This is a genomic window from Ensifer sp. KUDG1 (genome assembly GCF_050434285.1).
Classification (GTDB): domain Bacteria; phylum Pseudomonadota; class Alphaproteobacteria; order Rhizobiales; family Rhizobiaceae; genus Ensifer.
Map to the genome: position 1 here is coordinate 1 of NZ_JBNDIG010000003.1, position 56,296 is coordinate 56,296.

The 56,296-nt window shown below is 63.2% G+C and carries 55 protein-coding genes and 1 tRNA gene (1 of these 56 cut by a window edge); 24 read left to right on the forward strand and 32 right to left on the reverse strand.

The window, feature by feature from the left end; translation table 11 throughout:
* Positions 1-564: 564 nt before the first annotated feature.
* A complete protein-coding gene (locus tag M2267_RS10625; RefSeq protein ID WP_043626166.1) occupies positions 565-2,532 on the forward strand; it encodes a M23 family metallopeptidase in 1,968 nt (655 codons plus the stop codon).
* An 87-nt stretch (positions 2,533-2,619) separates the two neighbouring features.
* On the opposite strand, the gene clpB is transcribed toward M2267_RS10625, so the two are convergent.
* Together clpB and M2267_RS10635 are read right to left on the reverse strand one after the other, a co-directional pair.
* Complete coding sequence (gene clpB / locus M2267_RS10630) at positions 2,620-5,226, reverse strand: ATP-dependent chaperone ClpB (protein ID WP_043626168.1); 2,607 nt, start codon at positions 5,224-5,226, stop codon at positions 2,620-2,622.
* 240 nt (positions 5,227-5,466) lie between these two features.
* A complete protein-coding gene (locus M2267_RS10635) occupies positions 5,467-6,486 on the reverse strand; it encodes an NAD(P)-dependent oxidoreductase (protein ID WP_429114541.1) in 1,020 nt (339 codons plus the stop codon).
* Positions 6,487-6,616: 130 nt separating this feature from the next.
* On the opposite strand from M2267_RS10635, the gene M2267_RS10640 reads away from it, so the two are divergent.
* On the forward strand, positions 6,617-7,201 hold the full coding sequence (locus M2267_RS10640; RefSeq protein ID WP_043626181.1) for a TetR/AcrR family transcriptional regulator: 585 nt from the start codon (positions 6,617-6,619) through the stop codon (positions 7,199-7,201).
* A 104-nt stretch (positions 7,202-7,305) separates the two neighbouring features.
* Here the strand turns inward: M2267_RS10640 and M2267_RS10645 are convergent, their stop codons facing one another.
* From M2267_RS10645 to M2267_RS10665, 5 genes are all read right to left on the reverse strand, one after another.
* Positions 7,306-7,965: a DUF4167 domain-containing protein gene (locus tag M2267_RS10645; RefSeq protein ID WP_192450561.1), complete on the reverse strand. Its 660-nt coding sequence runs from the start codon at positions 7,963-7,965 to the stop codon at positions 7,306-7,308.
* 332 nt (positions 7,966-8,297) lie between these two features.
* Complete coding sequence (prmC, locus tag M2267_RS10650; protein ID WP_429114544.1) at positions 8,298-9,167, reverse strand: peptide chain release factor N(5)-glutamine methyltransferase; 870 nt, start codon at positions 9,165-9,167, stop codon at positions 8,298-8,300.
* Positions 9,168-9,169: 2 nt separating this feature from the next.
* Positions 9,170-10,252 carry a peptide chain release factor 1 gene (prfA, locus tag M2267_RS10655; protein WP_429114546.1) on the reverse strand — a complete coding sequence of 361 codons (1,083 nt, stop codon included), beginning with the start codon at positions 10,250-10,252 and terminating at the stop codon, positions 9,170-9,172.
* Between the two features lie 69 nt (positions 10,253-10,321).
* Positions 10,322-12,589: a phosphoenolpyruvate--protein phosphotransferase gene (gene ptsP, locus M2267_RS10660; RefSeq protein WP_043622970.1), complete on the reverse strand. Its 2,268-nt coding sequence runs from the start codon at positions 12,587-12,589 to the stop codon at positions 10,322-10,324.
* An 87-nt stretch (positions 12,590-12,676) separates the two neighbouring features.
* Positions 12,677-13,951, reverse strand: a complete 1,275-nt coding sequence (locus tag M2267_RS10665) for an aspartate kinase (protein ID WP_043622972.1) — start codon at positions 13,949-13,951, stop codon at positions 12,677-12,679.
* A gap of 291 nt (positions 13,952-14,242) precedes the next feature.
* On the opposite strand from M2267_RS10665, the gene M2267_RS10670 reads away from it, so the two are divergent.
* From M2267_RS10670 to M2267_RS10680, 3 genes are all read left to right on the forward strand, one after another.
* Positions 14,243-15,079, forward strand: a complete 837-nt coding sequence (locus M2267_RS10670; RefSeq protein ID WP_429114548.1) for a hypothetical protein — start codon at positions 14,243-14,245, stop codon at positions 15,077-15,079.
* 69 nt (positions 15,080-15,148) lie between these two features.
* On the forward strand, positions 15,149-16,195 hold the full coding sequence (locus M2267_RS10675) for a linear amide C-N hydrolase (RefSeq protein WP_429114809.1): 1,047 nt from the start codon (positions 15,149-15,151) through the stop codon (positions 16,193-16,195).
* Between the two features lie 376 nt (positions 16,196-16,571).
* On the forward strand, positions 16,572-18,104 hold the full coding sequence (locus M2267_RS10680; protein WP_429114550.1) for an ABC-F family ATP-binding cassette domain-containing protein: 1,533 nt from the start codon (positions 16,572-16,574) through the stop codon (positions 18,102-18,104).
* A gap of 65 nt (positions 18,105-18,169) precedes the next feature.
* On the opposite strand, the gene M2267_RS10685 is transcribed toward M2267_RS10680, so the two are convergent.
* Positions 18,170-18,685 (reverse strand): class I SAM-dependent methyltransferase, encoded by a 516-nt coding sequence (locus M2267_RS10685; RefSeq protein WP_429114552.1) that lies wholly within the window; start codon positions 18,683-18,685, stop codon positions 18,170-18,172.
* Between the two features lie 142 nt (positions 18,686-18,827).
* On the opposite strand from M2267_RS10685, the gene M2267_RS10690 reads away from it, so the two are divergent.
* Positions 18,828-19,376, forward strand: a complete 549-nt coding sequence (locus M2267_RS10690) for a dihydrofolate reductase family protein (RefSeq protein WP_429114554.1) — start codon at positions 18,828-18,830, stop codon at positions 19,374-19,376.
* Positions 19,377-19,586: 210 nt separating this feature from the next.
* A complete protein-coding gene (ubiG, locus tag M2267_RS10695) occupies positions 19,587-20,333 on the forward strand; it encodes a bifunctional 2-polyprenyl-6-hydroxyphenol methylase/3-demethylubiquinol 3-O-methyltransferase UbiG (RefSeq protein WP_090299864.1) in 747 nt (248 codons plus the stop codon).
* A gap of 15 nt (positions 20,334-20,348) precedes the next feature.
* Here ubiG and M2267_RS10700 read toward each other — a convergent pair whose 3' ends face one another.
* The 5 genes from M2267_RS10700 to M2267_RS10720 form a co-directional block, all read right to left on the reverse strand.
* On the reverse strand, positions 20,349-20,915 hold the full coding sequence (locus tag M2267_RS10700) for a GNAT family N-acetyltransferase (protein ID WP_429114557.1): 567 nt from the start codon (positions 20,913-20,915) through the stop codon (positions 20,349-20,351).
* Between the two features lie 109 nt (positions 20,916-21,024).
* Positions 21,025-21,453, reverse strand: coding sequence for a DUF1178 family protein (locus tag M2267_RS10705; RefSeq protein WP_034797716.1), 429 nt, complete (start codon positions 21,451-21,453; stop codon positions 21,025-21,027).
* Complete coding sequence (locus M2267_RS10710; RefSeq protein ID WP_429114559.1) at positions 21,450-22,307, reverse strand: carbon-nitrogen hydrolase family protein; 858 nt, start codon at positions 22,305-22,307, stop codon at positions 21,450-21,452. Before M2267_RS10710 ends, M2267_RS10705 begins: the two co-directional genes overlap by 4 nt.
* A 65-nt stretch (positions 22,308-22,372) precedes the next feature.
* Positions 22,373-22,630, reverse strand: coding sequence for a glutaredoxin 3 (gene grxC / locus M2267_RS10715; protein WP_043622990.1), 258 nt, complete (start codon positions 22,628-22,630; stop codon positions 22,373-22,375).
* Positions 22,631-22,677: 47 nt separating this feature from the next.
* Positions 22,678-23,409 (reverse strand): ComF family protein, encoded by a 732-nt coding sequence (locus M2267_RS10720; RefSeq protein WP_429114562.1) that lies wholly within the window; start codon positions 23,407-23,409, stop codon positions 22,678-22,680.
* A gap of 101 nt (positions 23,410-23,510) precedes the next feature.
* Between M2267_RS10720 and M2267_RS10725 the strand changes: the two genes are divergently transcribed.
* A complete protein-coding gene (locus tag M2267_RS10725) occupies positions 23,511-24,389 on the forward strand; it encodes a methyltransferase domain-containing protein (protein WP_429114564.1) in 879 nt (292 codons plus the stop codon).
* A gap of 31 nt (positions 24,390-24,420) precedes the next feature.
* Here the strand turns inward: M2267_RS10725 and M2267_RS10730 are convergent, their stop codons facing one another.
* The 6 genes from M2267_RS10730 to M2267_RS10755 form a co-directional block, all read right to left on the reverse strand.
* Positions 24,421-24,588, reverse strand: coding sequence for a Flp family type IVb pilin (locus tag M2267_RS10730; RefSeq protein ID WP_082006159.1), 168 nt, complete (start codon positions 24,586-24,588; stop codon positions 24,421-24,423).
* Between the two features lie 68 nt (positions 24,589-24,656).
* The gene (locus M2267_RS10735) at positions 24,657-24,977 is read right to left on the reverse strand and encodes a hypothetical protein (RefSeq protein ID WP_043622998.1); all 321 of its coding nucleotides are present in this window, start codon (positions 24,975-24,977) and stop codon (positions 24,657-24,659) included.
* A gap of 179 nt (positions 24,978-25,156) precedes the next feature.
* A complete protein-coding gene (gene mutT / locus M2267_RS10740; RefSeq protein WP_429114567.1) occupies positions 25,157-25,570 on the reverse strand; it encodes an 8-oxo-dGTP diphosphatase MutT in 414 nt (137 codons plus the stop codon).
* A gap of 4 nt (positions 25,571-25,574) precedes the next feature.
* On the reverse strand, positions 25,575-26,393 hold the full coding sequence (locus tag M2267_RS10745; protein WP_043623003.1) for a GNAT family N-acetyltransferase: 819 nt from the start codon (positions 26,391-26,393) through the stop codon (positions 25,575-25,577).
* Between the two features lie 58 nt (positions 26,394-26,451).
* A complete protein-coding gene (argJ, locus tag M2267_RS10750) occupies positions 26,452-27,693 on the reverse strand; it encodes a bifunctional glutamate N-acetyltransferase/amino-acid acetyltransferase ArgJ (protein WP_429114569.1) in 1,242 nt (413 codons plus the stop codon).
* Positions 27,694-27,905: 212 nt separating this feature from the next.
* On the reverse strand, positions 27,906-28,772 hold the full coding sequence (locus M2267_RS10755; RefSeq protein ID WP_043623010.1) for a peptidylprolyl isomerase: 867 nt from the start codon (positions 28,770-28,772) through the stop codon (positions 27,906-27,908).
* Between the two features lie 243 nt (positions 28,773-29,015).
* Between M2267_RS10755 and secA the strand changes: the two genes are divergently transcribed.
* Complete coding sequence (gene secA / locus M2267_RS10760) at positions 29,016-31,724, forward strand: preprotein translocase subunit SecA (RefSeq protein WP_429114572.1); 2,709 nt, start codon at positions 29,016-29,018, stop codon at positions 31,722-31,724.
* A gap of 90 nt (positions 31,725-31,814) precedes the next feature.
* On the opposite strand, the gene M2267_RS10765 is transcribed toward secA, so the two are convergent.
* On the reverse strand, positions 31,815-32,048 hold the full coding sequence (locus tag M2267_RS10765) for a hypothetical protein (protein WP_429114574.1): 234 nt from the start codon (positions 32,046-32,048) through the stop codon (positions 31,815-31,817).
* A gap of 127 nt (positions 32,049-32,175) precedes the next feature.
* Here M2267_RS10765 and M2267_RS10770 point away from each other — a divergent pair, with 127 nt between their 5' ends.
* Positions 32,176-33,567 carry an oligosaccharide flippase family protein gene (locus tag M2267_RS10770; RefSeq protein WP_429114575.1) on the forward strand — a complete coding sequence of 464 codons (1,392 nt, stop codon included), beginning with the start codon at positions 32,176-32,178 and terminating at the stop codon, positions 33,565-33,567.
* Entirely contained in the window at positions 33,564-34,838 is a 1,275-nt protein-coding gene (locus M2267_RS10775) for a GNAT family N-acetyltransferase (protein WP_402325239.1), read from the forward strand. The genes M2267_RS10770 and M2267_RS10775 overlap by 4 nt, the downstream gene beginning before the upstream one ends.
* An 83-nt stretch (positions 34,839-34,921) precedes the next feature.
* Here the strand turns inward: M2267_RS10775 and M2267_RS10780 are convergent, their stop codons facing one another.
* The 5 genes from M2267_RS10780 to M2267_RS10800 all read right to left on the reverse strand — a co-directional run bounded on the left by M2267_RS10780 (position 34,922) and on the right by M2267_RS10800 (position 38,349).
* A complete protein-coding gene (locus M2267_RS10780) occupies positions 34,922-36,583 on the reverse strand; it encodes an AMP-binding protein (RefSeq protein WP_429114577.1) in 1,662 nt (553 codons plus the stop codon).
* Positions 36,584-36,720: 137 nt separating this feature from the next.
* Positions 36,721-37,308, reverse strand: coding sequence for a TetR/AcrR family transcriptional regulator (locus tag M2267_RS10785; protein ID WP_429114579.1), 588 nt, complete (start codon positions 37,306-37,308; stop codon positions 36,721-36,723).
* A 4-nt stretch (positions 37,309-37,312) separates the two neighbouring features.
* Positions 37,313-37,621, reverse strand: coding sequence for a DUF3817 domain-containing protein (locus M2267_RS10790; protein ID WP_429114581.1), 309 nt, complete (start codon positions 37,619-37,621; stop codon positions 37,313-37,315).
* 8 nt (positions 37,622-37,629) lie between these two features.
* Positions 37,630-38,073, reverse strand: a complete 444-nt coding sequence (locus M2267_RS10795; protein ID WP_429114583.1) for a CopD family protein — start codon at positions 38,071-38,073, stop codon at positions 37,630-37,632.
* Between the two features lie 191 nt (positions 38,074-38,264).
* Positions 38,265-38,349 (reverse strand) — tRNA-Leu (locus M2267_RS10800).
* A 212-nt stretch (positions 38,350-38,561) separates the two neighbouring features.
* On the opposite strand from M2267_RS10800, the gene M2267_RS10805 reads away from it, so the two are divergent.
* Positions 38,562-39,074: a disulfide bond formation protein B gene (locus M2267_RS10805; RefSeq protein WP_429114585.1), complete on the forward strand. Its 513-nt coding sequence runs from the start codon at positions 38,562-38,564 to the stop codon at positions 39,072-39,074.
* Between the two features lie 123 nt (positions 39,075-39,197).
* Here M2267_RS10805 and M2267_RS10810 read toward each other — a convergent pair whose 3' ends face one another.
* Complete coding sequence (locus M2267_RS10810) at positions 39,198-39,755, reverse strand: HNH endonuclease (RefSeq protein WP_043623031.1); 558 nt, start codon at positions 39,753-39,755, stop codon at positions 39,198-39,200.
* A 107-nt stretch (positions 39,756-39,862) separates the two neighbouring features.
* The gene (locus M2267_RS10815) at positions 39,863-40,510 is read right to left on the reverse strand and encodes a DNA-3-methyladenine glycosylase family protein (RefSeq protein WP_429114587.1); all 648 of its coding nucleotides are present in this window, start codon (positions 40,508-40,510) and stop codon (positions 39,863-39,865) included.
* Between the two features lie 54 nt (positions 40,511-40,564).
* On the opposite strand from M2267_RS10815, the gene gluQRS reads away from it, so the two are divergent.
* Complete coding sequence (gluQRS, locus tag M2267_RS10820) at positions 40,565-41,446, forward strand: tRNA glutamyl-Q(34) synthetase GluQRS (protein ID WP_429114589.1); 882 nt, start codon at positions 40,565-40,567, stop codon at positions 41,444-41,446.
* Here the strand turns inward: gluQRS and M2267_RS10825 are convergent.
* A complete protein-coding gene (locus tag M2267_RS10825; protein ID WP_043623038.1) occupies positions 41,435-42,343 on the reverse strand; it encodes a YihY/virulence factor BrkB family protein in 909 nt (302 codons plus the stop codon). The two genes, gluQRS and M2267_RS10825, sit on opposite strands and share 12 nt — an antisense overlap.
* Before the next feature lie 174 nt (positions 42,344-42,517).
* Here M2267_RS10825 and M2267_RS10830 point away from each other — a divergent pair, with 174 nt between their 5' ends.
* From M2267_RS10830 to M2267_RS10860, 7 genes are all read left to right on the forward strand, one after another.
* Entirely contained in the window at positions 42,518-43,351 is an 834-nt protein-coding gene (locus M2267_RS10830; RefSeq protein ID WP_402325247.1) for an SDR family oxidoreductase, read from the forward strand.
* Between the two features lie 25 nt (positions 43,352-43,376).
* Complete coding sequence (locus tag M2267_RS10835) at positions 43,377-43,580, forward strand: twin transmembrane helix small protein (protein ID WP_043623043.1); 204 nt, start codon at positions 43,377-43,379, stop codon at positions 43,578-43,580.
* Positions 43,581-43,646: 66 nt separating this feature from the next.
* Complete coding sequence (locus M2267_RS10840) at positions 43,647-44,225, forward strand: cob(I)yrinic acid a,c-diamide adenosyltransferase (RefSeq protein WP_429114592.1); 579 nt, start codon at positions 43,647-43,649, stop codon at positions 44,223-44,225.
* 75 nt (positions 44,226-44,300) lie between these two features.
* Positions 44,301-45,098: a rhomboid family intramembrane serine protease gene (locus M2267_RS10845; RefSeq protein WP_402325249.1), complete on the forward strand. Its 798-nt coding sequence runs from the start codon at positions 44,301-44,303 to the stop codon at positions 45,096-45,098.
* A gap of 285 nt (positions 45,099-45,383) precedes the next feature.
* Positions 45,384-46,133: an electron transfer flavoprotein subunit beta/FixA family protein gene (locus M2267_RS10850; RefSeq protein WP_043623052.1), complete on the forward strand. Its 750-nt coding sequence runs from the start codon at positions 45,384-45,386 to the stop codon at positions 46,131-46,133.
* A gap of 23 nt (positions 46,134-46,156) precedes the next feature.
* Positions 46,157-47,086 carry an electron transfer flavoprotein subunit alpha/FixB family protein gene (locus M2267_RS10855; protein WP_205237920.1) on the forward strand — a complete coding sequence of 310 codons (930 nt, stop codon included), beginning with the start codon at positions 46,157-46,159 and terminating at the stop codon, positions 47,084-47,086.
* Between the two features lie 151 nt (positions 47,087-47,237).
* The gene (locus tag M2267_RS10860; RefSeq protein ID WP_034806743.1) at positions 47,238-48,110 is read left to right on the forward strand and encodes a 3-hydroxybutyryl-CoA dehydrogenase; all 873 of its coding nucleotides are present in this window, start codon (positions 47,238-47,240) and stop codon (positions 48,108-48,110) included.
* A gap of 69 nt (positions 48,111-48,179) precedes the next feature.
* Here M2267_RS10860 and tlpA read toward each other — a convergent pair whose 3' ends face one another.
* Entirely contained in the window at positions 48,180-48,851 is a 672-nt protein-coding gene (gene tlpA, locus M2267_RS10865; RefSeq protein WP_429114595.1) for a thiol:disulfide interchange protein TlpA, read from the reverse strand.
* Between the two features lie 26 nt (positions 48,852-48,877).
* Here tlpA and argH point away from each other — a divergent pair, with 26 nt between their 5' ends.
* The 4 genes from argH to M2267_RS10885 all read left to right on the forward strand — a co-directional run bounded on the left by argH (position 48,878) and on the right by M2267_RS10885 (position 54,801).
* The gene (gene argH / locus M2267_RS10870; protein ID WP_429114597.1) at positions 48,878-50,281 is read left to right on the forward strand and encodes an argininosuccinate lyase; all 1,404 of its coding nucleotides are present in this window, start codon (positions 48,878-48,880) and stop codon (positions 50,279-50,281) included.
* Between the two features lie 117 nt (positions 50,282-50,398).
* Positions 50,399-50,593: an LPS translocon maturation chaperone LptM gene (lptM, locus tag M2267_RS10875; RefSeq protein ID WP_034806616.1), complete on the forward strand. Its 195-nt coding sequence runs from the start codon at positions 50,399-50,401 to the stop codon at positions 50,591-50,593.
* 72 nt (positions 50,594-50,665) lie between these two features.
* On the forward strand, positions 50,666-51,934 hold the full coding sequence (gene lysA / locus M2267_RS10880; protein WP_043623146.1) for a diaminopimelate decarboxylase: 1,269 nt from the start codon (positions 50,666-50,668) through the stop codon (positions 51,932-51,934).
* Positions 51,935-52,140: 206 nt separating this feature from the next.
* Complete coding sequence (locus tag M2267_RS10885; protein ID WP_429114599.1) at positions 52,141-54,801, forward strand: TIGR02302 family protein; 2,661 nt, start codon at positions 52,141-52,143, stop codon at positions 54,799-54,801.
* A 129-nt stretch (positions 54,802-54,930) separates the two neighbouring features.
* On the opposite strand, the gene M2267_RS10890 is transcribed toward M2267_RS10885, so the two are convergent.
* The 3 genes from M2267_RS10890 to M2267_RS10900 form a co-directional block, all read right to left on the reverse strand.
* On the reverse strand, positions 54,931-55,290 hold the full coding sequence (locus tag M2267_RS10890; protein WP_043623067.1) for a response regulator: 360 nt from the start codon (positions 55,288-55,290) through the stop codon (positions 54,931-54,933).
* 222 nt (positions 55,291-55,512) lie between these two features.
* A complete protein-coding gene (gene hpt, locus M2267_RS10895; RefSeq protein WP_034806612.1) occupies positions 55,513-56,058 on the reverse strand; it encodes a hypoxanthine phosphoribosyltransferase in 546 nt (181 codons plus the stop codon).
* 63 nt (positions 56,059-56,121) lie between these two features.
* A protein-coding gene (locus tag M2267_RS10900; protein WP_429114601.1) for a hypothetical protein crosses the window boundary here: on the reverse strand, positions 56,122-56,296 show its 3' portion. 494 nt of this gene lie beyond the right edge of the window; the window shows 175 of its 669 coding nt (coding positions 495-669); the start codon falls outside the window, past its right edge — the gene reads right to left on this strand; the stop codon is at positions 56,122-56,124.

The following is a 56,296-nucleotide window of genomic DNA, read 5'->3' on the forward strand; positions in this document are numbered from 1 at the left end:
AAGAACCCTTCCGAGTTCCTCACGAGCTCCGCCGCCCACGTTTCTCTTTCTCTATATTCAATTGTCAAAAAACCGACGAACTCACCGTCCGTCAAACCGTTTCCTCAAAGCCCAGACCATCCGGCCCGAACCCCTCAATCAGCATCAGCCAACCCAGGAAACTCTAGAGCGAAGGTCGTCGTCGCCAGCAGCGCCGCCGCCCTCGTCAGTGATCGGGCTTATAGACCCCCATCCCCGAACACGTCAACAGGGATTTTCGGAAAAAATGACAGATTTCTGACAAAGCCCACAAACGCAGGGCTTTGCGCCCCCAAAAAACTTTTGCCCCCTCCCCCGGGCCTGTGGAGACACAATTTGGCCCTACCTTTTTCACAATCCGCCTATCTAAGCGAAAACGAAGATGCGTCGCGGAGGCGGGCGCGCGGATAGGCTTGGGATATATAGGGTATCGCCCTTGCCGCTTCCGCGCGTGATTTGACTCCGCCGCGTGAAAGATGCACACCTTCGCGCAACGTATCGCAGGCAAGAATACGGTTTAGAGAAATCGGGGACCCTCAGTTCGGCATGATCACCGACAAGAACATGGTCAGGTCGCTTGGCGACCAGCCACCGATCCTGGCGCATGGCCGGCGCGCGCCCGACAGGCGCGAGATCTCGCTGCGCTGGCTGTCGGGTACCTTCCTGACAGGGATCACCTCGAGCCTCCTGATGGGTGTCGCACTTTTTGCAGCGCTTGACGGCCGCCAGCAGTTGGCAATCCCGGCCGAAGCCTACGCCGCGCTCGATGCCGGTTCGAACGGCGACGAGCAAGCAACTGCCGTTCGCGGCGGCCGCATCCTATCGCCGAAGCTCGTTGCCAAGCCGGCCGACAAGACGATCATGGAAGTCTCGACGATGACCCATGACGGCGAGAAGGAGGTGGTGCGCAAGCAGCCCTTCGTTCACGTCAAGATGGCGCTCGCCGCCAATCATCAGGCCTCGGAAAGCTATCCGGACTTCGATCCTCTGGCGATCTTCTCGACGGAAGAGGCAGACGAAGAGTCCCCCGTTTCGCGAACCGGCACGCTTTACGGCTCGAATGTCGATTCCGAAGTGGCGCTGAAAACCGTCGACTTCCCGCTGCGTGGCGGCGCCACCTTCGACAGTTCGATGTCGCTCGAAGAGGTCGAGGAAAATGTCCGCACCAACGGCTCTGTCCTGACCGAAGGAAGCACCCAGGTCGCCTCGCTCTATTATGTCGATCCACAGCGCTTCGCTTCGGAGAATGACGGGCTCGATCTTCTCCAGGGCCTGACCGCCCGCATCGTCGAGCAGAACAAGAGCGACGCCGCCTACGAGACGATCGACGAAGAAACCACCGAATACGCCGACGACATCATCCCGGTGCGGCGCCAGACTGACATCGCGACCGTGATGAGCAGTGCCGGCTATACCAAGGCGCAGGCCGAGGACGCCGCCGGCTATCTCGGCCAGGCGCTCGGCGCCAGCGAACTTTCCGAAGGCGATGTCCTGCGCATCGGCATCATTCAGAACGGCGAGACGCAGAAGGGTCAGGACGCACGCATCGTGCGGGCCACGATTTATTCGCGCAACCGGCATGTGCTGACGATGGCGGTCGACGACAAGGGCCGCTTCGTGCCCGGCGCCGAGCCGCCGAGACTTGACGCGGTCGCCACCGCCTTCGACGACAACGGCGCGCCGGTCATGACCAGCAGCCATGATCTGCCGCGGGTCTATGACGGGATCTACCGGGCGGCACTTTCCTACGGCATGAACGCCGACATGGTCGGCCTCGTCGTCAAGCTGCTCGCCAGCAATGTCGATTTCCAGGCGCAACTGAAGCCGACGGACTCGCTCGAAGCCTTCTTTTCCGTGACCGACGAACGCGGCATGGCGACGGAGGATTCCGAACTCCTCTATGTTCGCGCCAAGTTCGGCGATGCCGTTACCGCCTTCTACCGGTTCCAGGATCCGAGCGACAACACGATCGATTATTTCGACCAGGACGGCAAAAGCATCCGCCAGTTCCTCTTGCGCAACCCCGTGCCGAACGGCCATTTCCGCTCGGGCTTCGGTATGCGCCGCCATCCGATCCTCGGCTTCTCGCGCATGCACACCGGCGTCGACTGGGCAGCCCCGCGCGGCACGCCGATCATCGCCGCCGGCGGCGGTGTCGTCGAAAAGGCCGGCTGGGATTCCGGCGGCTATGGCAACCAGACGCTGATCCGCCATGCCAACGGCTACGTGTCCTCCTATAACCACCAGAGCGCGATCGCCAAGAACGTCAAGGTGGGCAACAAGGTCGTCCAGGGCCAGGTGATCGGCTGGGTCGGCACAACAGGCCTTTCGACCGGACCGCACCTGCACTACGAGCTGATCGTCAACGGCAACAAGGTCGATCCCTTGCGCATCCGCCTGCCCGGCGGCAAGTCGCTTTCCGGCGATGCGATGGCGAAGTTCGAGAAGGAACGCGACCGCATCGACGAATTGCTGAACAAGGACGGCACGGGCGCAGAGGTCGCGAGCAACTAACCGCTCCTCCCCCTCCCCTTCTCGAAAATCCGCACAAACAAAAAGGCCGCCCCGAAGGGCGGCCTCTTGATTTGTGCGCTGCTGGACTTAGGCGGCTTCCTTGTCCGGCCCCGCCCCGCGCTTGAAGTTGAGGCGATCCGAGCCCGAGAGCACCTTGACGGTCGAACCATCAGGGAACTCGCCCTGCAGGATCTTCTCGGCGAGCGGATCCTGCACGAACTTCTGGATCGTCCGCTTCAGCGGACGGGCACCATAGGCCGGATCGTAGCCCTTGTCGGCCAGGAACGCGCGGGCGTCGTCGTCGAGCTCCAGCGTGATCTTGCGCTCGGCAAGCAGCTTGCGCAGCCTTGCGAGCTGGATATCGACGATCGCACCCATTTCCGAGCGGCGCAGCCGGTGGAACAGGATGATCTCGTCCACGCGGTTCAGGAACTCCGGCCGGAAGGCGGACTTCACCACCTCCATCACCTGGTCGCGAACCACATCGCTGTCCTCGTTTTCGCCGAGCCCGACCAGATATTCCGCGCCGAGGTTGGACGTCATGATGATCATCGTGTTGCGGAAGTCGACGGTGCGACCCTGACCATCGGTCAGGCGGCCGTCGTCGAGCACCTGCAGCAGCACGTTGAAGACATCCGGATGCGCCTTTTCGATCTCGTCGAACAGCACGACCTGATAGGGCCGGCGCCGAACGGCTTCGGTCAACGCACCGCCTTCCTCGTAACCGACATAGCCCGGAGGCGCGCCGATCAGTCGGGCGACGGAGTGCTTCTCCATGTATTCCGACATGTCGACCCGCAGCAGCGCGGTCTCGTCGTCGAAGAGGAACCGTGCAAGCGCCTTGGTCAGCTCGGTCTTGCCGACGCCGGTCGGGCCCAGGAAGATGAACGAGCCGATCGGCCTATTCGGATCCTGAAGGCCGGCGCGCGAACGTCGAACGGCACGGGAAACCGCCTGCACGGCGTCACCCTGGCCGACGACCCACTTCGCCAGTTCGTCTTCCATGCGAAGCAGCTTGTCGCGCTCGCCTTCCAGCATCTTGTCGACCGGAATGCCGGTCCAACGCGAAACCACATGCGCGATGTTGTCGGGGGTCACAACCTCCTGCACCATCGGGTTGGCATTGGCGTTCTCCTGGCTTTCGGCGTCCGAGAGCTCCTTTTCGAGCTTCGGGATGACACCGTAGGTCAGTTCGCCGGCACGCTGGAACTCGCCCTTGCGCTGGACGATCGCCAGCTCGTTGCGGGCTTCGTCGAGCTGCTTCTTGAGATCGGCGGCACGCCCGAGCTTCTGCTTTTCCGCCTGCCAGCGGGCCGTCAGCGCGGATGCCTGCTCTTCGAGGGAAGCAAGATCAAATTCGAGCTTCTCCAGCCGATCCTTCGACGAGACGTCGGTTTCCTTCTTCAGGGCTTCGCGCTCGATCTTCAGCTGGATGATGCGACGATCGAGCTCGTCGAGCTCTTCGGGCTTGGAATCCACCTGCATGCGCAGCCGCGACGCGGCTTCGTCCATCAGGTCGATCGCCTTGTCCGGCAGGAACCGGTCGGTGATGTAGCGGTTCGAAAGGGTCGCGGCGGCAACCAGGGCCGAATCCGAGATCCGGACCTTGTGGTGCTGCTCGTACTTTTCCTTCAGACCGCGCAGAATCGAGATCGTGTCTTCGACTGTCGGCTCCTCGACCATGACCGGCTGGAAGCGACGGGCAAGGGCCGCGTCCTTTTCGACGTGCTTTCGGTATTCGTCGAGCGTGGTCGCGCCAACGCAATGCAGCTCACCGCGCGCCAGCGCCGGCTTCAAAAGGTTGGAGGCGTCCATGGCGCCATCGGCCTTGCCGGCCCCGACCAGCGTGTGCATCTCGTCGATGAACAGGATGATCTCGCCGTTTTCGGCCTGCACCTCGTTGAGCACGGCCTTCAGCCGTTCCTCGAACTCGCCGCGGAACTTCGCACCGGCAATCAACGCACCCAGATCGAGCGCCATCAGCCGCTTGTCCTTGAGGCTTTCCGGCACGTCGCCATTGACGATGCGCAGCGCCAGGCCCTCTGCGATCGCGGTCTTGCCGACGCCGGGCTCACCGATCAGAACCGGATTGTTCTTGGTGCGGCGCGACAGCACCTGGATGGTACGGCGGATCTCGTCGTCGCGGCCGATGACCGGGTCGAGCTTGCCCTCACGCGCATCGGCCGTCAGGTCGCGCGCGTATTTCTTCAGGCTGTCGAAGCCCTGCTCGGCATTGGCGCTGTCAGCGGTGCGGCCTTTGCGGATGTCGTTGATCACCTGGTTGAGCTTGGTCGGCGTGACACCGGCCTTCTTCAACACATCGGCGGTGGCAGCCGAGCTTTCGATCGCCAGCGCCAGCAACAGGCGCTCGACGGTGACGAAGCTGTCGCCGGCCTTCTTGGCTGCGTCTTCGGCACTCGAAAACACCCGCGCGAGCGGCTGCGACAGATAGACGGAACCGTTGCCGCCGGAAACCTTGGGGAGCTTTGCCAGCGCTGCGTCATTGCCGGCGCGCGCTTCGCGAGCATCACCACCGGCCCGCTCGATCAGCGAGGCGGCCATGCCCTGGTCGTCATCGAGCAGTACCTTCAGCACATGCTCGGGCGTGAACTGCTGGTGTCCTTGCGCCAGCGCATAGGTCTGCGCCGACTGCAGAAAACCGCGCACGCGCTCGGAATATTTTTCGATATTCATACTCTACCTCCATATCCCGGCAGGCCCATCATGGCACCCGTCGGTGTTTCAGGATCAGGCTCCCGCATTCGGCAAGCCTGTCAGTGTGGCGCGATCCCCGCTTTGCGTCGGATCAACGCGTCCGAAGCGAATATGGGGCAGCGATTTTGGAAATTAAAGAGCCTCGCGACGCTCCTGAGACGGAAATCTGCAACCGCGAGGCGGCCGCGCACCAAAAGGGCAACGCGGCCGCCAGATTGCCTATGCCGCGGGCGTCCGCTCGGCAAAGGTCGCGCCGAAATCCTTCATCCGCCGCACGTAGTAGCCCGGGTCGATCAGGACCTCCGGCAGATAGAGCCCCGGCGCCGGGGCTGCCCCGCCCTCAAGGCCGAGCATACGCTCGACCGCAAGGGCGACGCCAAGGGCCGTCAACGGCGCCTGGCCCTGAGGGTGCACGATCTCATACCGACGGTCGACCGGTTCGCCATGCTTGTCGCGGCCCTTGATATCGATGGCGATCTCGGTCGAGAACGGCTCGCCGCGCCGCCTGCTCGCGGAAACGCTATAGGCAAGATCCAGCCGGATATCGCTGGCGTTGGTGCGGGCCGAAAGCGCCATGACGTCGAAGGGCGAATAGGCGGTCGCTTCGAGCTCGACGCCGTCAACGCTTCTGAAGCGCGCCTTGGAATCCTCGCCGCCGGCCCAGTGGAACTTGCCATCCGTGACGGTCAAGGCCGCGGGCGCGAGACCGGTGATGCGGTTGTAATCGGCAAGCGCTGCCGGCCCGCCCATGTCTTCTTCGTCGAGCAGGACCCCGATGCGGATCGCGTCGATCGCCTCATAGGCTTTGGCAAAGTCGAGGATTGGGAAGATCGCAGCACCTGCAAGCCAGTGACTGGCGAGCAGGATCGGCGCGCTGTCCGGCGCGTGGATGTACTGCGCCATCTCCGGACCGACCTCGAAGGTGCCGCTCGAGAGGCTGATATAGGGAATGCCGTGGCGCTGGGCGTAGCGCATCGAACTCAGTTTTTCGTCTTTCAGGAAGATGACGACCGCACTGAAGCGGCGCTCGGCGCCGAGACCGAGATCCGGTCGCCCGAGGTCAACACTGACCCCGATTGAATCGCCAACCTCGCGCGCGACCGCTTCGGCCTTGCCAAGATCGCGACCACCGATCGCGATCGGCAGCGCCGGGTGCAGACGACGAATGATCTTTGCGGCCTGCGACCCGACGACCCCGGAACCGCCAATGATCAAAACGGGCAGAAACTTGCTCGACATCTTCCTATCTCCTAAACGAGAGGTAAGCGGCACCTACCAAACTTACCATTAGTAACTTACTATTGGTAAGTAAGATGCCGCAGGCCACTTTCAAGAGGCGTGAGCCGACGCGAAAAGAGGATTGTGATCGATGAGCCGGACGAAGGGCCGAAAGCTTGCCAAGCCGGAACGACGCGCCCAGTTGCTCGAGACCGCAAGGGAGATCCTGCGCGAACGGGGCGCTGACGCCCTGACGCTTGGCCATCTCGCCGAAAGCGCCGGCGTCAGCAAGCCGATCGCCTACGAACATTTTGGCACGCGCGAGGGGCTTTTGATCGCCCTCTCCCAGGAAATCGAAGACCGGCACACCGAGAAACTGAGGGTGGCGCTGGAGGGTGCCTCCAGTCGGCTCGATGCGGTCGCCGACATCATCAGTTCGGTCTACATCGACTGTGCGGTCGAAAGCGGCGAGGAATGGCAGGCGATCTCCGGCGCGCTGCGCGGCAATGCCGACATGATCGCCACGCAGCAACAGCAGGTCGACGACTACGTCGCCATGATCAAGACCGCCCTCTCCCCCTTCTCGGAAATCGCTGAAGACGATCTGAGGCTTCGCTGCACCGGTATCGCCGGCGCCGCCGAAGCGATCGGCCGCGAACTGATCCGTGGGCGCACAAGCGAGACGGCCGCGAGCAGCAACCTTGCTGCGCTCATCGTCGACAGTGCCAAGAGCTGACCAGCACGAAGGCTGATCAGCGGGGGCCGGACAAAGAAAAACCCGGCCGCTAAGAGCCGGGTTTTTGGTGCCTGCACTGGACAGGCTGACGATTGCGACTTCGCTTATTCGGAAGCGGCGAGAGCCGGTGCTTCCGGAGCATCATCACCCGACGGCTGAGCCTCGTCGGCGGCACCTTCGGCGGCGCTGCGGCGCGGACGGCGCGGACGCGGCGTGTTGCGGCGGCGAGAAGCGGCGCGGCCGGAAGCGGCCGGTGCCTCTTCTTCCATCGCGACTTCGGCCGGCGTGCCTTCGATCACCGGCTGCGGGCCGGTACCGTCGATGACAGGCTGCGGCTCGGAAACCGGCGCAGCGGCTGCGGCAACCGGAGCCGGCATGTCGTCTACATAGCCCTGGTCCAGATCGTCCTGGTCCTGGTCGGCGGCATCGTGGCCGCGGAAGTCCTGACGGTCGTCACGCTGGAAACGGTCCTGCATCTGCGCCTGTGCGGCAGCGATGATGCGGTTGTAATGCTCGGCGTGCTGCAGGTAGTTTTCCGCCATGACCCGGTCGCCGGAGCTCTGGGCGTCGCGCGCAAGTGCAGAATACTTCTCGGCGATGTGCTGGGCCGTACCGCGAATCTTCACATCCGGACCGGAGCTGTCGTAGGTCCGCGTCAGCGGGTTCGAGCCCTTGCGGTTGTGGTTGTTGTTATTACCATTGTTGTTGTTATTGTTGTTGTTATTCCGCCCGCGGCCGCGCTTGTTTTGCTGTCCTGGCCTCATAGTACATTCACCCGAATTCTCTTGATAATGATGATCATGTGGTTTCGTCTTCCGGCCGGATCCGTTCACGCCCGACAGAACACGCGCCGTTGTGCTCGCACAATGGCGGCTTCGGCGCCGACTGACGTCAAATTAACAGGTACCCGCACAAGGCACTGTTGAACCCTAGCAACTCTTTCTTGAGAGCAATCCCCGTGGCCAGGTCATACCGGAACGAATCTTAGGTCCATGACCTTCTGCCCAGTGCGCGGGCAAACTAGCCCGCTTCCTCTGGGATTCCAAGCCCTTTCTTTGCCTCTGCAAGAAAGAAGATGCGCCAGTGCAGCATTTTTTCAACGGTTTGTGTCGCGTTCGAAGATCAGGACGCGGTCATTGCCGCCGAGATCCTTCGCCTCTTCACGCAGACGGAATTTTTCGGCGTAAAACAACGCCGTTACCGCCTCTTTCTGGTCGAAACCGATTTCCAAGCCTATCACGCCGTTTGTCTCAAGATGATGACCAGCTTGAGAAGCGATGGCGCGATAGGCATCTAGCCCATCTTCTCCGCCATCAAGCGCTGCGGCCGGGTCGTGAAGTCTCACCTCCGGCTCAAGCTCTTCGACCACACTGGACCGGATATACGGCGGATTTGAGACGATGACGTCGTAGCGACCATCCACCTTTTCGTACCAGTTGCTGAGCAGGGGCCGAAATCGATCCGCAAGTCCGAGAGCGGCGGCATTTGCCGTCGCCGTAACCAGCGCGTCTCCGGATATATCGGTCGCCGTGCCCCTGGCTTCAAGAACCTCAGACAGAAGCGCGAGACAAATCGCGCCCGTGCCTGTGCCGAGATCGATGATCTCGCACCCTCCCTTTCGCGCCACCACCGCGCGCAGATAAGGGATCATGCGGTCGACCAGGGTTTCGGTGTCCGGGCGCGGCTCCAGCGTTTCCTTCGACAGTTTCAGCGGCAGGCCGAAGAACTCGCGCTCACCGAGGATGCGATAGACCGGCTCGCGCGCCAGCCGGCGGGTAACCGCAGCCCGGATCCGCTGCACATCCTCATCCGAAACCGGGTCCCTACCCCGCGACACGACCGCGCTCAGCGACAGGTCGAGCAGGCCCGAGATCAGATGCCGGACGTCGAGCGCCGCGTGTTCGATGCCGCCCGCCTGCAGGCGATCGCGACTTTCGGCAACCAGGCTCGCGAGCGTCTCGGCCATCTTTAGCCTCGCTGCTCGCCGAGCTGCGCCAGCTGGCTTGCCTGATAGTCGGCAAGCAGCGCGTCGACGACTTCGTCGATTTCGCCCATCATCATCCGGTCGAGCTTGTAGAGCGTCAGGTTGATGCGGTGGTCGGTCAGCCGTCCCTGCGGGAAATTGTAGGTACGGATGCGTTCGGAGCGGTCGCCCGATCCCACCTGGCTCTTGCGGTCGGCCGAGCGTTCGCTGTCGGCGCGCTGGCGCTCCATGTCGTAGAGGCGCGAGCGCAGCACCTGCATCGCCTTCGCACGGTTCTGGTGCTGTGACTTTTCCGAGCTGGTGACGACGAGCCCGGTCGGCAGGTGGGTGATGCGCACGGCCGAGTCCGTCGTGTTGACGTGCTGTCCGCCGGCGCCCGACGAGCGCATCGTGTCGATGCGGATGTCCTCAGGCCGGATCTCGATATCGATGTCCTCGGCCTCCGGCAGCACCGCGACGGTTGCCGCCGAGGTATGAATGCGACCGCTCGCCTCCGTCTCCGGCACACGCTGCACCCGGTGCACGCCGGATTCGAACTTCAGCCGGGCAAACACGCCGCGCCCGGAAACGGTTGCGATGATTTCCTTGAAACCGCCGGCTTCGCCTTCGCTCGACGACAGCACTTCGACCTTCCACCCCTTGCCCGCCGCATAGCGCTCGTACATCCGGAACAGGTCGCCGGCAAACAGCGCCGCCTCGGAACCGCCGGTTCCGGCGCGGATTTCAAGGATCGCGCTCTTTTCGTCGGCCGCGTCCTTCGGAAGGAGCAGGATCTGGATTTCCTGCTCCAACCCCTCGATCGCCGCCTGGACCTCGGGCTTTTCCATTTCGGCGAGATCACGCATCTCGCGGTCGGTCGATTTGTCGGCGAGCATGGCGGTGATGTCGGCAAGCTCCGCCGTCGCCTTTTCATAGGCGCGGATCTTCGTCACCACCGGCTGCAGTTCGGAATATTCCGAGGCGAGCTTGACGTAGACGTCCGCGGCCGGGCCGGCGGACATGCGCGCCTCGATTTCGCTGAACCGCCGTTCCAGTTCGCGCATCTTTTCAACGGGAAGCTTTGCCAAGTCTCACTCCAATGCGTCTTGCCCCGGCCGGATCAGCTCCGGACGAGGGTTGCGACGCGTCACTTCAATCTAAACCGGAATGCCGTTTTCCGCGGCGAAATCCACCAGCATCTGGCGAACGGGCGTCTGATCACGCGTATCGTCCAGTGCAGCGTTGAGCTGTGCGCCGAGCTTGGAGGCGTCAAGCGCCAGAAGCATCGCCTTGATCGGTCCGACGGCCGTCGGCGACATCGACACCGAACGGAACCCAAGCCCGAGCAGCGCCATGGCCGAGAGCGGCTTGCTCGCCATCTCGCCGCAGAGCGTTACCGGCGTGTCGTGCCGGTCGCCGGCGCGCACGATGTCGCGCAGGATACGGAGGAACGGGCGACCGAGCACGTCGAACCGGTCGGAGACACGGGCATTGCCGCGGTCGACCGCCATGGCGAACTGGAAGAGGTCGTTGGAGCCGACGGAAACGAAGTCCACCTCGGTCATCAGCTCGTCGAGCTGCCAGAGCAGCGCCGGCACTTCGAGCATGGCGCCGAACTGCAGCTTGCGCGGCAACTGTTCGCCGAGCTTCGACTGCCGTTCGATTTCCTTCTGCAACAGGTCGCGCGCGATCCTCAGTTCGGAAACCTCGGTGACCATCGGCAGCATCAGCTTGAGCTCGGCACCGGCCGCCGCGCGCAGCATGGCGCGCAGCTGGGTGCGCAGAAGACCCGGCCGGTCGAGCGAAAGCCGGATGGCGCGCCAGCCGAGCGCCGGGTTTTCCTCTTCCGCTGCGCGGAAATAGGGAACCACCTTGTCGCCACCGATATCGAGCGTGCGGAAGGTCACGGGCTTGCCGCCCGTCTGCTTCAGAACGTTACGATAGAAGGCTTCCTGCTCCTCCGCCTTCGGCATGGTCGAGGCGATCATGAACTGGAGCTCGGTGCGGAAGAGGCCGATGCCTTCGGCGCCCGCCTCGTTCAGGTGCGGCAGGTCGACGAGCAGGCCGGCGTTCATCTGCAGCGTGATGCGCGTACCGTCCCGGGTCAGCGGATCGACGTCCTTCAGCGCCCGGAACTGCGCCTGACGCCGCGCCCGGAAGCGGACCTTTTCCTCATAGGCGCGCTGCAGGTCGGCGAGCGGTCGCAGATGCACCTTGGCATCGTCGCCATCGATGATGATTGCGTCGCGGTTTTCCGCAAGCGCCACGGCACCGGTCGCCTGGCCGATGACAGGAATGCCCATGGCGCGGGCAACGATCACCACATGGCTGGTGACGGCACCTTCTTCGAGCACCAGGCCGCGCACGTTTTCGCGCGGATAGTCGAGCAGTTCGGCAGCGCCCATGGCGCGCGCGACGATAACCGCATCGTTCGGGAAGTCGCTCGCCGAAAGCTTGGCGCCGTAGCCGGAGAGCTGGCGCAGCAAGCGGTTGGCGAGATCGTCGAAATCATGCATGCGCTCGCGCAGGTACGGATCCGTCAGGCGGATCATGCGGGCCTTGGTCTCGCTCTGCACGCGCTCGACGGCCGCCTCCGCGGTCAGGCCGTTGCGGATCGCCTCTTCGAGCTTGCGCACCCAGCCGCGGTCATGCGCGAACATGCGGTAGGTTTCGAGCACCGCCCGGTGCTCGCCTTCCATCGACACCTCGCGGCGCGACAGCATGTCGTCGATCGAAATGCGCAGCGAGCCGAGCGCTTCGGCAAGCCGCTGCAGCTCCTGGTCGGTATCCTCGTTGAGGAGATTGGTAACGACGATCCTCGGTTCGTGCAGGACGACATAGCCGAGACCGATGCCTTCGCCGTAGCTGTTGCCGTCGATCGAGACGGGACGCGACAGGTCGAGTTCGAGACCGGGCTTGGTGATCTTCTTCAGCTCGCCGGTCGCCACCATTTCGGCGAGAACCATAGCGGTCGTCTCAAGCGCCTCGACCTCGTCCTCGCGATAGTTGCGCATCGCCTTGTTCTGAACGACGAGAACGCCGAGCGCGCGCCCGGTGCGCAGGATCGGCACGCCGAGGAAGGAATGGTAGATCTCTTCGCCGGTTTCCGGCAGGTAGGTAAAGGCCGGGTGCGACTGGGCGTCGGAGAGATTGAGCGGCCGCGCCGAAGCGGCGATGGTGCCGACGAGGCCCTGTCCCATCTTCAATTGCGCCAAGTGAACGGCGGCCTTGTTCAGACCTTCGGTCGCATAGAGTTCGAGCACGCCGTCGGAGCGCAGCACGTAGACCGAACACACTTCCGCGACCATATTCTGCGCGATCTGGCGCACGATACGGTCAAGGCGCTCCTGCGGCTCCAGCGGTTCCGCCATCAACTCGCGCAACCGCTTGAGGAGAACGCGCGGACCTGCGGAAAGGTCTCTCATCGCGTGGGGTCTCCCGAAATAGAGGGGACGGCAGCAAAGGGGATACGCGGCCAAACCGCCGCGAATCCCAAATCGGTCGTCTGTCGATTAACTCTTATCGAGACCGTAAGCGGAATGCAAAGTGCGAACCGCCAATTCCGCATAGGGTCCATCGATCAGGATCGAAATCTTGATCTCCGACGTGGTGATGGCCTTGATGTTGATGCCCTTGTCGGCAAGTGCGCGGAAGGCCGAAGCTGCAACACCGGCGTGGCTGCGCATGCCGATGCCGATGACCGATACCTTGACGAGGCCCGCTTCGGACTGAACGACGTCGTAGCCGATCTTGTCCTTGTTGTCGCCGAGCACCTTCAGCGCCTTGTCGACGTCGCCGGAGGGAACCGTGAAGGTCATGTCGGTCTTTGAGCCGTCCTCGGAGATGTTCTGGACGATCATGTCGACGTTGATATGGGCTTCAGCCAGCGGGCCGAAGATCGCGGCGGAGACGCCCGGCCGGTCGGCGAGACGGCGCAGCGAAATCTGGGCTTCATCCTTGGCATAGGCAATGCCGGTTACGACTTCCTGTTCCACGATCTCATCCTCATCACAAATCAGCGTACCGGGCGGATTGAGAAGGTCACCCATGCCCGGCGCATCGGGATCTTCGAAAGACGAACGCACGAAGGTGCGGACCTTGTGCACCATGGCGAGCTCGACCGAGCGCACCTGCAGCACCTTGGCGCCGAGCGATGCCATTTCCAGCATTTCCTCGAACGCGATTTTCTTCAGCCGCCGCGCCTTCGGCTCGATGCGCGGATCGGTGGTGTAGACGCCGTCGACGTCGGTGTAGATGTCGCAACGGTCTGCCTTGACGCCGGCGGCAATCGCAACGGCCGAGGTGTCGGAGCCGCCGCGACCGAGGGTGGCGACGCGGTTGTCGGGCCCAAGTCCCTGGAAACCGGCGATGACGGCGACCTGGCCCTCACCCATGCGGCGGACGAGCTCGGCACCGTCGATATCGAGAATACGGGCGGCGCCATGAGCATTGTCGGTGCGGATCGGGATCTGCCAGCCCTGCCAGGAACGGGCGTTGATGCCCATCGACTGCAGCGCGATCGCCAGCAGGCCGGAAGTCACCTGTTCGCCGGACGCGACGATCGCGTCATACTCGCGCGCATCGTAGAAGGGCGAGTTGGCGCCGGTTGCCTTCGGCATGTTCTGCACCCAGCCGACCAGCTCGTTGGTCTTGCCGGACATGGCCGAAACGACGACGGCAACTTCGTGGCCGGCATCGACTTCGCGTTTCACATGGCGGGCAACATTGTGAATGCGGTCCAAATCAGCGACGGACGTTCCGCCGAATTTCATCACGATGCGTGCCATGTGCCTCTACCGGTACCCAATTTGCGCGCGTGAGGCGCGCGTGACAGGAAAGTCCCCGCCGGCGCCCGACGGTCAAAAAGCTTGGGAGACTTCTCGGACATCGGCAGTCACCGCTTCGGGGAGCGGAAAGTCGCGGCGTCTCTTAGCGGATCGGGGGGCTGCACGCAATGGCAAGAGGGCAGGAATAAGGCGCGGGAACCCCGGCCGGAAACCTGTACCGGGGCAAGCATGCGCCACTTGCAATTGCAGCCATGGCGGCTAGGCTGCCAGCGAGGGATCAAGGGGGCAGACATGCAGACACGACGCATAGCCGCAACCGGGCGCGCCGCAGCCCACCTTGCCGGCACATTTGCGCTGGCGCTGCTCGCCTCCGCACCGGCGCGCGCTGCCGATTTCGACGCCGAGCGTATGGCGCCTGAGAGCGACTGGACGGTGATCGTCAGCCCCTATATCTGGGCCGCCAGCCTGAAGGGCGACGCATCGCTCGCCGGTTTCGACACCGATGTCGACGTGCCGTTCAAGGACACGCTCGACCATCTCGACCTGGCGCTGATGGGCAATATCGAGCTGACCAACGGCCAATGGGGCGTCTATTTCGACGGCCAATATGTTCGCACCAGCCAGGACGAAGAGCTGCTCTCCCATGAGATCGGCCTCGACATCAAGATGACGACACTGGCGGTCGGCGCGTTTTATCAGATCTACGAGCAGGAGCTCGGTGGCAACACGGCCTTTGGCAAGCCCCGGACGCTCTCGATCGAGCCGACGATCGGCCTGCGCTGGACGAAGCTCGAAGCGGACGTGTCCGTGGCCGGCGTGAATGCGAGCAAGAGCGCCGACTGGACCGACCCTTTTGTCGGCCTGCGGCTCAACGCCGACCTCAGCGAACGCTGGAACCTCGTCGCCGAGGCCGATGTCGGCGGCTTCGATGTCGGCTCCAAGCTCAGCGTCAACGCCCAGGCCTATCTCGGATACCGCACCGAAATGTTCGGTCAACCGACGATCCTTCGCGCCGGCTACCGCCTGCTCTATCAGGACTACGAAAGCGACGATTTCACTGGAACCAACAAGTTTCGTTGGGACGTAAACCAGCATGGCCCGGTCATCGGATTCTCGATGCTTTTCTAGAGAGGCCTGATCCGCACGCGACCTGAAAGGGAGAATGCCGTGACGTTTATCGGAAAGTCCGCCCGCTCGATTGTTTCAGCGGCACTCGCCAGCCTTCTCCTCCTTGCCCAGACCAGCGCCGAAGCCTGCACGCGCCTCGTCTATCTCGGCCCTGATGACAATATCATCACAGCGCGATCCATGGACTGGAAGAGCGATGTCGCCACCAATCTCTGGGTGCTGCCGCGCGGCACCGAACGCGATGGCCAGGCCGGCCCCAATTCGTTCAAATGGACGGCGAAGTATGGCAGCGTCGTTGCCACCGGCTATGACGTCTCCACCACCGACGGCGTCAACGAGGTAGGGCTGAATGCAAATCTGCTCTGGCTGGTCGAATCCGAGTACCCAAAGTTCGATGACAAATCGAAGCCCGGCCTGACAATCGCCGCCTGGGCGCAATATGTGCTCGACAGCTTCGCAACTGTCGAAGAGGCAGTGACAGCGCTCGAGAAAGAGCCCTTCACCATCGTTACGGACAATGTTCCGGGCGAGAACCGCCTGACGACGCTGCACCTTTCCATCTCCGACACGACGGGCGATAGCGCCATCGTCGAATATATCGGCGGCAAGCAGGTGATCCACCACGACCGCAAATACCAGGTCATGACCAACTCGCCTGTCTTCGACCAGCAACTGGCGTTGAACAGCTACTGGAAACAGATCGGCGGAACGGTGATGCTGCCCGGCACCAACCGAGCATCCGACCGGTTCGCCCGCGCCTCCTTCTACGTCAATGCCATCCCGAAGGACGAGAACCCCGATCGGGCGCTGGCGAGCGTCTTTAGCGTCATTCGCAATGTCTCGGTCCCCTATGGGCTCAACACCCCGGAAGAACCGAACATTTCCTCGACCCGCTGGCGCACCGTCGTCGATCACAAGCGCAAGCTCTACTTCTTCGAATCCGCGCTGACACCAAACACCTTCTGGGTCGACCTGAAGAAGATCGACTTTGCCAAGGAGACCGGCAAGGTGATGAAACTCGATCTCGGCGAAAACCAGGATCACACCTATTCGGGCGACGCGACCGGCGATTTCAAGCCGGCCGAACCATTCAAGTTCCTCGGCCTGCAGATGTGAGCCTTCGATGCCGGGGGCATTGAAAGTTGCACGCGACGATGGTATTCACACCGCGCAACTTGAATTCGAGGAAGGGGGGCTGCACGTGATGACATTTTTCCGGCACCACCGCCAGCGTGGCCCCGTCCAAGCCCTGCAGATGCGTTTGCAGGGCTGACCGGACATAATTCGCAACATCGCGAACCTATCCCTGGTCTGCCCAGAGTGATGCAGTGCGCAACCGTACCGGTTTGAACGCCTGCATCGTCTTCCCATACCGAGCCGACATGGCCCGAGCACAGCCCCTCGCTGTCGCGGGTTAAACCATCCGCCAACCGCGGCATAAGCGTGCCGCCCCGGATGCCTCATCGTCGCTCGCGCAGTCCAGAGAACGACCATGGCCTTGATCAATATCCGCAACCTCGGCGTCAGCCTGAGCGCACCGCTCTTCTCCAACCTCAACCTGTCCGTCGCATCCGGCGACCGGATCGGCATCGTCGCCGCCAACGGGCGCGGCAAGTCGACCCTGCTGAGATCGATCGCCGGGACGTTCGACCCGACGGCGGGCGAAATCACCCGCTCGCGAGGCCTGACCGTCGGCCACGTCGAGCAGAACGTGCCTGCATCCCTTTTGCCTCTCTCCTTCCACGACGCGGTTCTTTCGGCGCTCCCGGCAGACCAGGCGGAGAACGAAAGCTGGCGCGTCGATATCGTGCTCGATTCCCTCGATGTGCCGGAGGTTCTGCGGGCGCGTGCCGTCTCGCAGTTGAGCGGCGGCTGGCAGCGGCTGATGCTGCTTGCCCGTGTCTGGGTCAGCGAACCCGACGCCCTGCTGCTGGACGAGCCGACCAACCATCTCGATCTCGCCAAAATCGGCCGGCTGGAGGCCTGGCTGAATGCTCTGCCGCGCGACGTGCCGGTGCTGGTTGCCAGCCACGACCGCGCCTTCTTGGACGCAACCACCAACCGCACGCTGTTCCTGAGGCCGGAGCAATCGCCGGTCTTCGCGCTCCCCTATTCGCGGGCGCGCGCCGCTCTCGACGAAGTGGACGCGTCCGAGGAGCGGCGTTACCAGCGCGACATGAAGGTGGCACAGCAGCTGCGTCGCCAGGCCGCCAAGCTCAACAACATCGGCATCAACTCCGGAAGCGACCTGCTGACGATAAAGACGAAGCAGTTGAAACAGCGGGCGGAGCGGCTGGAGGATGCGGCAAAGCCAGCGCATCAGGAGCGCTCAGCCGGTGCGATCCGGCTCGCCAACCGCGGCACCCACGCCAAGATCCTGGTGACGCTCGACGACGTTCAGGTCGAAACGCCCGACGGCACCCCGCTTTTCCGCACCGGCAAGCGCTGGATCTGCCAGGGCGACCGCATCGTGCTGCTCGGCGAAAACGGCGCCGGCAAGACCCGGCTCGTCAATCTCATCCGCACCGCGATCGACGAACCCTCCCGCGCGCCGGAAACGCTGAAGGCAACGCCCTCGCTCGTGCTCGGCTACAGCGACCAGGCACTTGCCGGACTGTCGGATGACGAGACGCCGCTTGCAGCGCTCTCCCGCCGCTTCTCGCTCGGCGATCAGCGCGCCCGTAGCCTGCTCGTCGGTGTCGGCGTCGGCATCGACATGCAGGAAAAGGCGATCGGCCGGCTCTCAGGCGGCCAGAAGGCGCGTCTTGCCATGCTGGTGCTGCGCTTGAAGGAGCCCAATTTCTACCTGCTCGACGAACCGACCAACCACCTGGACATCGAGGGCCAGGAAGCGCTTGAGGCGGAGCTGTTGAGAAACGAGACGAGTTGCCTGCTCGTCTCCCACGACCGCAGCTTCGTGCGCAATGTCGGCGATCGTTTCTGGCTGATCGAAAAGCGCCGCCTCGTCGAGGTCGAGGATCCCGAGGACTTCTTCGCCTCGGCGGCTGCAGGCGACGTCGGCTGACATAACCGCAATCATAGCAAACGTGGCGCCCGCAAAGAAAGCGGGCGTCATCAGTCGCAACACCGTCAGGCTGGCGGCCGCGCAATCAGGCAGGCGACCTCGCCGCTGTCGAAGCTCTTCGCCAACCGGACCTCGACCTGCCAGCTGTGGCGAAGGGCCGCCGCCTCAAGCCGCGCGCCAACGTCGTCCGCCCCCGTGGACGGCTCGTCATGGAAAAGAAAAAGGCGGCCCTCCGGCTTCAACACCCGCACCAGCGCCGCAAACTCGCGGGCGGGATCGCCCCGCGTGAACACGCCGACGCGCATGGCGAACACCTTGTCGAAGCGACGGCCACCGAGATCGAGCGAGCGAAGCTCCGCGACCCGCAAAGCGGCTCGCCCGGCGGCAACATATTCGGCATTTCGGCGCGCTGCGGCTGCCACCATCGCAGCCGATCGGTCGACCGCGACAATCTCCCCATCGACAAGCCGCTCGCAAACTTTCGTCACGGCAACGCCGTGGCCGCAGCCGACTTCGAGCAGATGATCGGACGGGCGGGGCGCGATGACGTCGACCGCCCAGTCGATCCTGTTCAGCGTCATCTGGATTGCTCTCCTTCCCTTCTCCGAAAACTAGCACGCGTGCCGGCGTGAATCCATCCGATGCAAATATAAAACCGCTTGCAAAATTATATCAGATTTGCCACTCTCCCCGTGAGAGAGCCTGCCGTAACGGGAGAGAGAAATGCGCAAGGTCATCATGTGGGACATGGTAAGCGTTGACGGCTTCTTCGAAGCACCGGGACACGACATCGGCTGGTTCGTCTTCGAGGACGAGCTCGCCGCCTATATCGGCGAAACACAGCTCGGAACGGGCACCCTGCTTTTCGGCCGCGTGACCTATGAGATGATGGCGGCCTACTGGCCGTCGGCCGAAGGTGACATCGCGACCTTCATGAACGGCGTCGAGAAATTCGTCTTTTCGCGCACGCTGACCTCCGCCGATTGGGCAAGGACGACGCTCGTGACCGGCGACGCCGCCAAGGAAGTCGAACGATTGAAGAAGCTCGAGGGCGGTGCGATCTTCATCTTCGGCAGCGCCGATTTCGCCAGCGAACTGGTCGAGAAGGGCCTCGTCGACGAATACCGCCTCGGCATCAATCCGGTGCTGCTCGGCGAGGGTGTGCCCCTCTTCAAACCAGGGCTGAAGCGAACGAAACTCAAGCTGACCCACACGCGCCCTCTGACGTCCGGTGTCGTCATCCTGCACTACCAGCCGGAAGCGAGCGCTTAGCAGGACGGGTGCCACGCAGGCGCGTGCGCCGATCTGGCCCAGCGCCACCTCTTGACTTCCTTGTCCGATCGTCCGACTTCACTGCTGCACAACTCCCTAAATCGGGATCGGTTTAGGGGTAAATGATGCAGCAGTTTGAAGTGTTGCAGCGTCCGTAGCGCGTCGTGAAAGACGCGCGGCGCTGTCGGGACGATGCAAGGAGACGGCGACATGAGCGAGACCGCACGCACGACGATCGACCAGAGCGAGGTTGACCGCTTTTCCGCCATGGCCGCGGAGTGGTGGGATCCGACCGGCAAGTTCCGGCCGCTGCACAAGTTCAATCCCGTTCGCCTCGCCTATATCCGCGACAAGGTGGCTGAGCATTTCGGCCGTGATCCCAGGAGCCCGCAGCCGCTGAAGGGCCTGCGGCTGCTCGATATCGGCTGCGGCGGCGGCCTCCTGTCGGAGCCGATGGCGCGCATGGGCGCAGACGTGCTCGGCGCCGACGCCTCCGAAAAGAACATCGGGATCGCGAAGACCCACGCGGCCGGAAGCGGGGTAGCGGTCGACTATCGCGCGGTGACCGCCGAAGCGCTCGCCGAAGCCGGCGAGAGCTTCGACATCGTGCTCAACATGGAAGTGGTCGAGCATGTCGCCGATGTCGACTTCTTCATGACCACCTGCGCCCACATGGTGCGCCCCGGCGGCCTGATGTTCGTCGCCACCATCAACCGCACGATGAAGGCCGCGGCGCTTGCCATCTTCGCCGCCGAGAACGTGCTGCGCTGGCTGCCGCGCGGCACGCACCAGTATGAAAAACTGGTGCGTCCGGAGGAGCTGGAAAAGCCGCTCGTGGCGAACGGCCTCGAAGTGACCGAGCGGACCGGCGTCTTCTTCAATCCGCTCTCCAACCAGTGGAACCTGTCCAAGGATATGGACGTCAACTACATGATCGTCGCCAAGCGGCCACTATAAGTGCTGTCGGCGGGCTCAACCGGCCTGCCGACGCTCCTGCCATTCGCGCTTCAGGAGCGCATAGACGTATTCGTCGCCCCAGACATCGTTGAACCGGTCGTTTTCGATCAGATGCGCTTCGCGGCGCATGCCGAGACGCTCGACGACACCGACCGATCCCTTGTTGAGGGCATCGAGCCGGGCAAAGATCCGGTGGAAATTCAGCGTCGAGAAGCCGAGATCGAGCGTGGCCCGCATTGCCTCGGTGGCATAGCCCTTGCCGGCAAAGGCGGGATCGAAGATGTAACCGGTCTCCGCCTGCTCCGCCGCGCCGCTGGCGAGTTTCAGCAGCACTTCTCCGATCAGGGCGCCATCGTCCCGACGCTCGACGGCGAACACGGCGACATCCCCATCATCCACAAGCTTTGGCGCCGAAGCCTTGGCGAATTTTGTCCGCGCTGCCGTTTCGTTCAGCGGCTCCTGGTAGAGATAGCGATAGACCTCCGGCAGCTGGTGATAGCCAAAGTAGCTTGCGAAATCATCGGATGCGAAGGCCCTGATGATGAGGCGATCGGTGGAAATGCGGATATCGGACAACGTCATAGGCTGAAAAACTCCCACTGCAAAACCGCCAGATGGGAAGCAAGCCGTTGTTTTTAAAGAGGCACTCAGGCTTTTATGCAAAAGGGGGCAAGCATTTCCCGCTCGTGCATCAGTTGACTTCGTCGGGCAGGATCGGCAGCGGCGCGACGGCAATGCCCTCTTCGAGCAGCGCCACGGCCTCTTCCGCGGTTGCCTTGCCGATCAGGCCGCGTTCTTCCGCTTCACCGTAATGGATCTTGCGGGCCTCTTCCGGAAAGCGCTCGCCGACATCCTCCGCGTTTTCGCGTACGGACTTGACCAACTCGCGAATCTTGGCGACCGTCTCCTTCTGCGCCTGGTCCATGATCACCGCCCGCGTCGCTTCCTTCTTGCGCGCAGTCGCGACGGAAGGCGCCATCAGTTGCTTGGCAACGGACGTCGAATTGCAGCTCGGACAGGAGACCAGCTTGCGCTCGACCTGGCGGTCGAAATCGTCGCTCGACGAGAACCAGCCCTCGAAATCGTGGCCGTTGTCGCAGGAAAGAGTGTAGCGGATCAAGCGGCAACGCCTCCCTTCCCGGTCGGCGCCACTTCATCGAGCACGAAACTGCGGGCGTTCTTCAAGTTCGGTATCTTGGCGCGCGCCGCATGCACGGCGGCGACGTCGATATCGGCAAGCACGATCGCCTCGCCGGTCGGGCCAGCCGATGCAAGCACGCGTCCCCAGGGATCGATGATCATCGAATGGCCGAAGGTCTCGCGCCCATCCTCATGCGTGCCCCCTTGCGCGGCGGCAATGACGAAAAGGCCGTTCTCGATCGCGCGGGCGCGAAGCAGGATTTCCCAGTGCGCCTCACCGGTCTGGCGCGTGAAGGCGGCAGGCACCGACATGATCTCGGCGCCGGCAACGGCCTGCTGCCGGAAAAGCTCCGGGAAGCGCACGTCGTAGCAGATGGAAAAGCCAAGCTTGCCAAAGTCGAGTTCGGCCAGGCGCGCGATGCTGCCGGGCTGATAGGCGGCGCTTTCCCGCCAGCTCTCGCCGTTGTCGAGATCGACGTCGAACATATGGATCTTGTCGTAGTCGCAGATCTTCTGGCCGCTCGGGCCGAAGAGCAGACCGCGATTGGCGATCTTGCCGTCGGCAAGCGCGATCGGCGTCGAGCCGACATGGAGGTAGACGCCGAGTTCGCCGGCAAGCTGAGCTGCCGCCGCGGCGATGAGATCGTTGGCCTCGTCCTTCAGGATCGCGCGCAGAGCCGCCCGGTCGCGCTGGAGCGCCCCGGTCATTTCCGGCGTCTGGATATAGGTCGCGCCCTGGGCTGCCGCCTCGCGCGCAAGCCGCACCATCGTCTCCGCATTCTTGCGGGGATCGACGCCGGAACACATCTGAAGGGCTGCGGCCTTGAAACTCATGTCGTCCAACTCCCGACGCTCACCGCTGACAAACGGGACGTCGCCTCTTGCAGGGGTGCGGTGCCTCAGGCAGCCAGCATCGCGTCGAGTTTGCCGGCGCGTTCCAGCGCGTGCAGATCGTCGCATCCACCGACATGAATGTCGTTGATGAAGATCTGCGGGAACGTCGTCCCCCCGTGCGACTTGTCGATCATCACCTTCCGAACACTCGGATCATAGGTGGCATCGTGCTCAAGGAAGGAAACGCCCTTGGTTTCCAGGAGTTTCTTTGCGGCCGAGCAATAGCCGCAGAACTGACGCGTATAAATGACCACCGAAGCCATGATCCTGAACCGCTCCTTTGCCGGCGACCGTGCCGGACATCTGATTGTCATATAAGTCCGGATACGGCTCTTGCAAAGGTCAAAACCGTGACCGACCCCGCCCCCGCCCGCTTCAGCGCACGGGTCGCTGCGGCAACGGTTGCGCCGGTCGTATATACATCGTCGACGAGAACCACGCTTTTCCCGCTGAGACCCGCCTTGCCGCTTTCCGAGACGGCGAAGGCGCCGCGCACGTTCTCCTCGCGGGCGCGCAGCCCCAGGCGAACCTGCGGGCTCGTGCGCCGGATGCGTTTCAAAAGGTCGGGCTGATAGGGACGGCCGGAGAGCTGAGCAATCGCCCGCGCCAGCTCCGCCGATTGGTTGAACCGCCGCTTCCACAGCCGGAAGGCATGCAGCGGCACGGGAATGATCGCATCGGCGGAAGCGACGGCACCGTCGCTCGCCCGGATCATCCATGCCGCCATCATCGGCGCAAGATCCGTGCGGTCGCGATACTTCAGCCCGTGGACCAGATCTCGGGCGACGCCTTCGTGGATCGCCACCGACCTTAGCCGCTCGAAAGCAGGCGGGTTAGCGATCGCCTCCGGTGACACCGATCCGGCGCCATGGTCGACCGAAAACGGGGTGCCGAGAATATCGCAATAGGGCCGCTCGATCAGCGGCAGCGTCGCCCAGCAGGAGGCGCAGACCGCGCGATGGTCGCCGACCAGCCGACCGCAGCCGCAACAGACGGGCGGAAAGACGAGATCGACGAGCCCCAGGCCGAACCGTCTCAGCATGCCCGCGCGCCACGCCTGCGGAATACGCAACCTCTCCCATGCCATGCGGTTGACTTTGTGCCTCCGAAGGTCTCTTTGCTGCCCATCGCGGAGAGACTATCGTGGAAAAAATCTTTGACCAGAGCCTCGTCGAGGCACACCGGGCAAGGGCGCTCAGAAACGCCGATCCGAAGGCCGGATTCCTTCTCGACATCGTGGCCGAGGAGCTCGCCGAGCGTGTCGGCGTCGTCGAGCGCCACTTCGACCGCGCACTCGAACTGCACGGCTACACCGGCGAAACAGCCCGTCAGCTGATGGCGACGGGCAAGATCGACGCCATCGAGCGCGTCGAGACCGACGCCCGCTTCGGCTCGACCGAGGCGCCGGTGACGATCGCCTCGCTCGAAGAAGTTCCGGCCGAACCGGAAAGCGTCAACCTGATCGTCTCGCCGCTCTCCCTGCATCTGACCAATGATACGCCCGGCGCCTTCATCCAGGTGCGGCGGGCGCTGAAGCCCGACGGGCTGTTCCTCGCCGCCATCCCCGGCAGCGGCACGTTGCAGGAACTGCGCGAAGCACTGCTGGCCGCGGAAGCCGAGCTGACGGGCGGCGCCAGCCCGCGCGTCATTCCCTTCGCCGATGTCCGTGACGTCGGCGCGCTCCTGCAGCGCGCCGGTTTCGCCCTGCCGGTCACCGACACGGAAAACTACACGGTCCGCTACGATTCGCTGTTTGCGCTGATCCGCGACCTGCGCGCCATGGGCATGACCAGCCCGCTTTCGGCGCGCAGCCGCACGCCCGTTTCCAGGCGCTTTTTCCTCAGAGCTGCGGAAATCTATGCGGAGCGCTTCTCCGATCCGGACGGTCGCGTTCGCGCAACCTTCTCGATCATCTACCTGTCCGGCTGGGCACCGCACGAGAGCCAGCAGAAGCCGTTGAAGCCGGGTTCGGCAAAACAGCGGCTTTCGACCGCTCTCGGTACGAAAGAGCAGCCGCTTTAGGGCGGCATCCCCCCAGATCCGGCTTTAATGTTTATGCGCTTGGGAACGCTGCGGCGAGCGAGTCGTAGACGTAGGTCAACGCACTGCCGATCTGGTTGGCCCCGAAGATAAGGCTGAGGGAGACGAGGGCGGCAATCAGCGCATACTCGATGGCGATGCCGCCATCCTTGCCGCGAAACAAGCGTCTAAGCGTTTCCATTCGTCCCCAGCCTGATTTCTGTTCAATCCGAAACGCAAGCCAGCACCAACGGGCCGATGGCGTTCGTTTCAGCAGCCGCTCTTGCGGCCGTCGGCATCGATAATGCAAACCGCTCCGGGCATTTCCTGAAGGACGCTGCGCCGAACCGTATAGCGCTTGGTAGTCCCGTTCGAAGGGATGGAGCCGGTGGAAATGTTGTCGTAATCGACAGGCGTATTGGCCATGATGCGCTTGTCTGTCTTTGACGACAGCATGGGCGTCAGGATCAGCGTCAGCGCGATCACCGCTGTTCCGAACAACAGCGACAGATTGAGCACACCTGTCCGGCGGGACTGATTGTTCATCAGATCCTTTTCCTGAACCGTGTTCCAGAAATCGTCGTCCACCATCCCAGCCTCACAAACGCGCAAAATACGGCGAACGCAAGCGCCCTTCCCAAGCTTGGTTCTACCGCACTGCCTGAAATCGATACGCCGTTGCCAACGATACGTACCGAAACTGAATTGGAGCTATCTTTGCGCCAGGGAGATAAACGATCGATTAATAATCAATCAGATTTCGGGTAGGTTCAGAGCAAATCCATGAGAAACGGGATGAGTGGTTCGTCCGCCGGCGGCATCGGATATTCGCGCAGGGCCTTTGGCCGGACCCACTTGATCGCCTGGCCTTCCCGCCCGGTCGCAACCCCTTCGTAGCGGCGGCAGACATAGAGCGGCATCAGGAGATGGAAGTCGTCATAGGTGTGGCTGGCGAAGGTGAGCGGCGCGAGGCACGCGACCTTGGTGCGGATGCCGAGCTCTTCCTCGAGCTCGCGGATCAGGGTTTCCTCCGGCGTCTCGCCGGCCTCGACCTTGCCGCCCGGAAACTCCCATAGACCGGCAAGCGATTTTCCTTCCGGCCGCTGCGCAAGCAGGATGCGGCCATCGGAATCGACCAGCGCGCAGGCCGCGACAAGCACGATCTTCTTTCCGTTGGCGTCCATGGCCTCAAGCTCCCGGCGTTCTGTAGATGTAGCTGTAGACTTCGGAGAAACCGGCGCCGCGATAAAGCGCCATGGCCGCGCTGTTGTCCGCCTCCACCTGCAGCCAGGCCTTCTTGGCGCCGCGAAGGCGCGCCCAGCGCAGGCAGACGTCGAGCATTGCCTTGCCGACGCCCTGGCCACGGACGCGCTCGTCCACGGCAAACTGCATGATGCCGGCAAGATCGTTGTCCTGGACGACCAGCGCCACGGCCGTCGGCCCCGTTTCGGCATCCTCGAACAGGAAGAGGCCGCTCTCCGGCTTGATCGCATTGATGATTTCCGCCAGCGCCGCCTTGCGCTTCGGATCGCCCTTCGCAATCCCGATGCACGCGTCGACGAAGCGACCGACATCCTTGATCGGCAGGTGATCGATGCCGTCGCCAAACTCGCGCTCGACGAGATCGACCGTCATCACCAGGCTGCGGCTGAACGCGGTCCAGCCCTCGGCGTCCATATGGGCGACAAGCTGCGGCGGTGTCAGTGGCGTCTGGCGCACGGTCAACGGCCGGCCGTAATCGGCAAAGCGCCGGGCGGCCTTTTCGAGACGGACCGGGATGTCGCGATAGTCGGACGGATCGAGCGGATTGACGGAATTCAGCCGCTTGGAATCATGGCCAGCATTGAGCCGGATCAGCCAGCTGCCATCATATTGCACGGACGCTGCCGGCCAGGCGCGGAAACCCACGGCCTCGAGACGGCGCACGTTCGGAAGATCCACCATTGCCACTTCCCCAGCTTCGGCCTGTGCCTTGCCCGCCACGGGCCGAATATCACTCGATGTCATCTTGCTACCTCTGTACGGCCTGGCACGCCAGGCCGCTCACCATCCTGCAATCGGTGCCTCAGCTCCGGTAATCGCCGTTGATCTCGACATATTCCTTCGTCAGATCGCAGGTATAGACGGTGGCACGACCGGTACCGAGGCCGATCTCGACGCGGATCGGGATGTCCTCGGCCTTCATCACGGCGGTGGCCGCAGCTTCCGAATAGGTCGGATCACGCTCGCCCTCGACCGCCACGCGCACATCGCCGAACCAGATCGCCAGCCGGTCGCGCTCGGCCAATTCGCCCGCCTTGCCGACAGCCATGACCACGCGGCCCCAGTTGGCGTCTTCGCCGGCAACGGCGGTCTTGACCAGCGGCGAATTGGCAATCGAAAGCGCAATGCGCTTGGCGGCCGCATCGTTCTCGGCGCCCTCGACGGTGACCTCGACCATCTTGCGCGCGCCTTCGCCGTCACGCACCACCTGCAGCGCCAGATCGCGCAGGAGATCGTTCAGTGCTGCGCGGAAGGCTTCGAGCCGCGGGTCGGCCGCGTCGGTGATCGCCGGCTGGCCGTCAGCCGATGCAGCGCCCGTCGCAAAGAGCATCAGCGTGTCGGACGTCGAAGTGTCGCTATCGACCGTGACCGAATTGAAGGTCGGGCCGACGCCGGCCGAAAGCAGGGCCTGCAGCGCGGCCGGCGCAATGTCGGCATCGGTGACCACGAAGGAGAGCATCGTCGCCATGTCGGGCGCGATCATGCCGGCGCCCTTGGCGATGCCGTTGATCGTCACCTTGACGCCGCCGATGTCGGCGCTGCGCGTCGCAACCTTCGGATAGGTATCCGTCGTCATGATCGCCTTGGCGGCTTCGAACCAGAAGTCTTCCTTGCCGGCAGCAGCCAGTTCGTCGAGCACGCCAGCAAACTTGGTCGCGTCCAAAGGTTCGCCGATGACGCCGGTCGACGCCAGGAACACTTCGCTCTCCGCGCAACCGACAGCCTTTGCCGCCGACTTCGCCGTCAGTTCCGTCGCGTCGCGACCCTTCTTGCCGGTGAAGGCATTGGCGTTGCCGGAGTTGACGACGACGGCGCGTGCGACACCGCCAGAAAGGTTCTTGCGGCAGAAGTCGACCGGGGCCGAGGGGCACTTGGAACGGGTGAAGACACCGGCCACGACGGCCGGCCGGTCGAACACCATCATCAGCACGTCGGTGCGGTTCTTGTACTTGATGCCGGCGGCTGCGGTCGCCATGCGGACGCCGCGCACGGAGGGCATTTCGGCAAAGGTTTTCGGAGCGAGCGGGGAAACGGAGCCGGACATGGGAAACCTGCTGTGACGTGTTGAAACCAAAGCATCTCCAGGAAGAACCAGGGCGGCCTTCAGGAGTGCCTAAGAACAAAGATCCGGAGCGGTCTACAACCGAAACGGTTCCAGATCCATCTTGCGACAAATGCCCGAACGGTTTTCACCGCCGGGCATCGACAAAAAGCGGTGACGACAGGCCCCGCCGGTGGCAGGGCCCGCCGATCGAATTACTTGGCTTCTTGCGCTTCCTGCGCCTTGTTGGCCTCGTCATAGGCCTGCTTCAGCGCCGGGTCGGAAATCTCGACGCCTGCATCCTTCTTGGCAGCGGCAAGCAGCTCGACATACTTGTCACGCATGACAAGCTGACGAACCTGCTGTTCGACCTGCTCGAGCGGCGGCGGGGCCTGCGGACGCTTGTCTTCGACCAGGATGACGTGGAAGCCGAACTGGGTCTTGACCGGGGTCTTGGTGTAGGTGCCCTTCTCGAGAGCGAAGGCAGCCGTTTCGAATTCCGGCACCATCCGGCCCTTGGTGAAGTAGCCGAGGTCGCCGCCGTCGTTCTTGTTCGGATCGGTGGACTTCGCCTTGGCAAGCTCGACGAAGCTCTTGCCGGCGTCGAGTTCCTTGATGATTTCCTTGGCTTCGTCTTCCGTCTTGACCAGGATATGGCGGGCCTTCACTTCTTCCTGAACCGGAATGGCCGCGACTTCCTTGTCGTAGCGGGCCTTCACCTCGTCCTTGGTGATGGCATCGACGACGTGCTTCTTGAAGTAGGCGTTGTGCAGTTCGCGCTCGGTGAGGTACGCGACGCGCTGCTTGAAGGTGGCGTCGTCCTGCAGGCCTTCCTTCTCGGCCGTGGCGGACAGAAGCTTGACGTCGATGATTGCCGACAGTGCAGCGGCGCGCTTCTGTTCTTCCGGCATCTGCTGCAGCTGCGGGTCGAGACCGCCCAGAGCAAGGTTGAGTTCGGACTGGCGCACGTCCTCGCCGCCAACCTTGGCGACCACCGGATCGGCGTCTTCCGCCCGCGCGCCACCATGTACGGCCATCGCCGCAACCAGTGCCGCGGCGGCCAGGGTTTTCAACTTGGTCATGCTCACTAACCTTTCACATTGGCCTTCGGCGCAATTGCCTGCAGCTTGTAGCGGCTGCACAACACCAGAATGTGGCGGTTCTGTAGCCGTCCAGCAGTGCAATTGCGTTGACATAATTCGACCCCCCTCTTATCTGTCACGCAACCTCGCGTCCAGAACAGTTTCCGGGCGTTTCACGGCATTGCGCGGTTTTCGCGGCGCGGCCATGAGACCCAAGGCAACAAAAAAGAAAGGACCATTCATATGGTCAGTCTCGGCGGCCTAGCCCGCAAGTTGTTTGGCTCCTCCAACGATCGCCGCGTGCGCGGCTACAAAGCCCGGGTGGATGCCATCAACGCTCTCGAAGCCGACATGAAGGCCCTGTCGGACGAGGCGCTCGCCGGCAAGACGGTGGAATTCCGCAAGCAGCTGGAAGAAGGCAAGACGCTCGACGACCTGCTGGTTCCGGCCTTTGCAGTCGCCCGCGAGGCGGCCCGCCGCGTGCTGGGCCTGCGCCCGTTCGACGTCCAGCTCATCGGCGGCATGATCCTGCATGAGCGCGCCATCGCCGAAATGAAGACCGGTGAAGGCAAGACCCTCGTCGCGACGCTTCCGGTCTACCTGAACGCGCTTGCGGGCAAGGGCGTGCACGTCGTTACCGTCAACGACTACCTCGCCCAGCGCGACGCCGGCACCATGGACCGCATCTACAGCTTCCTCGGCATGACCACGGGCGTCATCGTCCACGGCCTGACCGACGAGCAGCGCAAAGCCGCCTATGCCTGCGACATCACCTACGCCACCAACAACGAGCTCGGCTTCGACTATCTGCGCGACAACATGAAGTACGAGCGCGGACAGATGGTCCAGCGCGGTCACTTCTTCGCCATCGTCGACGAAGTGGACTCGATCCTCGTCGACGAAGCGCGCACGCCGCTGATCATCTCCGGCCCGCTCGACGACCGCTCGGATCTCTACAACACGATCAACGAGTTCATTCCGCTGCTTTCGCCCGAAGATTACGAAATCGACGAAAAGCAGCGCTCGGCCAACTTCTCCGAAGAAGGCACCGAGAAGCTCGAAAACCTGCTGCGCGAGGCGGGCCTGCTCAAGGGTGAATCGCTCTACGACATCGAAAACGTCGCGATCGTCCACCACGTCAACAATGCGCTCAAGGCCCACAAGCTGTTCCAGCGCGACAAGGACTACATCGTTCGCAACGGCGAGATCGTCATCATCGACGAGTTCACCGGCCGCATGATGCCGGGCCGCCGTTATTCGGAAGGCCAGCACCAGGCGCTCGAAGCCAAGGAAAAGGTGCAGATCCAGCCCGAGAACCAGACGCTCGCATCGATCACCTTCCAGAACTACTTCCGCATGTATTCCAAGCTCGGCGGCATGACCGGTACGGCCTCCACCGAAGCGGAAGAATTCGGCAACATCTACGGTCTGGAAGTCGTTGAAGTCCCGACCAACCTGCCGATCAAGCGTATCGACGAGGACGACGAAGTCTATCGCACCCAGGGCGAGAAGCTGAACGCCATCATCGAGGAGATCAAGTCGGCGCACGAGCGCGGCCAGCCGATGCTGGTCGGCACGACGTCGATCGAAAAGTCGGAACAGCTCGCCGACCTCCTGAAGAAGTCGGGCTTTGCCAACTTCCAGGTTCTGAACGCCCGCTACCACGAGCAGGAAGCCTTCATCGTCGCCCAGGCCGGCGTGCCGGGCGCCGTCACGATCGCCACCAACATGGCCGGTCGCGGTACCGACATCCAGCTCGGCGGCAACGTCGACATGCGCATCCAGCAGGAGCTCTCGGACGTCGAGCCCGGCCCCGAGCGCGAACAGCGCGAACAGGCGATCCGCGCCGAAGTGCAGCAGCTCAAGGAAAAGGCGCTGGCCGCCGGCGGCCTTTACGTTCTCGCGACCGAGCGCCACGAAAGCCGCCGCATCGACAACCAGCTGCGCGGCCGTTCCGGCCGTCAGGGCGACCCGGGTCGCTCCAAGTTCTACCTGTCGCTCCAGGACGACCTGATGCGCATCTTCGGCTCCGACCGCATGGACGGCATGCTGCAGAAGCTGGGCCTCAAGGAAGGCGAGTCGATCATCCATCCGTGGATCAACAAGGCACTCGAACGCGCCCAGAAGAAGGTCGAAGCCCGCAACTTCGACATCCGCAAGAACCTTCTGAAGTACGACGACGTTCTCAACGATCAGCGCAAGGTGATCTTCGAGCAGCGTATCGAGCTGATGGATGCCGAAAGCGTCACCGAAACCGTGACCGACATGCGCACCGAAGTCGTCGAAGACATGGTCAGCAAGCGCATTCCCGAGAAGGCCTATGCCGAGCAGTGGGACGTCGTGGGCCTCAAGGCCGACGTGCAGCAATACCTCAATCTCGACCTTCCGATCACCGAATGGGCCGCCGAGGAAGGCATTGACGAGGCCGACATTCTCGAGCGCGTCATGGCCGCTGCCGAAAAGGAAGCCGCCGACCGTGCCGAACGCTTCGGTCCCGAGATCATGCAGTATGTCGAACGCTCGGTCGTGCTGCAGACGCTCGACCATCTGTGGCGCGAGCACATCGTCAACCTCGACCACCTGCGCTCGGTCATCGGCTTCCGCGGTTATGCCCAGCGCGACCCGCTGCAGGAATACAAGTCCGAAGCCTTCGAGCTGTTCCAGGCCCTGCTCGGCAACCTGCGCCAGGCCGTGACGGCACAACTCATGCGCGTCGAGCTGGTGCGTGAAGCGGCAGAAGCGCCGCAACCGGTCCCGCCGGCCATGCACGGCCACCACATCGACCCGCTGACCGGCGAGGACGATTTCGGCGGCGAAACGCTTCTGGCAGCTCCGCCGGTACAGCGCGACGCGGCCAACCCACTGTCCTGGGGCAAGGTGTCGCGCAACGAGCTGTGCCCCTGCGGTTCGGGCAAGAAGTACAAGCACTGCCACGGCATCTACGAGGCATAAGCCGAATATGGAAAGCGGGTGCTGTCTGCACCCCCTGCCCTTCAGAAATGCCGCCTCCGGGCGGCATTTTCGTTTCGCGGGGCCTGCTTGCTAGAGATCGGACGACCTGGCGTGGGCAATCAGGCTTTCGAGTGCGCGAATGCCGGTGCGGTTGATGTGGCGGCGGCCGAGCGTGGCGTTGATGCGGAGTGCGAGGTCTTGCGCATCCGCCGTTTTGAGGTCGTCCAGCCGCTCGATGCCGATCTCCTGGAGATAGCCGACCATGCGCGGGCCGATCGATTTCGCCTGCATCATCCGCTGCCGCTCGCTGTGCTCAATCGGCATGGTTGCCCCCATTCCTTACAACCGCGCTGCACCCTTTGTTAACGCTGTTCTGGCAGTACTGAAACCCTGTATTGCGTAATCTCAGGGTGTTCTCGTGTTCATGGCGGTATGTCAAACGGCCGGACGAATGCTGCCGTCGGCACTGAGACACCGCCTGTCCGCAATATTCGCCGGACTTCTCCCCATCCTCACCGGTTCCGACGCGAAGAACGCCGCGCGCCGCATGGCGCTCGTCGCCTTCGCGGTTCGTATCGTCAGCGCCGCCATCGCCTTCCTGTCGCAGATCATCCTTGCGCGGCTGATGGGCGAGTTCGAATACGGCATCTTCGTCTTCGTCTGGGTGCTGGTCATCCTGTTCGGCAGCCTCTCCTGCGTCGGCTTCCACTCGGTGGTCATCCGCTTCCTGCCGGAGTACCAGGCATCGGCCGCCATGGACGAGATCCGCGGCGTGACGACGACGGTGCGCATCTTCGCACTTTCCTCCGCCACCACGGTCGCGGTCCTCGGCCTTGCCGGTCTTTGGTTCTTTTCCGGGCACATCGAGGCCTACTACCTCGTGCCCCTTTATCTCGGGCTCTTTACCCTGCCGATGATTTCGCTCGGCGACGTCATGGATGGCACCGCGCGTGCCCATGGCTGGCCGATTGCCGCCATGAGCCCCACCTTCATCATCCGGCCGCTGCTGGTGCTCGTTTTCATGGTGCTCGCCGTCACCGCCGGGGCGCCGCATACGGCGCAAACGGCCATGATGGCAGCCATGGCCGCGGCCTATGTCACCAGCGTCTCGCAGTTTCTCGCGCTCACCTACCGCCTTCGCTCGCGCTATGTTCCGGGACCGCGACGCATCGAGCTTCGCCGTTGGCTAAAGGTCTCTATCCCGGTCTTCCTGGTCGATGGCTTCGGGTTCCTGCTCACCAATTCCGATGTGGTGATCGTCGGCCTCTACCTTGAGCCGGACGACGTCGCGATCTATTTCGCCGCCGCCAAGACGATGGCGCTGGTGCATTTCGTGATGTTCGCGGTCAAGGCAGCCGCAGGCCCGCGCGTCTCCAACGCGATGGCGCGCGATCCCGGCCAGATCCCCGGCATCGCGATCGAAAGCGCCCGCTGGGCCTTCTGGCCGTCGCTTCTGGTCGGCGCTCTGGTGCTTTCGGCGGGGCCGTTCCTGCTGTCGCTTTTCGGGCCGGCCTTCGTCACCGGACTGCCGCTGATGATGGTGCTTTTTGCAGGCATCCTCGCCAAGGCTTTCGTCGGCCCGGCCGAAACGCTGCTGACGATGGCCGGCCAGCAGACGCTATGCGTGGCCCTCTACGCCGGCGCGCTGGTGGTCAACATCGCACTCAACCTCAGCCTCATCCCTCTTTTCGGACTGAACGGTGCTGCTTTTGCAACCGCCGGTGCTATGTTCGTAGAGGCGATGCTGCTGCACATCGCCGTCCGGCATACCTTCGGCTTCGCGCTCTTCGCCTTCGCAAGAGCACGGGCCGGCAATGATAACAACGGGGCTGTCCATCCATGATCGGCAATACCAATCTTCCGAGCGATGCAAACAGCCGGGCCGCACGGGTTCTCGGCGGTCTGGCGCAGGCCGGCGACAGCGGACCGACCGCAGAGCAGCTGATCGAGGTCGGTCGCCCCGGACGCCATCTTGCCATCTATCCGGCAAGGGCCGGCTACGAGTTGCAGCGCGAGCTCGACTTCCTGTCGAACCGGGCGCTGGAACCGAATGTCTTCTTCACGGGCCGCTTCCTGGCGCCGGCCATGCCGCGCCTCGAAGAGCGCGTCATCCGGCTTGCAATCATGCGCGACAACGACGAACGCCGCAGCCGTCTGCGTTTCCTGATGCCGTTCTCGATCGAAAAGCCCGGCTTCTCTATCGGCGCACCGATCATCCGCGCCTGGTCGAACCCGTTCGGTCCGCTCGGCGTGCCGCTGCTCGACGCCGAGGATGCGGCCGAAACCATCGACAACCTGTTCGAGGCCTTTGCCGCACCCGCAACCGGGCTGCCGTCGATCCTGGTGCTGCCCGACATGCGGCTCAACGGCAAGGTTGCCCGCCTCACCCGCGCGGTCGCCATCGGCCGCAACCTGCCTTTGACGGTGACCGACACCTTCAGCCGGCCGATGCTCGAAAGCCTGCTCGACGGACCGACCTATCTGCGCCAGGCCATCAGCCCGGCGCACTTCCGCGAATTGCGGCGGCAGTGGAACAATCTCGAGAAGCAAGGCGAACTCGTCTATTCGGTCGCCCGCCAGCCTGCCGACGTCCGCCTGCGCATGGAGGAATTCCTGGCGCTGGAAGCCTCCGGCTGGAAGGGCAAGGCGCGCAGCGCCATGGTGCTCGACCGCTTCCGCGCCGCCTTTGCGCGCGAGGCGATCACCAATCTGGCGGACGGCGACAGCGTGCGCATCCACACGCTCGATCTCGACGGCAAGGCGATCGCCTCGATGGTCGTCTTCCTGATGTCGGGCGAGGCCTATACCTGGAAGACCGCCTATGACGAGCGCTATGCCAGGTTCTCGCCGGGCAAGCTGCTTCTCGCCGAACTGACAGAATGGCATCTCGACGACGCCAACATCGCCCGCTCCGATTCCTGCGCGGTGCCGGACCACCCGATCATGAGCCGCTTCTGGCAGGAGCGCGAAGACATGGGCACGATGGTGATCGGCCTGCAGCAGACCCGAGACCGCGAAGTGCGCCAGGTGGCAGCCCAGCTCCACCTCTATCGCAACACCCGCAACATGGCGCGGATCCTGCGCGACAAGATCAAGGCGCTTGCCGGACGCTAGAGCGGGATGAGAAAAAGCGTGCGCGCTTTTGCGCCCGCATCCCGCTCCAGGCACTTGAAATCAATCGCGCGGCGGCCGAGGAACTACGACGCTTCGGAAACCTCGATCGCCCCGCGCGCTTCCGCCGCCGCCTGCTCGCGCAGGAACCGCCTGATCACCTTGCCCGAGGTCGTCAGCGGCAGGCTGTCGACAAAGGCGATCTCGCGCGGATACTCGTGCATCGAAAGCCGGGTCTTCACCCACTCGCGGATGGAGCTTGCCACACGCGCGTCGCCAACGACGCCCGGCCGCAACACGACATAGGCCTTGACGATCTCGGTGCGAACCGGATCGGGCTTGCCGACCGCGGCGGCAAGCTGCACGTCCGGATGGCCGGCCAGGCAATCCTCGATCTCGCCCGGGCCGATGCGATAGCCCGACGAGGTGATGACATCGTCGTCACGCCCGAAGAAGGTGAAATAGCCCTCCTCGTCCATCACGCCCTGATCACCTGTCGTCATCCAGTCGCCGATGAATTTTTTCTCGGTCGCCGCCTCATTCCCCCAATAGCCGAGGAACATCACCGGGTCCGGCCGCTTGACCGCCACCTGCCCGACGCTGCCGGCCGGCAGTTCGCGCCCCTCGCCGTCGATGATCGCCACCCGGTGACCGGGGGCTGCCTTGCCCATCGAGCCCGGCTTGACGACGCCGAGGTCTGCTGCTGACGAAATGACAATGTTGCACTCGGTCTGGCCGTAGAACTCGCTGACCTCGAGACCGAGTGCCGCCTTTGCCCATTCATAGGTCTCGCGGCCGAGGGATTCACCGGCCGAGCCGATGGTTCGCAGATTAAGCCGGTAACGCTCGCGCGGGTTTTCGACCGCCTTCATCAGCCGAAGCGCCGTCGGCGGAATGAAGGCGTTGCGCACGTCCATTTCTTCGAGGATGCGAAAGGCCGTATGCGGATCGAATTTTTGGGCCGGCGACGACACGACCGGCACGCCATGCAGCAGCGACGGCAACAGCGCGTTGAGCAATCCGCCCGCCCAGGCCCAGTCGGCCGGCGTCCACATCCGGTCGCCCGGCTGCGGCAGGAAGTGATGGTGAAACTCGAAGCCCGGCAGATGGCCGAGCAGCACCCGGTGGCCGTGCAGCGCCCCCTTGGGCGGTCCTGTCGTACCTGACGTGTAGATCATCAAGGCCGGGTCGTCCGGGCCGGTATCGGCCGCAACAAAGCCCGAAGGATCCCCCGACGCCAAGTCCGAGAAGGCAATCGTACTCGGCTGCGGCTGGTCATCCGCCAGCACCACAAGCCGTAAGTCAGGCAGCCGTTCACGGATCGCCGCGATGCGTTCATAACCGAAGCTGTTGGTGACGATAGCTACCACGCCAGCATCGCGCAGTCGGTACTCGAGAGCCTCGACGCCGAAGAGCAGCGCCAGCGGCAGAGCGATGGCACCGTGCTTGTAGATCGCCGCGTGGGCGATCGCCGTCTCGAACCCCTGCGGCAGCAGGATCGCGACCCGCTCGCCGGGCACGATACCCTCCCCCGCAAGCCCCTTGGCGAAGGCAGAGGATTGCCGCGCGAATGCACCATAGGTGAGCGACCGATGCGCACCGCCGGGATCAAAATGCTGGAGACAAACCCGCTCCGGCGCCCGCGCAGCCCAGGCGTCGCTGACGGCAACGCCAATATTGAACTTTTCCGGGATCTGCCAGCGGAAGGCGCGGTAGAGTTCGTCGTAGGTCTCTATTCTCGGTAACATGACGCCGCCATGACAGTTTTCTTGCTGCAGCGCACCTAACACCTTCGCAAGCGACAGTTCAATGACTGCGACGACACGGCTGCGTGAGCGTGCGTCACGCTGGTCATCGCTTCAGCGCCGAACACCGCCCTTGCGTTTCAAGTCGGCGGCACGTCGGCGAGAAGAGCGCGGATATGGCCGAGAACGTGACGAAAACCGCCAATCCCGCCACCGCCTCGGGACAGAAACACCGCCCCCTGCCAGGCCGCCACGACAATGGCGGCCCGTGCGACCGCCTGCGCCGGCGCCCAGCCCATCTCCTCCAGATTGCGCGCAAGCAGCCTTTCCATATCCTTGAGGACAGCAGTCGCAAGGTCCCGCATCGCCGCCGTCGTCGCCAGGGGATCGATCATCGTCTGTCCAACCGGGCAACCGATGATCTCCCCTTGTCCGGCGTAGAAGGTCTCGATCCGGAAAAACACCCGCTCGATCCGCTGCGACGGCGAGAGTTCCGGGTCTTCGAAGATCGGCAAAGTCTCGGTGCGGAAATGCATCACCACCTGTTCGAACAGCGCTTCGAACAGGGCGGCCTTGTTTGGAAAGTGGTGGGTGATCTTGCCGAGCGAGACGCCGAGCGCGGCCGTGATCTCCGAAAACGAGGACGCTGCATAGCCGCGAACGAACACCAGCCGTCCAGCGGCCTCAAGGATTTCCTCCCGTGTGCGAAGTCCCTTGTCGTAGCCCACGACCCTATCTCCCGGGGGCGACCGAGCGACGGAAGAACCAGAAGGTCCCGCCCGGCAGGAAGCTGAACAGCATCGCCTTGATCGCCCAACCGCGTGGCTGATCACGCAGCGCCAGCTCATTGATGACGGCCCAGACATAGATGAGGAAGGCCATGCCATGCAAAGGGCCGAGCCAGCGTGTGACCTCGGCAAAGCCGAAGCCGTGCTTCAGCGGCACCCCGACGCAAACGAGCAGGAGCAAAGTCGTTCCCTCGGCGATCGCCGCAAAGCGCAGCAGGCGGGAGATAGGATTTCGGATTTCGGGCTCGGACATGGTCAGGCTCACTTGATGATAGCGATGGAAATGATGGTGACGGTCAGTGCCAGGCCGGCAGCTTGCAGCATGCGAATGCGACCGGCCGACACCCGCCGGTCTGTGCGGCGAAGGGAAGACACCGTTGCGGCGACCGCGCCGTGCAGGCCTGTCATCGCCAGGACGCAGGCAAGCTTGACTTGGAACCAGGGCTCGCCGAGCAGCTCCGGCCCCCGCAGGAAAAACAGGGTGGCGCCCAACAAAAGCGTCGCGAGCATCGCCGGATTGATCACGACGCGCAGGCCACGCTGTCCGATCACCCTCAAGGTTTCGGCACCGCCGCTTTCAGCAAGCGCCTGCCGTTGGCTGGCGAGCTGCGCGACGAGAAGGGCTTGCCCGCCGAGCCAGATGACGACCGAGACGACATGCGCCGCCTTGATCCAGAGGTAGTAGGGAAAGGGCAGATCCATCATCGGCAAATCCAAAACAAAAAGATCATTCTGTTTGTTGCCGAAATGGGTTCAAGAGTCACTGCGACAAATCGGCAGCGGAGCGCGTCCGTGCGACAAAGTCGGCAAACATGAAAGATCTCAATGCCGCACAGTCCGTCGAAACGGACGTCGTTGCCTTGATGCAAGAGAATGTTGGATGGGTTGCTGTCTGGTGGTGCCCCATGCCGGGGTCGAACCAGCACTCCTTTCGGAACTCGATTTTGAGTCGAGCGCGTCTACCAATTCCGCCAATGGGGCTCAGGGAAGTGCGATATCAGCGGCTCGGATTTACACGAAGGATTTCGCCGTGGTCAACCATCATTTTCAGGATGCACGACCAACAATCACGAAAGCGTGCGGGCCGGTCGCAGCCGCCGCGATTTACAGCGCGCACGATCCTGCCTAAGAAGGCGCCATCCAGTTTGCACTGCGGCATGCGTCGGTTTCGAGCTGCCGCCCGCGAGGTATAGATGATCGACGCCGCCACCCAATCCCGCCAGCATCTGCTGATCGCCGTTATCGTAACGCTCGGCATGGCGGCGACCGTGGGCGGGGCACTCGGCTTCGAGCATGTCGGCGGCTATATCCCCTGCGCGCTCTGCCTGTTGCAGCGCGATCCCTACTACTACGGCATCCCGGTCGGCGTTCTGGCAATCGCCGCGAGCGTGTTCAGACTGCCGGCGTGGACGACTCGCACGCTGCTTCTCATCGTCGGCATCCTGATGCTGGTCGGCGCCGGCATGGGCGTCTACCATTCAGGCGCGGAATGGGGTTTCTGGGAAGGACCGTCGACCTGCGCCACGACCGCGCAAGGGATTTCGTCCAATGTCGGCGACCTGCTGGGCGATCTCGATTCCAAGCATGGCCCGTCCTGCACCGAAGCCTCCTTGCGGGTACTCGGGCTCTCCTTTGCCGGATGGAACGTGATCGCCAGCCTCATCCTCGCAGCGATCGCCCTGCGCGGTGCGGCAAAGGCGCGCTGATCCAGATCGCTCTTGGGAAACAGGCACGACGTCGCGTGACCGCCCCGACAAGGTTTCGCGAGCGCACGCACCTGTCCTGATCCCGCTTTTGCGGCCTGATCCGGCAAGAAGGCACGAACAGCGTCAGGGCTGCAGTTCGACGTCCCAGTAGAGATAGTCCATCCAGCTTTCATGCAGATGGTTCGGCGGGAAGAGCCGGCCGTTGTTGTGCAGATCCTGAACCGTCGGCTGATAGGGCCGCTGGTGCGGGAACATGCCGGCCTGCTTCGGCAGCTTGCTGCCCTTGCGCAGATTGCAGGGCGAGCAGGCTGCGACGACATTGTCCCAGGTCGTCTGGCCGCCGTGAGCGCGGGGCACCACGTGATCGAAGGTGAGATCGTCGGGCGAACCGCAATACTGGCATTCGAATTTGTCGCGCAGGAACACGTTGAACCGGGTGAAGGCCGGATGGCGTGAGGGCTGCACGTAGCTCTTGAGGCAAACAACGCTCGGCAGTCGCATCGAGAAACTCGGAGACGACACCGAATGTTCGTACTCGGCAAGGATATTTACACGGTCAAGGAAGACGGCCTTGATCGCGTCCTGCCAGGACCAAAGCGACAAGGGGTAGTAACTCAGTGGCCTATAGTCAGCGTTCAAGACGAGCGCCGGCAAGGCCTGTGGTGAGACTGCAATCGTCAAGCGTATTCTCCTGATCGATTCGGCATCTGCACCTTCTATATTAGGCCCGTTGCAACAGGATTGTGAAGCCGGAAACAAAAATGCGTGCGCTGGATTCGCTTTTTCCTTCAAGGTGTCACAGGAACAGCATCACGACGCATTTCCTGTGAGTAATAGGCCCAGAAGAGGCGTGCTGCGACGCTGCGCCAGGGCGACCAGGAAGCGGCGAGCGAATCAATTTCGCGTGCGCTCGGGCGCAGTTCGAGGCCCAGTCCGTGGCCGATCGCGTTTTGCAGCGCGACGTCGCCGGAGGGAAAGACATCCGGGTGGCCGGCGCAGAAGAGCAGATAGACTTCAGCCGTCCAGCGCCCCACCCCCTTGATCGCCGTCAACTCCCGGATCGCCTCCGATCCGTCGATGTTGCAGATCGCGTCGAGATCGATCTGACCACCGACGACCACCTCGGCCACGCGCCTCAGCGCCTCGGCCTTCGCCCGCGACAGCCCGATCGCCCGGCAATCCTCGTCGCTCAGCGAATTGACGCCCACAGCCGTCACCTCGCCGAGCTTCTCCTCCATGCGCCGCCAGATCGCGGCCGCACTGGCCTTCGAGACCATTTGCGAGACGATGATGCTGGCAAGGCCGCGATAGCCGGGATCGGTGCGGCGGAGCGGCACCGGGCCGGCTCTCGCAACGACGTGCCCGAGGCGCGCATCGAGCATCACCAGGCCTGACAGGCCGGCCTCGATATCCTCATGTGTCCGGATGATCCGCATGGCGCCTCCACAAAGCGGATGATTTTTATACCCCTTCCATGGCAAAGGGAAACGATGCCTGACACGCCACCCGTTTTCCGCTTTGCCCCGAGCCCCAATGGGCTGCTCCATCTCGGCCACGCGCTTTCCGCGGCGCTGAACCATGACTTGGCGAAGTCCGCAAACGGACGTTTCCTGCTGCGCATCGAGGACATCGACCAGACCCGTTGCCGCCAGGAATTCGAGGCGGCGATCTACGAAGACCTTGCCTGGCTCGGCCTCGACTGGGAGCGTCCGGTGCGCCGGCAGTCGGAACATCTCGACGCCTATGCTTCGGTGCTTCAGCGGCTGGACATGCTCGGCGTCATCTACCCCTCCGTCATGACCCGCGGCGAGATCAAGGCGGCCGTTGCCGAAGCGGAAGCCGGCGGCCAGGCCTGGCCGCGCGATCCGGACGGCAGCCCGCTCTATCCCGGTCGCGAGCGCGAATTGCTCCCAGCCGAGCGCGCGGCCCTGACCGCGAGCGGCAAGGCCTATGCCTGGCGGCTCGACATGCGGAAGGCGGTCGCACTTTTAGGAGAAGGTCACCTGACCTGGGCCGAGAACGGCCATGGTCCTGAGGGCGAGACGGGCACCATCATCGCCGACCCCGCTGCCTGGGGTGACGTGATCCTGTCGCGCTCCGATGCGCCGTCGAGCTACCATCTCTCCGTCGTCGTCGACGACGCGCTGCAGGGCATCACCCATGTGGTGCGCGGCCGCGACCTCTATCACGCGACATCCGTGCACCGGCTGCTGCAGCGGCTTCTCGATCTGCCGGAACCGCTCTATCACCATCATCGGCTGCTCCTTGGCCCGGACGGGCGCAAGCTGTCGAAGAGCAACCAGGATACCGGCATCGCAGCCTTCCGCGCTGCCGGCCGCACGCCTGAAGAGGTCCGTGCGCTAATCGGCTAGGTCCTGCTCCTCGCGAGCCGTGTCCCCACCATTGCGCAGCTGGAAGCTGCGCCGCACCATGCGCTTGACCCGGTATTTGAGGATCGCGGCATTGATCTCGGCGCCGATGATGAAGATCGCTGCGATCATGTAGAGAAATACCAGCACGATCATGATCGACGCCAGGCCCGCATAGGTCGAGACATAGGTGGCGAAGGTCGCGAGGTAGGAAGCAAAGGCATAGGCGCCGATCGTCCAGCAGACGAGCGTCAGCACGATGCCCGGCAGCACGTCGATCACCTTGCGGTGGCCGTCCGGCAGCCAGAGATGCGACACCAGCAGACCGGTGGTCAGCACGACGAGTGCGAGCGGCAGGCTCCAATTGTCGACGGTCGCAAGCACATCAGCAAGCCAGGGGAGCCACTGTCCGGCATAACGCACCGCCAACGGCACGGCGACGAGCAGGATGCTGAGTGCGGCCAGAATCAGGACGCCGGCCAGCACGAAGCCCAGGCTCGCAAGCCGGGTGACGTACCAGTAGCGGCTCTCGGTGACGCGATAGGCGCGGTTGAGCGAGACGCGCAGCGCCTCGACGCCGTTGGAGGCGAAATAGGCGGCGGCCAGCACCGAAACGGTCAAGAGCCCGCCGCGCGGGATCGTCAGCACCCGCACGATTTCGTCGGCAATGGGCTTGGCGATCGATTCCGGCCAGGCGTCGAAAATCAGGTGTACGGCCGTTTCGGCAAACTGGTCGGCACCGAGAAAGCTGCCGAGCGCGGTGCCGAAGATCAAGAAAGGAAAGACCGCGAGCAGCGAGGACAGCGCCACGTGGCTCGCCATCGCCCAACCGTCATCGAGGCTGAAATGCCAGAGTGCATCGAAAACGACTTTCCAGGTGATGCGTATGAATGCTGGCATTCCATTCCAATCCTAAAACCCGCCCGACACCGGCGGTCCGCTCACATAGGTATCGCCCGGGCCCGGCACAATTCCTGATGTCGCAACGCAGGCTGGTTCCAGTCCGCGCAATTCAATTGTATCCCGCCGATGAATATGGGAAACCGAGGCAGGATTTCTACAGGATTCGACCGGATGACGGATCGCCCCACAATCATTGTCACCGGATGTTCGTCCGGCATCGGCGCCTATTGCGCCCGTGCGCTTCACGCCGATGGCTGGCGGGTCTTCGCCACCGTTCGCCGGGAAGAGGACCGGCAATCGCTTGAAAGCGAGGGCATCGAGACCTTCCTGATGGACTACACCAAGCCGGAGAGCATCGCGGCCTTCGCCGATACGGTGCTGGCACTTTCCAGCGGGCGCGTCGACGCGCTGTTCAACAACGGCGCCTATGGCCAGGCGGGTGCGGTCGAGGATCTGCCGACAGAGGCGCTGAGGCTTCAGCTCGAGACCAACGTCATTGGCTGGCACGACCTGACGCGACGGGTGATCCCGGCGATGCGGGCGCGCGGAAGCGGCCGCATCGTGCAGTGCTCCTCCATTCTCGGCATCGTGCCCTATCGCTGGCGCGGCGCCTACAACGCCTCCAAGTTTGCGATCGAGGGCCTGTCGCTGACCCTCAAGATGGAACTGGCCGGCAGCGGTATCGAGGTCAGCCTGATCGAGCCCGGGCCGATCACCTCGAAATTCACCGCCAATGCCGTCACCTATATCGAGCGCTTCATCGACCTCAAGAATTCGGTGCATCGAGTCGAATACGAACGGCAGATGCGACGCTTGAAAGGCGAGAGCAAACCCGCAGCCGGAAAGCTTGGCCCGGAGGCGGTTTATGCGGTTTTGAAGCACGCGCTGACAGCAAAGAAACCGAAACCGCACTATATTGTAACAAGGCCCGCCAGACAGGGCGCGCTTCTGAAGAAGCTTCTGCCGGCGGCACTGTTTTATCGCATCATCGGCCGACTTGGCTGACGCAAGAATTGCAAGGAAGAGTTCGATGTCCAGCTTCTTTACCGGCCTGACCCTGTTCGTCATGGGCCTGGTCGTGATCGTCTTGATCCGCGGCCTCGTGAACATGGCAAAGGGCGGCAGTGGCAACACGTCCAACAAGCTGATGCAGGCGCGCGTTCTGCTGCAGGCGATCGCGATCGCCCTGATCATGCTCACGCTCTGGATCACCGGCGGCGGCCGCCCGACCTGACGCAATCTTGAACGGACTGCCGTTTCACACCGTTCCTGATATTGCGCGAGAGGACTGCGTCCACCCATGGTGAAGCTCAACAAGATCTATACCCGGACGGGTGACAACGGCACCACCGGGCTCGTCTCCGGGCCGCGCCGGCTGAAAAGCGACCTGCGTGTCGATGCCTATGGCGCAGTGGACGAAACCAACGCCTTTGTCGGCCTGGCGCGACAGCATACGGTCGGCAACGTCGATCTCGATGCCGCGTTGATGCGGATCCAGAACGATCTCTTCGATCTCGGCGCGGATCTCGCGACACCCGACACCGGCGAGCCGCCGCAATACGAACCGCTGCGCATCGTCGCAGCACAGGTGACCTGGCTCGAAACCGAGATCGACCGGCTGAATGCCGAGCTCGATCCCTTGCGCTCCTTCGTGCTTCCGGCCGGCAGCCCCGCCTCTGCAGCCCTCCATGTCGCCCGCACGGTCGCACGCCGTGCAGAACGCCAGGTGGTGGCGCTTGCCCAGATCGAAGGCGAAATCGTCAGCACGGAAGCCATCGCCTATATCAACCGCCTGTCGGATTTCCTGTTCGTCGCGGCCCGCTTTGCAAATGACAAAGGTCAAGCCGACGTTCTTTGGATTCCCGGGAAAAACAGATAACGTCCGCTTGCGCATCGTCGCCCGATCGAGATTCGGCGCGAGAAACGGGCCGTAACCTGTGCTTCGGGAGACCGCATGTTCATACCGCTTCACGATACGAACACCCTGAAGCACATCAAGGTCCAGTACGTCACGATCAGCCTGATCGTGATCAACGTCGTCGTCTGGCTGATCACCGGTCCGATTGCCTCCGAGCAATTCGCCAACGCAGCACTGCTCGGCTTCGGCTATATCCCGGCGCTCATCTTCGACTACGCCCAGCTTGATCCCTCGCTGGTCGTCGTCCCCGACGGCTTCACCTTCGTCACCTATTCCTTCCTGCATGGCGACTTCATGCATCTCGCCATGAACATGCTGTTCCTCTGGGTGTTCGGCGACAATGTCGAGGATGCACTCGGGCACTTCCGCTACCTCGTCTTCTACCTGCTCTGCGCCGCTGCAGGCGCACTGGCGCATGGGCTGCTCGACCCGGCCTCCGAGGCCCCGCTGATCGGAGCATCGGGGGCGATCTCCGGCATTGTTGCCGCCTATTTCCTCCTGCACCCGAAGGTGCGCGTCTGGGTGCTGGTATTTTTCCGCATCCCGCTGCCGCTACCCGCCGTCATCCCGCTCGCCTTCTGGATCGGCCAGCAGTTCTTCATGCTGGTCGTCGATCCCGGCAGTGGCGTTTCCTGGAGCGCCCATGTCGGCGGCATTATCGCGGGGCTGGTTCTGGTGGTCATTTTGCGACGCCGCGATGTGCCGCTGTTCGACCGCACGATCGTCACCCCCCGCGCCGTCCGGCACAAGGCCGAACCGGTCACCGCAAGCCAACAGCCCTCGCCAGATGCGACAAGACCGCCCGTTCCCTGGGGACGCCAGACCGGATCCTGACACCGGCAATCGCCAGCCTTCAACGAGGATGATCCATTATTTCAATGGCTTGCCTGGACGCTGCCCGGCCCTCCCGGAACAGGGCTGCATCAGGCCTCGAGCCACTTGCCATCGACTATTCTTACGTGTACGTAAACGTAATTCCAATTCTCGGGATTATATCGATTTAGCGTCATGCACAGCGATTGTAATTGGAGAAAAAACGCGTATCGATGTCGCCAACCGACAATCAGGCGGCTCCGTTAAGGCGCATTTTCCTGCGAAAGCTCTTGGAGGGAAGAATCCATGAAAATACTTGTGACGGTGAAGCGGGTCGTTGACTACAACGTCAAGATCCGCGTGAAGGCAGACGGTTCGGGCGTCGAACTTGCGAACGTGAAGATGTCGATGAACCCCTTCGACGAAATCTCGGTCGAAGAAGCGCTGCGGCTGAAGGAAGCCGGCAAGGCGGAGGAAGTCGTCGTCGTATCCGTCGGTCCGGCCAAGGCCGAAGAGACGCTGCGCACCGCGCTCGCCATGGGCGCCGACCGCGCCATCCTGGTTGAGACCGAAGACCAGGTCGAACCGCTCGCCGTTGCCAAGATCGTCAAGGGCGTTGCAGACGCCGAACAGCCGGGCCTGATCATCGTCGGCAAGCAGGCGATTGATGATGACAGCAACCAGACCGGCCAGATGCTGTCGGCTCTCTTGGGCTGGGCACAGGGCACCTTTGCCTCCAAGGTCGAGATCGGCGACGGCAAGGCGACCGTGACGCGCGAAGTCGACGGCGGTCTGCAGACCATCGACATCAAGCTGCCGGCGGTCGTCACCACCGACCTGCGCTTGAACGAGCCGCGCTACGCATCGCTGCCGAACATCATGAAGGCGAAGAAGAAGCCGCTCGACAAGAAGTCGCCTGCCGACTTCGGCGTCGACACGTCAGCCCGCCTCAAGGTGCTGAAGACCGAGGAGCCGTCGGGCCGCAAGGCTGGCATCAAGGTCAAGTCGGTCGCCGAGCTCGTCGAAAAGCTCAAGACCGAAGCCGGCGTACTTTAAGTTCAGGAAAGGGAGACATCATCATGGCCATTCTTCTTCTGGCTGATCACGACAGCAACCACCTTTCCGACCAGACCGCCAAGGCGCTGAGCGCTGCCTCCAAGATCGGCGGCGACGTGCACATCCTCGTTGCCGGCGCCGGCGCCAAGGCTGCGGCCGAACAGGCCGCGAAGCTCGCAGGCGTTGCCAAGGTGCTCGTCGCCGACGACGCTTCGTTGGCCAACAATCTTGCAGAGCCGCTGGCCGCCCTCATCGTCTCGCTCGCCGGCAACTACGACACGATCGTTGCGGCCGCGACCTCGGTCGGCAAGAACGTCATGCCGCGCGTCGCAGCCCTGCTCGACGTCAGCCAGGTCTCCGAAATCATCGAAGTTGTCTCTTCGGACACCTTCAAGCGCCCGATCTATGCCGGCAACGCCATCCAGACCGTGCAGACGACGGAAGCCAAGCGCGTCATCACCGTGCGCACCGCCTCCTTCGCCTCGGCCGCTGAGGGCGGTTCGGCTGCGATCGAAAGCGTTTCGGCTGCCGCCAACCCCGGCGTTTCCTCCTTCGTCGCCGACGCGCTGTCGTCGTCCGACCGTCCGGAACTGACGTCGGCCAAGATCATCATCTCCGGCGGCCGTGCGCTCGGCTCGTCCGAGAAGTTCCAGGAAGTGATCCTGCCGGTTGCCGACAAGCTCGGTGCTGCCGTCGGCGCTTCGCGCGCTGCGGTCGACGCTGGTTACGCGCCCAACGACTGGCAGGTCGGCCAGACCGGCAAGGTCGTCGCGCCCGATCTCTACATCGCCTGCGGCATTTCCGGTGCCATCCAGCACCTCGCCGGCATGAAGGACAGCAAAGTCATCGTCGCGATCAACAAGGACGAAGAGGCGCCGATCTTCCAGGTCGCAGACTACGGCCTGGTTGCCGATCTTTTCGACGCTCTGCCGGAGTTGCAGAAGGCGCTGTAAGTCCAAATCGATGCCACCCGCCGCAGCCGTGAAAAGGGCTGGCAAAAGCGGGGACTTGGCATTAACAATCTACCGGGCCGGCCAAACCGGCCCGGTTTGCATGTCTGACGGCGGCCTCGCCGCCAAGCTTTGAAGATGGATGTTCGCTGCGATGATCAAGACGGTCGGAATTATTGGTGCCGGGCAAATGGGCTGTGGCATCGCACATGTTTCGGCAATCGCCGGATACAAGGTGCAGATCTATGATCTGGCCGCCGAGCGGATCGAAGCAGGCCTTGCCACCGTCAACGGCAACCTTGCCCGTCAGGTCTCCTCCGGCAAGATGACCGACGAGGCGCGCAAGGCGGCACTTGCGCTGATCAAGGGCTCTTCCGACATCAACGACCTGTCGCAGGCCGATCTGGTGATCGAAGCCGTCACCGAAGACGAGACGATCAAGCGCAAGATCTACGGCCAGGTTTGTCCGATCCTGAAGCCGGAAGCGATTCTGGCAACGAATACCTCGTCGCTGTCGATCACCCGCCTCGCCTCCGCCACCGATCGCCCCGAGCACTTCATGGGCATCCACTTCATGAACCCGGTTCCGGTCATGAAGCTGGTCGAGCTCGTGCGCGGCATCGCCACCGACGAGCAGACCTTCAAGACCGCCAAGGAATTCGTCGCGACGCTCGACAAGACCGTGACGGTCGCCGAAGACTTCCCGGCCTTCATCGTCAACCGCATCCTTTTGCCGATGATCAACGAAGCGATCTACACGCTGTACGAAGGCGTCGGCAGCGTCGAGGCGATCGACACCGCCATGAAGCTCGGCGCCAACCATCCGATGGGCCCGCTCCAGCTTGCCGACTTCATCGGCCTCGATACCTGCCTGTCGATCATGCAGGTGCTCTATGATGGCCTGGCGGACTCGAAGTACCGCCCCTGCCCGCTGCTGGTAAAATATGTCGAAGCCGGCTGGCTCGGCCGCAAGTCCGGGCGCGGTTTCTACGACTATCGCGGCGAAGTGCCGGTTCCCACCCGCTAATTCCGTCAGCACCTGACAAGAAAAACCCGGCGATCCGCCGGGTTTTTCTTTGTCCGGATCCAGTCCCGTTCAGCTTCCCGCAGCCGGGGCAAGCGCAGCATTGATCAGCGCCTTGGCATCGTCGCTGTCCCAGGCGGCCGGGCCGTTCATCGAGCCGATCAGGCAACCCTTGTCGTCGAGCAGCAAGGTTGCCGGCAGGCCGAAAGCCAGGCCCTCCTTCTTCATGTTGTTGAACACGCCCATCGACGCGTCGCGGTAATAGCCAAGCTCGTGCACGGCGGTCTCGTCGAGGAAAGCCTTCGGCTTCTCGTCGTCGCCGACATCGATATTGATCGCCACCACTTCGAACTTGTCGCTGCCGAGCGATTTCTGCAAGGCGTTCAAGGCCGGCATTTCTTCGCGGCAGGGAACGCACCAGGTGGCCCAGAGATTGACGAGCAGGGTCTTGCCGGCAAAGGCCGAGACATTGGTCGGCTTGCCGTCCGGGCCGTTAAAGTCGAGCGCGATCGGCCGCGGTGCCGACGCCGGCGACATCGCGGCGACCTGCCCCTTCATGAAGGGTGTCAGCGCGGCAACCTTTGCCGAGGTCAGCGGGCAGCTGGCTGCAGCCGTTTCGGCCGTCTCGCCATTGCCAGACCCGGTCTCCTTCACGTATACCGCTGCCGCACCGACGATCACGCCGAACAGGGCGGCGAGCGCGAACAGTTTCACGGCCGGGGGGGATTTCTTCTGGTCGGGCATTTCATTCTCCAAGGCGGGCATTCTTCATGGCTGACGGCAATTCCGAGACGAAATCCTCCAACCAGATGTGGGGCGGTCGCTTTGCCTCGGGTCCGGACGCGATCATGGAGGAAATAAATGCCTCGATCGGCTTCGACAAGAAGCTCTATGCCCAGGACATCCGCGGCTCAATAGCGCATGCGACGATGCTGGCGCATCAAGGCATCATTTCGACTGAGGACAAAGACAAGATCGTTCACGGTCTGAACACGATCCTGTCAGAGATCGAAAGCGGTGCGTTCGAGTTTTCGCGCCGCCTCGAAGACATCCACATGAATATCGAAGCCCGGCTCGCGACCCTCATCGGTCCCGCCGCCGGCCGCCTGCACACCGCCCGCTCGCGCAACGACCAGGTGGCGCTCGACTTCCGCCTCTGGGTCAAGGAAGAGCTGCAGCGGACCGAGAAGGCGCTGACGGCGCTGATCGCCGCCTTCCTCGACCGCGCCGAGGAACATGCCGACACCGTCATGCCCGGCTTCACCCACCTGCAGACCGCACAGCCCGTCACCTTCGGCCATCATTGCATGGCCTATGTCGAGATGTTTGGCCGCGACCGCTCGCGCGTGCGCCACGCTATCGAGCACATGGACGAAAGCCCGATCGGCGCCGCAGCCCTTGCCGGCACCGGCTTCCCGATCGACCGCCACATGACCGCCAAGGCTCTCGGCTTTGCCGGCCCGACCCGCAACTCGATCGACACGGTATCTGACCGCGACTTCGCTCTCGAATTCCTGTCGATGGCCTCGATCACTGCCACGCACCTGTCGCGCCTTGCCGAAGAGATCGTCATTTGGTCGACGCCGCAGTTCGGCTTCATCCGCCTCTCGGATGCGTTCTCGACCGGCTCCTCGATCATGCCGCAGAAGAAGAACCCGGACGCTGCCGAACTGGTGCGCGCCAAGACCGGCCGCATCAACGGCTCGTTGGTCGCGCTGCTCACGGTCATGAAGGGCCTGCCGCTCGCCTATTCCAAGGACATGCAGGAAGACAAGGAACAGGTCTTCGACGCTGCCGAAAGCCTCGAACTGGCGATCGCCGCCATGACCGGCATGGTGCGTGACGTGACCATCCGCACCGACCGCATGAAGGCGGCCGCCGGCTCCGGCTATTCGACCGCGACCGACCTTGCCGACTGGCTGGTGCGTGAGGCGGGACTCCCCTTCCGCGACGCCCACCATGTCACCGGCCGCGCCGTGGCGCTTGCCGAGCAGAAGGCCTGCGATCTCGCGGATCTTTCGCTTGCCGACCTGCAGTCGATCCATGCCGACATCACCGACAAGGTCTTCGATGTCCTGACGGTGGAAGCCTCCGTGGCCAGCCGGACCTCCTTCGGTGGCACCGCGCCGAACGAGGTCCGCAAGCAGATCGCCTGGTGGCGCGCCCGCAACTAAGGCATCCGCGCCAAGCCCGCTGCGGGCGGTTCCTCGCCCGCAGAAACAGGGTGCACAAGTGCCTGAAAAATCGGTAAGACATCGCACCTGCATCAGTTCCCGCGAAGGAAAATCACGATGACATTCACGAAGGCGGCCCGGCTTGCACTTCTGCTGGCGATCCCCGGGCTGGTTCTTGTCGGTTGCGGACGCAAAGGCGACCTCGATCGCCCCGGCTCGACCGCGCCGATCAACACCAAGGCGCCGGCAGGAACTGTCGAGCAGAAGGAAAAAGCGGACGAGCGTTCGTTCCTGCTCGATCCCCTCCTCTAGTAGAAATTATGCAATTCCGAACGGAAGCCGCTTCGCACTTTCCTGGAATTGCTCAAAGCCGAGCTGCCTGACGTGAACCATTTTCAGTACCGCGACGGAATTCTCTACGCCGAAGATGTGCCGGTGACCGATATCGCCCGCGCCGTCGGCACGCCCTTCTATTGCTACTCGACCGCCACGCTCGAGCGCCACTACACGGTGTTCTCCAAGGCTTTTGCCGATGTGGATGCGATGGTCTGCTATGCGATGAAGGCCAACTCGAACCAGGCCGTGCTGAAGACGCTCGGCCGCCTCGGCGCCGGCGTCGACGTCGTCTCGGGCGGTGAACTGCGCCGCGCGCTTGCAGCCGGCATCCCGGCAAGCCGCATCATGTTCTCCGGCGTCGGCAAGACGCCGCTGGAAATGGACCTCGCACTGGAAGCCGGCATCTACTGCTTCAACGTCGAGTCCGAGCCGGAACTCGAAGTGCTCAACCAGCGCGCCGTACGCGCCGGCAAGCGCGCCCATGTCTCCTTCCGCATCAATCCGGATGTGGATGCCGGCACGCATGCGAAGATCTCGACCGGCAAGAAGGAAAACAAGTTCGGCATTTCGTGGGAGCGCGCCCGCGCCGTCTACGCCCATGCCGCAACCCTGCCCGGCATTCAGGTGACCGGCATCGACATGCATATCGGTAGCCAGATCACCGAGCTGCAGCCCTTCGACGCCGCTTTCAAGCTGCTGCGCGAACTGGTCGACACGCTCCGCTCCGACGGCCATTCGATCGATCACGTCGACATCGGCGGCGGCCTCGGCATTCCCTACAAGGACGACAACAATCCGCCGCCGCTGCCGGACGCCTATGCGGAAATCGTCAAGAGCCAGCTGCAGTCGCTCGGTTGCAAGATCGTCACCGAGCCGGGCCGGCTGATCGTCGGCAATGCCGGCATTCTGGTGACCGAAGTCATCTATGTGAAGGACGGCGGCGACAAGACCTTCGTCATCGTCGACGGTGCGATGAACGATCTCATCCGCCCGACCCTCTATGAGGCCTATCACGAGATCCGCCCGGTCCGCATTTCCGCCGCCAACGCGCCGCGCATCCGTGCCGACGTCGTGGGCCCGGTCTGCGAAACCGGCGACTATCTGGCGCTCGACCGCGAGATGGCGATGCCGAAGCCCGGCGATCTCTTCGCCATCAGCTCGGCCGGTGCCTACGGCGCCGTGCAGGCCAGCACCTACAATTCCCGGCTGCTGATCCCCGAAGTTCTGGTCAAGGGCGACCGTTTCCACGTCATCCGTCCGCGCCAGGACTATGATGCGCTGATCGGTCTTGATTCGGTGCCGGACTGGCTCGACTGAGCCGTCCTGCCGCAGCAACGACAATCTGTGGATCGGCCGTGCGGACGATCACGATTGTGTTTGCGCCCTCGTCTTCGCCACAAACGATGGTATCCTGAACGCAAGCGGGATAGGCGAAGCTGCGTGTTTTTTTGAGCGCGGCCGTCGCCTCACTATATTGGGTCAGCCACAAGCGTTGATGGGCGACCGAAAGGAAACTTGGGCGGATGACGCAATTCCGGCAGGATGAAACGCCACAACCGAAGCCGTTTTCGAGAACTCTGGCGCTGAAGAGATGGCTGGCGCGTGCCGTGCTGGTCGCCGAGCAGGTCCTTCCGCGCATCCTTCTGCCCGGCTCCGTCGCCCTTCTGTTTCTTGCCTTCGCCTGGCTCGGTTTCTTTCGCGCAGCGCCTTTCTGGCTGCATGCGGCGGCTCTCTTTGCTTTCGCCCTAGCCTTCCTTGCCTCCCTCGTCCCGCTCAGCCGGGTCCGCCTGCCCGCGAACGCCGATGCCGATCGCATGCTCGAAGAGCGCAACGCTCTGCCGCATCAGGCCATCCGCGTCCAGGACGATCGCCCCGCGACCGACAGTCCCCTGGGCGAGGCGCTCTGGCACGAACACCAGGCGCGCATGGCGCGAATGATCGGCGCGCTCGATACCGGCCTGCCGCGGCCCGATATCGCCAGGCACGATCCCTTCGCGCTCAGGGCCGTGCCGGTGCTTCTCGCCTGCGTCGCCTTTGCCTATTCCTATTCCAACCGCGCCGGACTGCTGAGCGATGCCTTCCGGCTGCCGCAGACGTCGATCGAGGCTGCCAATATCCGCGTCGATGCCTGGGTGACGCCGCCGCCCTATACCGGGCGGGCGCCGATCTTCCTGACGGGCAAGCCCGAAGCCGCCGCGGCCGTGAATGAGGACGCCGGGGCGATCACCATTCCGCAGTTCAGCGATATCACCGTCCGGATCACCGGCGCCGGCGCAGACGCGTCCGTACGCTACGCGGAAACCGGCGCGAGCGAACCGATCGTCATTCCGGTGGCCGGCGAGAAGGCCGAGCAAAAACAGACCGAGCCGCAAGTGGGCGAAGCCGGGCCGAAGGTCGCCGAAGTCGTGGCAACCGAGCCGGCACGCAACGCGACCGCCGTCCGCAACCACGTCTACAAGGTCGTCAAGGACGGCGAACTCATGGTCGACAGCCAGCGCTGGGCGTTCAAGATCACCCCGGACGGCGTGCCTCAGATCGCCTTTGACGGGATCCCTCATCCGACCGTCAACGCAGCGCTCGAAATCACGTTCACGGCCAACGACGACTACGGCATCGCCCAGGCCTGGGCGGAGATCAAGCCGCTCGAGGAACCGGCAGAAGGCGCCCGCGCGCTCTATCCGCTGCCGGAGTACCGGTTCGATCTGCCGCGCCGCAATGCGCGCGAGGCAAAGGGCACGACCAGCCGGAACCTCAGCGAGCATCCGCTTGCCGGCAAGCGGGTAGAGGTGACGCTCGTCGCCCGGGATGCTGCCGGACAGGAAGGCCGCAGCCCGCCGCACGAGATGATCCTGCCTGCCCGCCAGTTCTCGCAGCCGCTCGCCGGTGCCGTCGCCGAGCAGCGCCAGGTCTTCGCGCTCAACGCCAACGACCTGCCGCGCGCCATCGATCTCAACGACGCCGTCACCTCGCTTGCCGAGGACTGGATCCCGAACCTCACCCATTTCCTGCTGTTGAAATCGGCGCGCACCCGCATGGCGCTCGCCTATAACGACGACATGTTACGCGATGCCGCCGGATACCTGTGGGAGATCGCGCTCGGGATCGAGGATGGCGACCTGTCGCTCGCCGAGCGCCGTCTGCGCGAAGCCCAGCAGGCGCTGTCGGATGCGCTGGAGCGTAACGCTTCGGACCAGGAGATCGCCAAGCTGATGCAGGAACTGCGCCAGGCGATGCAGCAATACATGCAGGCGCTCGCCGAGCAGGCGATGAAAAATCCACGCATGACCGGCAAGCTCGACCCGAACAACATCCTGCGCCAGCAGGACCTCGAGAAGATGATGAACCAGATCGAGAACCTGGCACGGTCGGGTGCGCGCGATCAGGCACAGCAGATGCTCTCGGAACTGCAGCGCATGATGAACAACCTGCAGGCTGGCCGCGGACAGCAGCAGATGGGCGAGCAGAACGACGCCATGCGCCAGCAGATGGACAAGCTCGGCAAGCTGATGCAGCAGCAGCAACAACTGATGGACGAGACCTTCAAGTTCGATCAGGCGCTGCGCGACCGGATGCAGCGGGGCGACCCGCTGCAGGGCGAGGACAACGAGCTCTTCGGTCAGGAAATGCCGCAGGACCCGGGGCAGCAGGGCGATCCGAACGGTCAGCCCAATCCGCTCGACGACATGACGGCCGAACAACTGAAGGACGCGCTGAAGCAGCTGAAGGAGCAGCAGGACGCGCTTGGAAAGCAGCTCGGCGAGCTGAACAAGGGCCTGGAAAGCATGGGCATCAAGCCCGGCAAGGGCTTTGGTGAAGCCAAGCGCGAAATGGACGGCGCTTCCGGCGCGCTCGGCAAGGGCCAGGGCGAACAGGCCGTCGGCAATCAGGGCCGCGCGCTACAGGCGCTGCGCCAGGGCGCCCAGGACATGATGAACCAGATGCAGGGCCAAGGTCAGGGCGGCCCTGGCATGGGCGTGCCGCAATACGGTCAAAACGGCCGCGATCCCCTGGGACGGCGACAACAGAATCTCGGCCCGAATTTCGGCGACCAGGTCAAGGTTCCAGACGAGATCGATTCCCAGCGCGCCCGACAAATCCTCGATGAGATTCGCCGTAGGCTCGGCGACAGCCTGTCGCCGGAGCAGGAGCGCCAGTACCTCGAACGCCTGCTCGACATGCGCTGAGCCGAGCATTCGCCCGGTTTCGGCCGCTTGCCCCATCACGGCAGAACATGACAACGCCACCCGTCGCATCGAAATCGCTGCGACGGGTGGCGTTCTTGTTGCTGTAATGCAGGTCGGTGGATCTGCCCGTCAGGCGGCCAGCGCCAGGGCGACTGCCTTGCGGATATCGGGAAGGGAAAAGGGCTTGGAGATGACGTCGACAATCTTGTCGGTGAGATCGTCCGCCCGCTCGCGCTGCTCGGCATAGCCGGTCATCAGCAGGATCTTCATGGCCGGAAAGGCGGCCGACGCCTGGTGCGTCAGCTCGATGCCATCCATCACGGGCATGCGGATATCGGAAAGCAGAAGGTCGAAGGCCTGGGCCTCCAGGCAGGCAAGGCCATCGGCCCCATCGCCCGCTTCGACCGTCTCGTGGCCGTCGAGCCTCAGGGCCCGCGCGACGAAGGAACGCAATGCATCCTCGTCCTCGGTAATCAGGATCTTCGCCATCATGGCCTCCGCGTTCGCTTCCGAGTCCGGCGTTCACGCCGGCACCCGCACCTGATCCAAAGGTACAGCGAGCGTGGATCATCGGGAGACACACTGGCGCTGCAGCGCCGCCGATCCTCGTCGAGAATCACTGCGGCACGCACCAAAACAACCAGTTTTTCGTTTGTGTTCGGTAAACGCCGAACGACTGGATTTCAGGGCGCATGCCCCAAAACGGGACGTTTACTCGGCGTCGCCGGTGACAACGCCGACAAACGGCAGCTCGCGGAAGGCATAGGCGACGTCCATGCCATAGCCGACGACGAAGTGATCGGGGCATTCGAAGCCGACATAATCCGCCTCGAGCTCGACCTTGCGCTTGACCCGCTTGTCGAGCAGCACCGCGATCGTGACGTTGCGGGCGCCGCGCTCGTACATCAGTTCCTTGGCAAAGCGCAGCGTGCGGCCGGATTCCAGAATGTCGTCGATCAGCAGAACGTCGCGCCCATGCACGTCGCTGTCTATGTCCTTGGTGATCTTGACGCCCTGCGAAACGGTGCCGGTGCCGTAGCTCGACAGCGTGATGAACTCGACTTCCGGAGCAAGACCAGCCGTATGCATCGAGCGGATCAGATCGGCCGCGAAGATGAACGATCCCTTGAGCACCGCGATCACCAGCAGATCCTTGTGCGGGCCGTTGACGATCATTCCGGCAAGCTCGCTGTTGCGGGCAGCGATCGTTTCAGCCGTATAGAGAGGTTCGATATTCTTACCGCGAACAACGGGCATCAGGGCTTCTCCAGCGTTTCATGCGGAAGACCTCGGCCTTCCCGTTGCCGCCGCTTAGCACAATCAGCGGGCCGAAACACCGTTTTCGGCGAAGGAAACCGCGACTTCGGGCATTTTTCCACCTGCATAGGGCAGTCTCGTCATGAAATGACGGCTCTCACCGGGCGCGATAGCAGCCCCCTCGGGCATCACCCGCGTCGTCGTGACCTTGCGGCCGTTGGCGGTGATCTCCACCACG

Bases quoted from the DNA above. Each gene is read 5' to 3' on its own strand.
- M2267_RS10625 (WP_043626166.1), top strand. From the start codon at position 565: ATGATCACCGACAAGAACATGGTCAGGTCGCTTGGCGACCAGCCACCG.
- clpB (WP_043626168.1), bottom strand. From the start codon at position 5,226: ATGAATATCGAAAAATATTCCGAGCGCGTGCGCGGTTTTCTGCAGTCG.
- M2267_RS10635 (WP_429114541.1), bottom strand. From the start codon at position 6,486: ATGTCGAGCAAGTTTCTGCCCGTTTTGATCATTGGCGGTTCCGGGGTC.
- M2267_RS10640 (WP_043626181.1), top strand. From the start codon at position 6,617: ATGAGCCGGACGAAGGGCCGAAAGCTTGCCAAGCCGGAACGACGCGCC.
- M2267_RS10645 (WP_192450561.1), bottom strand. From the start codon at position 7,965: ATGAGGCCAGGACAGCAAAACAAGCGCGGCCGCGGGCGGAATAACAAC.
- prmC (WP_429114544.1), bottom strand. From the start codon at position 9,167: ATGGCCGAGACGCTCGCGAGCCTGGTTGCCGAAAGTCGCGATCGCCTG.
- ptsP (WP_043622970.1), bottom strand. From the start codon at position 12,589: ATGAGAGACCTTTCCGCAGGTCCGCGCGTTCTCCTCAAGCGGTTGCGC.
- M2267_RS10665 (WP_043622972.1), bottom strand. From the start codon at position 13,951: ATGGCACGCATCGTGATGAAATTCGGCGGAACGTCCGTCGCTGATTTG.
- M2267_RS10670 (WP_429114548.1), top strand. From the start codon at position 14,243: ATGCAGACACGACGCATAGCCGCAACCGGGCGCGCCGCAGCCCACCTT.
- M2267_RS10680 (WP_429114550.1), top strand. From the start codon at position 16,572: ATGGCCTTGATCAATATCCGCAACCTCGGCGTCAGCCTGAGCGCACCG.
- M2267_RS10685 (WP_429114552.1), bottom strand. From the start codon at position 18,685: ATGACGCTGAACAGGATCGACTGGGCGGTCGACGTCATCGCGCCCCGC.
- M2267_RS10690 (WP_429114554.1), top strand. From the start codon at position 18,828: ATGCGCAAGGTCATCATGTGGGACATGGTAAGCGTTGACGGCTTCTTC.
- ubiG (WP_090299864.1), top strand. From the start codon at position 19,587: ATGAGCGAGACCGCACGCACGACGATCGACCAGAGCGAGGTTGACCGC.
- M2267_RS10700 (WP_429114557.1), bottom strand. From the start codon at position 20,915: ATGACGTTGTCCGATATCCGCATTTCCACCGATCGCCTCATCATCAGG.
- M2267_RS10710 (WP_429114559.1), bottom strand. From the start codon at position 22,307: ATGAGTTTCAAGGCCGCAGCCCTTCAGATGTGTTCCGGCGTCGATCCC.
- grxC (WP_043622990.1), bottom strand. From the start codon at position 22,630: ATGGCTTCGGTGGTCATTTATACGCGTCAGTTCTGCGGCTATTGCTCG.
- M2267_RS10720 (WP_429114562.1), bottom strand. From the start codon at position 23,409: ATGCTGAGACGGTTCGGCCTGGGGCTCGTCGATCTCGTCTTTCCGCCC.
- M2267_RS10730 (WP_082006159.1), bottom strand. From the start codon at position 24,588: ATGGAAACGCTTAGACGCTTGTTTCGCGGCAAGGATGGCGGCATCGCC.
- M2267_RS10735 (WP_043622998.1), bottom strand. From the start codon at position 24,977: ATGGTGGACGACGATTTCTGGAACACGGTTCAGGAAAAGGATCTGATG.
- mutT (WP_429114567.1), bottom strand. From the start codon at position 25,570: ATGGACGCCAACGGAAAGAAGATCGTGCTTGTCGCGGCCTGCGCGCTG.
- M2267_RS10745 (WP_043623003.1), bottom strand. From the start codon at position 26,393: ATGACATCGAGTGATATTCGGCCCGTGGCGGGCAAGGCACAGGCCGAA.
- argJ (WP_429114569.1), bottom strand. From the start codon at position 27,693: ATGTCCGGCTCCGTTTCCCCGCTCGCTCCGAAAACCTTTGCCGAAATG.
- M2267_RS10755 (WP_043623010.1), bottom strand. From the start codon at position 28,772: ATGACCAAGTTGAAAACCCTGGCCGCCGCGGCACTGGTTGCGGCGATG.
- secA (WP_429114572.1), top strand. From the start codon at position 29,016: ATGGTCAGTCTCGGCGGCCTAGCCCGCAAGTTGTTTGGCTCCTCCAAC.
- M2267_RS10765 (WP_429114574.1), bottom strand. From the start codon at position 32,048: ATGCCGATTGAGCACAGCGAGCGGCAGCGGATGATGCAGGCGAAATCG.
- M2267_RS10770 (WP_429114575.1), top strand. From the start codon at position 32,176: ATGCTGCCGTCGGCACTGAGACACCGCCTGTCCGCAATATTCGCCGGA.
- M2267_RS10775 (WP_402325239.1), top strand. From the start codon at position 33,564: ATGATCGGCAATACCAATCTTCCGAGCGATGCAAACAGCCGGGCCGCA.
- M2267_RS10780 (WP_429114577.1), bottom strand. From the start codon at position 36,583: ATGTTACCGAGAATAGAGACCTACGACGAACTCTACCGCGCCTTCCGC.
- M2267_RS10790 (WP_429114581.1), bottom strand. From the start codon at position 37,621: ATGTCCGAGCCCGAAATCCGAAATCCTATCTCCCGCCTGCTGCGCTTT.
- M2267_RS10795 (WP_429114583.1), bottom strand. From the start codon at position 38,073: ATGATGGATCTGCCCTTTCCCTACTACCTCTGGATCAAGGCGGCGCAT.
- M2267_RS10805 (WP_429114585.1), top strand. From the start codon at position 38,562: ATGATCGACGCCGCCACCCAATCCCGCCAGCATCTGCTGATCGCCGTT.
- M2267_RS10815 (WP_429114587.1), bottom strand. From the start codon at position 40,510: ATGCGGATCATCCGGACACATGAGGATATCGAGGCCGGCCTGTCAGGC.
- gluQRS (WP_429114589.1), top strand. From the start codon at position 40,565: ATGCCTGACACGCCACCCGTTTTCCGCTTTGCCCCGAGCCCCAATGGG.
- M2267_RS10825 (WP_043623038.1), bottom strand. From the start codon at position 42,343: ATGCCAGCATTCATACGCATCACCTGGAAAGTCGTTTTCGATGCACTC.
- M2267_RS10830 (WP_402325247.1), top strand. From the start codon at position 42,518: ATGACGGATCGCCCCACAATCATTGTCACCGGATGTTCGTCCGGCATC.
- M2267_RS10835 (WP_043623043.1), top strand. From the start codon at position 43,377: ATGTCCAGCTTCTTTACCGGCCTGACCCTGTTCGTCATGGGCCTGGTC.
- M2267_RS10840 (WP_429114592.1), top strand. From the start codon at position 43,647: ATGGTGAAGCTCAACAAGATCTATACCCGGACGGGTGACAACGGCACC.
- M2267_RS10845 (WP_402325249.1), top strand. From the start codon at position 44,301: ATGTTCATACCGCTTCACGATACGAACACCCTGAAGCACATCAAGGTC.
- M2267_RS10850 (WP_043623052.1), top strand. From the start codon at position 45,384: ATGAAAATACTTGTGACGGTGAAGCGGGTCGTTGACTACAACGTCAAG.
- M2267_RS10855 (WP_205237920.1), top strand. From the start codon at position 46,157: ATGGCCATTCTTCTTCTGGCTGATCACGACAGCAACCACCTTTCCGAC.
- M2267_RS10860 (WP_034806743.1), top strand. From the start codon at position 47,238: ATGATCAAGACGGTCGGAATTATTGGTGCCGGGCAAATGGGCTGTGGC.
- tlpA (WP_429114595.1), bottom strand. From the start codon at position 48,851: ATGCCCGACCAGAAGAAATCCCCCCCGGCCGTGAAACTGTTCGCGCTC.
- argH (WP_429114597.1), top strand. From the start codon at position 48,878: ATGGCTGACGGCAATTCCGAGACGAAATCCTCCAACCAGATGTGGGGC.
- lptM (WP_034806616.1), top strand. From the start codon at position 50,399: ATGACATTCACGAAGGCGGCCCGGCTTGCACTTCTGCTGGCGATCCCC.
- M2267_RS10885 (WP_429114599.1), top strand. From the start codon at position 52,141: ATGACGCAATTCCGGCAGGATGAAACGCCACAACCGAAGCCGTTTTCG.
- M2267_RS10890 (WP_043623067.1), bottom strand. From the start codon at position 55,290: ATGGCGAAGATCCTGATTACCGAGGACGAGGATGCATTGCGTTCCTTC.
- hpt (WP_034806612.1), bottom strand. From the start codon at position 56,058: ATGCCCGTTGTTCGCGGTAAGAATATCGAACCTCTCTATACGGCTGAA.